This window comes from Agreia pratensis (genome assembly GCF_900177685.1).
GTDB lineage: Bacteria > Actinomycetota > Actinomycetes > Actinomycetales > Microbacteriaceae > Agreia > Agreia pratensis.
The window spans coordinates 565,951-622,561 of the sequence record NZ_FXAY01000002.1 but is presented as its reverse complement, the minus strand read 5'-3'; the positions used below and the strand labels follow the sequence as shown (position 1 = coordinate 622,561).

Below are 56,611 nucleotides of genomic sequence, written 5' to 3'. Positions count from 1 at the left end.
GCGTGATCATGGAGTACGGACCCGTCGAACGCGCGTGGATCTTGTCGTCGACGAGGTGGTGCAGCTTCAGGATGTACATGTAACCGACCGAGATGGGCTCGGGGTACGGCTCGCCGGAGCGGCCGTCGAAGAGACGGGCCTTTCCGGAGGAACCGATGAGCCGGTCGCCATCGCGGGTCGGAGTCGTCGAATCGAGCAGACCGGCGATCTCCTCCTCGAACGCACCGTCGAACACGGGGGTCGCGACCTTCGTGTTCGGAGCGGCCTTGCGGGCCTGCTCGGGCAGCTCGGCAGCCCACTTGGGCTTGCCTTCGACCTCCCAGCCCTGCTTGGCGATCCAGCCGAGGTGCGTCTCGAGAACCTGGCCGAAGTTCATTCGACCGGGGATTCCCAGCGGGTTCAGCACGATGTCGACGGGGGTTCCGTCGGCGAGGAACGGCATGTCTTCGACCGGAAGGATCTTGGAGATGACGCCCTTGTTGCCGTGACGGCCTGCGAGCTTGTCGCCCTCGGTGATCTTGCGCTTCTGAGCGATGTAGACGACAACACGCTGGTTGACGCCCGAGCCCAGCTCGTCGTCGTTCTCGGCGGAGAACTCCTTGACGGCGATGATCGTGCCCTGCTCACCGTGGGGAACCTTCAGCGAGGTGTCGCGAACCTCGCGGCTCTTCTCGTTGAAGATGGCGCGCAGCAGGCGCTCCTCGGCACTGAGCTCGGTCTCGCCCTTGGGCGTGACCTTGCCGACGAGGATGTCGCCGGGGCGGACCTCGGCACCGATGCGGATGATGCCTCGCTCGTCGAGGTCTGCGAGCAGCTCAGGCGAGACGTTGGGGAGGTCACGGGTGATCTCCTCTTTACCCAGCTTGGTGTCGCGCGCGTCGACCTCGTACTCCTCGATGTGGATCGAGGAGAGCACGTCGTCTTTCACCAGGTTCTGGCTCAGGATCATCGCGTCTTCGAAGTTGTAGCCCTCCCACGGCATGAATGCCACGAGCAGGTTCTTTCCGAGCGCGAGCTCGCCGTTCTCGGTGGCGGGACCATCGGCCAGAACCTGGCCGACCTCGACCCGCTCGCCCTCGGCGACGATCACACGGTGGTTGTAGCTGGTGCCCTGGTTCGAGCGGTCGAACTTGCGCAGGTAGTAGTCCTGCGTTCCGCCCTCGTCGAGCTGAATGGTGACGACGTCTGCAGAGACCTCGGAGACGACACCGGCCTTGAGCGTGGTGACCACGTCGCCGGCGTCGATAGCCGCGTAGCCCTCCATACCGGTACCCACGAGCGGGCTCTCGCTGCGCAGCAGCGGAACAGCCTGGCGCTGCATGTTGGCACCCATGAGGGCGCGGTTCGCATCGTCGTGCTCGAGGAAGGGGATGAGGCTGGTCGCGACCGACACCATCTGGCGCGGCGAGACGTCCATGTAGCCGATGTCCTCGGCCGGGAACAGGTCGACCTCTCCACCCTTGCGGCGGGCGAGAACGCGCGACTCGGCGAAGCGGGCCTCGCCGGTGAGCGGCGCGTTGGCCTGGGCGACGATGTACTCGTCTTCTTCGCTGGCGGTGAGGTAGTCGATGGTCGCCGTGACCACGCCGTCGACGACGCGACGGTACGGGGTCTCGATGAAACCGAACGAGTTGATGCGCGCGAACGATGCGAGCGATCCGATCAGACCGATGTTCGGGCCTTCAGGGGTCTCGATGGGGCACATACGGCCGTAGTGCGACGGGTGAACGTCTCGCACCTCGACACCGGCACGCTCACGACTCAGACCACCCGGGCCCAGCGCGGAGAGGCGACGCTTGTGCGTCAGACCCGCGAGGGGGTTGTTCTGGTCCATGAACTGCGACAGCTGGCTGGTTCCGAAGAACTCCTTGATCGCGGCGACGACGGGGCGCACGTTGATCAGGGTCTGCGGGGTGATGGCCTCGATGTCCTGAGTGGTCATACGCTCGCGGACGACGCGCTCCATACGAGACAGACCCGTGCGGACCTGGTTCTGGATGAGCTCGCCGACGGCGCGGATACGACGGTTTCCGAAGTGGTCGATGTCATCGACGTCGAGACGGATGTCGACCTTCTTGCCCTCACGGGTGCCGGGGATCGTGGTCTGGTTGTCGTGAAGAGCGACCAGGTACTTGATCGTGGCGATGATGTCCTCGACCGTGAGCACGGAGTTGCTAAGCGCGCTCTCGATGCCGAGCTTGCGGTTGATCTTGTACCGACCGACCTTCGCCAGGTCGTAGCGCTTCGAGTTGAAGTAGAAGTTGTCGAGCAGCGCACGCGCAGCCTCGGCAGCGACCTGCTCGCCCGGGCGCAGCTTGCGGTAGATGTCCTTCAGCGCCTCTTCTTTCGTGAGGATCGTGTCCTTCTCGAGGGTGGCCTCGATGGATGCGTATCCCTTGAACTCGGAGAGGATCTCTTCGCTTGTGAGGCCGAGGGCCTTGAGGAAGACGGTGACGCTCTGCTTGCGCTTGCGGTCGATGCGAACGCCGACCTGGTCGCGCTTGTCGATCTCGAACTCGAGCCATGCACCACGGCTCGGGATGATGCGCGAGGAGTAGATGTCCTTGTCGGACGTCTTCTCCTGGGCGCGCTCGAAGTACACACCGGGGCTGCGCACGAGCTGCGAGACGACGACGCGCTCGGTGCCGTTGATGATGAACGTGCCGCGCTCGGTCATGAGCGGGAAGTCGCCCATGAAGACGGTCTGCGTCTTGATCTCACCGGTCTGGTGGTTCATGAACTCGGCCTCGACGTAGAGGGGAGCCGCGTAGGTCTTGCCGCGCTCCTTGCACTCGTCGATCGTGTACTTCTCAGGCTCGAGGAACGGAGCGGTGAAGCTCAGCTGCATCGTTTCGCCGAGGTCCTCGATCGGGGAGATCTCTTCGAAGATCTCCTCGAGTCCCGAGTTGTTGGCCAGGTCTTGACGACCGGCCTTCTTCGCCTCGGCGACGCGCTCTTTCCAGATGTCGTTGCCGACGAGCCAGTCGAAGCTCTCGGTCTGCAGAGCGAGCAGATCCGGGACCGTCAGAGTGTCTGTGATCTTCGCGAACGAGAGACGCGATGCGTTTCTCCCGGTCTTGGGTGAGTTGGTGGTTGCGTTGCGCGCAGCAGCCAAGGAAATAACCTCCGTGGACCCCGTCGGGTCTCAGTACTGTCGGTTGACTAATAAGGATGTTTCGTTTGCGATCGCACCCGGCTTCGACCTACATTTGTCAAGAAGTTCGGGGATGTAAGACCATGGCTGCCGACCGCGATATGAGGGCATGGTTTTACTGGGAGCGCAAAGGTCAACTATATGCGTATCCGACGCGCCTGTCCACCGCTTTTCTTGATTAGTTTCCACATCTCCGGTATAACCGCCCTCTTCCTCGCTTCGACAAGCTCGGCGAACGACCTTTCGCCGTTCCCTGAGCTCGTCGAAGGGCGATAATCGAGCCATGAGCAGATCAACGCGAGGCGCCGATCGGGCCGAGCCCGGGCATCCATCGGCGACGCTCTCGAAAAGCGGCTTCCACGCCCAGATCGAGTCCGACCGGTACTCGCCCGGCAGCTTTCTGCTCGTCGTCGATGGCACTCCCCAGTCGCACGTCGACATCGACGACCCGACCCACCTGAACTTCGAGTACGTGCGTCGCATCGGCCACGGCATCGATCTGCTGCGACCCGAGGGCGAAGCGATCACTGCCGTGCACCTGGGCGGCGGCGGCTTCACTCTGCCCCGCTACGTCGCGGCGACCCGCCCGGGTTCACGCCAGCAGGTCGTGGAGTACGAGAGCGAGCTGGTCGATCTCGTACGCCGGGAGCTGCCCCTGCCCCGCGACGCGCAGATCCGCATCCGGCACGGCGATGCGCGAGAGCAGCTCGCCTCGTTCCCACCCGGGCTGGTGGGCAACGTCGATCTGCTGGTGGTGGATGTCTTCTCGGGCGCGCGCACGCCGGCTCACGTCACGAGCGCAGAGTTCTACACACTGGGCCGCACCCTCCTGGCGAGCGACGGCATGATCGCGGTGAACGTCGCCGACGGCGCCGGCCTCGCCTTCGCCCGAGGGCAGGCCGCCACGCTGTCGAGCGTCTTCGAGCACGTCTCGATCGTTCTCGATTCGCAGATGTTGAAGGCCAAGCGGTTCGGCAACGTGGTCTTGTTCGGCTCCAGCACTCCTCTGCCGTTCGAGCGCATGCCGCGGCTGGTAGCAGGCGACCCCGTCGCATCCAAAGTCGTCGCCGGAGCAGAGCTGCGCAACTTCATCGCCGGCGCGGCCGTCGTCACCGATCAGACCGCCGTCAAGTCGCCTCCCCCGGGGCGCAGCATCTTTCAGCTCAAGCCCTGAACTGATATCAGACAGGAGAAGCACGATGAGCGTCCGACGCACCGCCACCGCATCGATCGCTACGGCGGTCGCGATGCTCCTGCTCGCCGGATGCGAAGCGCCACGACCCGAGCGCACGGTCACGACCGCGACGCCTCCGGTCGCTGCGACGCCAGAGCCCTCCCCCACTCCGACAGAGGCGGTAGACCCGCTCGTCGGCCCGTACTCGCCCACCGGTGACCTCACGGCGCTGGCCAACGACCTCGCCGCCCCATGGTCGATCGCGCCCGTCGGAGCCGACGGCATCCTGATCTCGGAGCGCGACTCCGCGCAGATCGTGCTCATCGACCCAGCGGGGCAGAAGCGCGCCATCGGCGGAGTGGGCGGGGTCGCGGCGAACGGAGAGGGAGGTCTGCTCGGCCTCGCGGTTCAGGGCGACGGCACCGAGCGCCGGCTCTTCGCCTATTTCACGACCGCCGACGACAACCGAGTCGTGTCGTTCCCGCTCACGGGAACCGGCGCATCTCTCTCGCTCGGGCCAGCCACCGAAGTGATCACCGGTCTGCCCAAGGCATCGAATCACAACGGGGGCCGGCTCGCCTTCGGGCCGGACGGCTTGCTCTACATCACCACGGGTGACGCCAACCAACGCGATCGAGCGCAAGACGTCGGCTATCTGGGCGGCAAGATACTGCGGGTGGATGCCGCGGGTTCGGTCCCAGCCGACAATCCGTTTGCGAACTCGCCCGTCTACAGCCTCGGCCACCGGAATCCGCAGGGGATCGCCTGGGGCGCCGACGGCACGATGTTCGCCGCGGAATTCGGCCAGGACACCTGGGATGAGATGAACATCATCGAACCCGGGGCCAATTACGGTTGGCCCGATGTCGAGGGAATCGATTCCGCCGACGCCCGCTTCGTCGCCCCGATCGCACAATGGGCGACCGACGACGCCAGCCCCAGCGGCATCGCGGTGGTCGGCGACACGGTCTTCATGGCGGGCCTCGGTGGCGAGAGGCTGTGGACGATCGATCCGACAGAGGGAGCAGAGACTCGGGAGTACTTCGCCGGTCGACTCGGACGGATTCGTGACGTCTACTCAGCCGGCGATGGAAGTCTGTTGCTGATAACCAACAACACCGACGGTCGGGGAGAGCCCCGTTCGGGGGACGACACGCTGTATCGAGTCACGCTCGCGTCGACCTCCGGATAGGGTTGTTCGCAGCCCGCGAGACTTCAGAACATCGACCGCGGCAGCACCGCGCGCCAACCAACGGAGTACCTGACCTAGTGAGCATCATCACCGGCTACGACCCTCGCAACCTCAGGGAGAAGATCGACGTCGAAGCGGCATCCGCACGACTCGGCGAGCTGGGCCAACTGCGCAGCCTCTCGGCCCTCAATGAGAAGGTCGGGCTCTACCGCCTGCTCGGACGACTCGACGAGGCGTGGACCGTCGCGAACGAGGCGGTCAGACACACCCGCTTCTCGGGAGACCGGGAGCAGCTGCTCGGAGCCCGCATTCGCCGCGCCCAGGTGCAGCAGTACCAGGGAAAACTGCAGGCTGCCCTCTCTGAGTTGTCTCTCTGCGTCGATGAGGCGAAGGTGCACGAGTGGGGTCCGCTCGAGGCAGCATCGCAGCTCACCCGAGGCAAGGTGCTCTTCGACATGGGCGACTACGAGGCCGCTCTGGTCGACTTCAAAGCCACGGTCTTTCTCTACGAGAAGATGGGCGCGTCTCTCGACCAGCTCGAGAGCTCGCTCGTGGCCGTGGCGGTCACCGAGTCGTTTCTCACAGAGCCTGGGCGCTAGAACCCTGAGCGCTCGATCACACGTTCGCCCGCGCTCGGGCGGCGATGTCGCACGCTCGGGTTAGTGTCTTTGCGTGGCTGATCTTTCGAAGGTACGCGTCTGGGCAGACGCTCTGATTGCGCTGCACCTCGACCCCCGCGTCTGGTCGTTCGGCTTCGACAACGCCAAGACCCGCGCGGGCCTCTGCAGCTTCACCACCAAGCGCATCACGGTCTCGCGCTACCTGGCCGCAACATTCGACGACGACGAGATCCACCAGGTCTTGCTGCACGAGGTCGCGCACGCGATGGCAGGTCACCGCGCGGGGCACGGTCCGTCGTGGCAGCGCATCGCCGCATCCATCGGATATGTGGGCTCGCGCACGCACACCGGGTCGGTCGCCGACGAGTTGGCGCCCTGGGCGGGCGTCTGCCCCGCCGGCCACCAACACTTCCGCTATCGAAAGCCCGCCCGCACCCTGGCGTGCGGCACGTGCTCCAAGCGGTTCGACGCGGCCAATGTGATCACGTGGCAGCGTCGCGACATCGATCCCGCGCGCCGCCGCGAGGCTGCGTTCCGCGGCTGACCTTCCCGTCACACGGGCGGTTGCGGGTCGTACTGGATGCCGCGGCGCACCTCGCGAGCGCGGTCGACTCCCGCAAGGCGTGCGACGAGATGCAGAGCCATGTCGATGCCCGCAGAGACGCCGGCCGCTGTGATCACGTCGCCGTCGTCGACGAAGCGGTCGTGGGGCCGCACCTCGATGCTCGTGTCGAGCTCGCCGAGCCGATCGAGAGACCCCCAATGCGTCGTCGCCGCTCGGTCTCGCAGGATGCCCGCGGCGGCGAAGACGAGCGAACCGGTGCACACGCTCGTCATCAGAGGTACGGTCTCGCGTTGCTCGCGCACCCACTCGAGCCGCTGCTCGTCGAGCAGATGCCCGCGGGTGCCGCGGCCGCCCGGGTAGATGAGCACGTCGAGAGGCGGCGCGGCATCCAGTGTCACGTCGGGCAAAATACGCATGCCCTTGGCGCAGTTCACCGGTTCGAGCGAGTCGGCCAGCAGAAACACGTCGTACCCGTCGTCAGGGCTCGTCCGGGTCCACCACGAGAGCACCTCCCAGGGGCCCACCGCATCGAGTTCTTCAACGCCGTCGAAAAGCAGGATGCCGATGTGCTTGGTCATGAGAACAACACTATCCGCGGTTGGGGAACGACGATCAGAACGCCTCGCTGACTCCGGTGTTGTGCGGGTCGTCGTGGTGTGCGCGCACCAGGCTCGCTGGCCAGGAGTTGCGGGGAGCCTTCTCCGGCTTGCGCAGCGCCTGCTCGAGTACCGCGTCGCCGAGATGCTTCTCCACGTCGAGGCGCGGATAGGCATCCTCTATGAGCCGTCGCTCGCTCTCGGTGACCGTCTCCAGCCCGAAGTCTCCACGAACGCCCAGTCGGGTGAGCCGTGTGACGGGACCGCGCCGCTCGGCGATCTGCGGAGACGTGTGCAGAGCGATCGCTTCCCATACGAGATCGGTCTCGGCCGGCTGCAGTCCTTGGGCCGTGAGAAAGCGGGCCGCGGCGTCTGCCCCATCGACCTCGAAGCGCAGATCGCCGTCGGCCTCGTCGGTCGTTCCGATGTCGTGCAGCACGCAGGCGAGAAAGAGCAGCTCGGCGTCGTAGTCCTGACCCGATACGAGACCATCGGATGCGGCCACGACACGGGCATGCAGAAAGGTGCGAACACTGTGGTTGGCGATCGAGAGTTCCGCGGTGCGCTGCACCCAGTCGAGTGCGCGAAGCGCGGTGTTTCCCGTGGGCAGCTGCAGAAGTTCACTCATGCAGTCGACGCTACTGACAGTGCCGGCCGGGCATCTCTGCCCGGCCGGTCAATATGCCACGATTTTCAGCCGCAGCTACTCGGTGACCTGGACTTCTTTCCAGAACGCCACATAGTTGCTGTAGTCCTGGCCCACGCGGTCGAACGACGCGGGATACGGCTTGGGATAGCTCCACGCGCGGTCTTTGAGACTCACGCCGCTGTCTCGCACGCTGAAGTACTGGCACTCGCCCTTCCACGGGCAGGTGTACGGCGTATCGGTGGGTGTGAGCAGATCGAAATTCACGCTCGACGGGGGAAAGTACCAGTTCCCTTCGATCGCGATCAGATCTTCCTTGGGTGCCTCGGCGATGACGGTGCCGTTGACGACTGCTTTCATGATGAAACCTCCTGCAGCCACGCTACGCCTTCGGGGCTATCTGGCGTCCTGGATCGGGCGGATCACGCGCTGGAAGATCAGGATGCCCGCAGCAACCACGGGAACCGCGACCAGAGCGCCGAGGATGCCGCCAAGGGCCGCGCCGCCGATGGCCGCCACGATCACGAGAACCCCCGGCACGGCGACGGCCTTTGCCATGACCCGCGGCGTGAGTACGTAGGCCTCGACCTGAAGGTAGACGAGCATGATGATCGCGAAGATCAGGGCACCGATCGGATTGACGGTCAGAACAGAGACGGCACCGATCGACACCCCCAGAATCGGACCGACCACCGGGATGAGAGCACAGACGAAAGCGACCAGGGCGAGCAGCAGCGGCGCTGGACCGCCCACGATCGTGACAAGGATCAGCGTGATCGTGGCGTTGGCCAGCGCCAGCACGAACTGGCCTGCAACGTACTTGCCGACCGACTCGAGGATCTCCTCGGTGATCTCGATGAAGCCGGCTCGTCGGGACTTGGGCACGGCCTGATAGACGGTCGCCATGACACCGCGCAGTGTGAGGGTCAGGTAGATCGTGAGCACGGTCACGACGATGACGGCGGTCACCCCCTCGAAGACCCCCGATCCGACCGAGAGAAGCCCGCCGCCGATCGAGAGCAGCTTGTCGGGGTCGGAGAGGAACGAGGTGACATCTTTGATGATCGAGTCGAGGTCGAGCGATGTGCCCAGCTGCTCGCTGATCCAGGTCACCCACGGCTGGGAGAGGAGTCGATCGGTCAGCTCGCTCGCATGAGTGATCAGGTAGTTCACCTGGCGCACGAGGTTCGGCACGACGGCCAGAGCCACGCCTCCGATGACCGCGAGCGCCAGCAGGGCCACGGCCAGGGATGCCACCCAACGCCGGATGTTGTGCCGCTCGGCCAGCTTCATCAGGGGTTCGAGGGCCAGCGCGATGAAGAATGCGATGCCGATGTAGACGAATACGGTCGACAGCGAGCCGAGGGCCCCCCATACCCCGAGCCCCACGCAGGCGCCGAGCGCCCCCAGCAGGCCGATGAGAAAGGGATTGAATCGGATGCGCCGCTGGGGCACACGATCTTCCTCGGCTCGCCTGTTGGGCACCCTGCCGAGCGTCGAGCGGATTCGCGGCGCGGTGTTGGGTCGCCTGCCCGGCGAACGCATGTCGGCTCGTGTCATTGCTCGAATGTAGCGGAGTCGATTGGCCGTTGCGGAGACCGACTCGAGTGGGTATTCGGAAAGCTCATGGAGAGCAATCCGACGATGCCGATTGACGACCAGAGCCTGCCTCCACTAGAAAGATGGGGACAACGGCGATGCGGTGCATTCGTGCAAGCCTCACGCCTCTGTCCCAAACCACGTATCTCAACACGATCAAAGGACGCACCGTGAGCAACCTCCAGACCCCGACGCCCGGCACCGACTACCCGGGAAAGACCCTCGGCATCGTCGGCCTCGTGCTGGCGATCGTCTTCAACCTGATCGGCCTCATCATCAGCATCGTGGCCCTGCAGCAGTCGAAGGCCGCCGGCTTCAAGAACACGCCCGCAAAGATCGGCATCATCGTGGGAGCGATCCTGTTCGTTCTCGGCATCATCGTCTCGATCATCTCCTTCACGGCTGCCGCGTCGATGGTCGGCACCAGCACCTACTGATCAGATACACGAAGAGGGGCCCGTCGCGACAAGCGACGGGCCCCTCTTGCGTGCGTCTCGACCAACAGTGCTAGAGCAGATCCGCGTGATGGATAGCCGCGACGTCAGGGTGGGCGCGCAGCCGGTAGCGCAGCACGTTCTCTCCGTAGACCCGCAGAATCGGGCTATCGTCGGGATCGGGCGTGATTCCTGTCGCTTCAGACTGCAGAGCCGCAGGCAGCGGGATCGACGGGATCGACGCATCCAGCGCCGGGTTGAAGAAGAACGGAATCGAGATGCGGTCGCTGCCGATCGACGGTGAGATCACGCGGTGCACGGTCGCCTTCAGATAGCCGTTCGTGGCGTACTCGAGCAGCTCTCCGATGTTCACGACGAAGGCGCCGGGCACCGGAGGCGCGTCGATCCACTCGTCTCCGTAGGCGACCTGCAGGCCACCCTTCCCGGGTTCGACGAGCAGCAGCGTGAGGGCACCCCCGTCACGATGCGCCCCGACGCCCTGCTTCGGAGTCGGGTCGCTCTTTCCGGGATAGCGCACGATCTTGATCAGCGTCGACGGGCGCTCGGCGAACGCGGCGTCGAAGACATGCGGGTCTGCTCCCAGCGACTGGGCCCACGCCTGAAGAAGCCGGATGCTGATGGCTGACAACTCGTCGTGCCATCGGGTGACGACGTCCTGCAGTTCGGGCAGAGCTTCAGGCCACAGGTTCGGCCCCTCGAGCCGCCAATAGTCGGGCACGCCCTCGCCGCGTTCGACGGACTCGCGCTCGCTTCCGATGTCGATCTGCTCGCGCCAGTCGACCTTTCCCTGCGTGAGCTCACCGCCGACGCGGGTGTAACCGCGGAACTGGGGGCTCAGCACGTTCTCGATCGACAGCTTGTCGGCTTCAGGAAGCTCGAAGAAGCGCCGCGAGGTCTCGAGGATGCCACTCACCAACGACTCGGGAACGCCGTGACCGGTGAGATAGAAAAAGCCGTAATCGTGCGTAGCGCGACGCAGATCCTCACGGAATCCAGCAGCCTCTTCGGGGGAGGCATCGAGGCGGGAGAAGTCGAGGACGGGAAGGCTCTGGGTCATGGAATCAACGCTGGCACCTCACTGCCCGAAAGGCCAATTGCATTACGACGTATTGAGCACGTGTGCAATGGCACAGAGTACGACTTGTCGAAAGTTTCCTCCACCGCCCAGACTTAGGCAGTGGAGGCCACCATGAGAGTTCTGCTGAAATTCGTGCTCGACACAGATCCGGATGCCGCGTGGCGGGCTATCCGGAGCCCCGCCGTCTTTCGCGAGGTGTCGAGTCCGTTTCTCAAGATCCGCTCGCTCAGCGCCGACGGGTTCCCCACGATCTGGCAGCAGGGTCAGCACCCGGTCGAGATCGAGGGCGGCGGTCTGATCCCCCTCGGCAAGCAGATCATCAGGCTCTCGTTTCTCGAACGACCAGACGGGGTGCGCATCGTCCGCGACTCCGGGCGGGGAGTCTCTGGTGCCGTCGCCATCCCCACCACCTGGGATCACCAGATGGCGATCTCGCCCGATCCAGCGGGCACCGGCAAGACGCTGTACCGAGACCGGCTCATCATCGGAGCCGGGGCGTTGACCCCCGCCGCTTGGTATGGAATGTGGGTGTTCTGGCAGTGGAGGGGCGCGCGACTGCGCCAGCTCGCCCCGAGCTGGGCATTCGATCCCGAGCCCACCCCCGATTCGGGCGTCGAAGGCGTCGACCCCGACATCGCCGCGTAGCCTGATCTCGTGACGAGAGCCGAATCAGCCATCCAGGTCGCCGATTGGCGTCAGCGCGTCTTCGCGCTCTACGACGAGGTGCGCGTGCTGTCCCTCGTCAATCCTGAAGCCGCGCACGGCGTCTGGCGCGACGGCCGCGACGAACTGTTCCGCACGCATCCGCAGACCCCCCTACTGGCTGACGACCGCCCCGGCTTCACGGGCCTGCCCGTCGCGCCCTACGACCCGGCCTGGCGATTCGAGGTCGAGATCACGGCCCCGGATGCGCCGGGCGGCTTCGACTTCGAGACCGGCACCGACGGCGTCGTGCCCTTCGAGCTGGTCGGCCATGCGAGTATTCCGGAGTTGGGCCGTCTCGACGTGTGGCGCCTGCGCTCGTACGGCGGTGGCCTCTTCATTCCCGTGCGCGACGGTCTCGCAGGCACGACGGGTGGAACGTACGGCGGTGGCCGCTACCTCATCGATTCGATCAAGGGCGCACACCTCGGCACCGGCGGCACACCCGGCTCTCTGGTTCTCGACTTCAACTTCGCCTACAACCCGTCGTGCGCCTACGACCCGGCGTGGGCCTGCCCGCTGGCACCGCTCGGAAACCGTGTATCCGGCAACATCCCGGTCGGCGAGCTGTATGTGCGCTAGGCTGTAATCACTTGCGAGCGCGATCGTGCGCTCCCTGCGTCGTAGAACGCACCTTGCGGTTCGGGCCTCGTGCCTGAAATTCGCGAAAACTTTCTCACGGCGAACGGAAGTGCCTACTGGCACCTTCGCCATCATTTCCGCACAGTCGCGGCATTGCCGAGAGAGTCTGTGCGAAACAGAAGCTCTGTGCGATGCCGCCGAGTCACGCTGCGGATCCGATGCCTGAAAGGCACCGAAACAGCTATGTCAACACCCACCTTCTCCTCGCTCGGCGTTCCCGCGCCCGTCGTCGCCGCACTGACGAACGCCGGAATCACCGAGCCGTTCCCCATTCAGCTCGACACCCTTCCCGACACCCTGGCCGGACGCGACGTCCTCGGTCGCGGAAAGACGGGCTCGGGCAAGACTCTCGCCTTCTCCATCCCGATGGTCGCCCGCCTCGGCGGTGCGCTCTCCGGTGGCCAGCGCCGTTCCGGTCGTCCGCTCGGACTGGTCCTTGCTCCGACCCGCGAACTCGCAACGCAGATCTCCGCCGTGCTTCAGCCCCTGGCCGACGCCTACGGCCTGAAGTCGACCACCATCTTCGGCGGCGTCTCGCAGCAGCGCCAGGTCGCCGCGCTCAAGGCCGGCGTCGACATCATCGTCGCCTGCCCCGGCCGCCTCGAAGACCTCATGAAGCAGGGTTTCGTGTCGCTCGACGCGATCGAGATCACCGTGCTCGACGAGGCCGACCACATGGCCGACCTGGGCTTCCTGCCCGTCGTCACGCGCATCCTCGACAAGACCCCTCGTGGCGGACAGCGCCTGCTGTTCTCGGCCACGCTCGACAACGGCGTAGACAAGCTGGTTCGCAAGTTCCTGCAGAACGAGGTGCTGCACTCGGTCGACGAGGCCACCAGCCACGTCGAGCTCATGACGCACCACGTGTTCGAGGTCGACGGCGCCACCGCGAAGACCGAGCTCGTTCAGAAGCTCGCTTCGGGCACCGGCCGCCGCATCCTGTTCATGCGCACCAAGCACCACGCCAAGAAGCTGGCCCGCCAGCTGATCGACGCCGGAATCCCGGCCGTCGATCTGCACGGTAACCTCTCGCAGGTCGCTCGTGACCGCAACCTCGCCGCGTTCAGCGCCGGTGACGTGAAGGTCCTCGTCGCCACCGACGTCGCAGCCCGCGGCGTGCACGTCGACGACATCGAGCTCGTCATCCACGTCGACCCGCCGGCCGAGCACAAGGCGTACCTGCACCGCTCGGGTCGTACGGCTCGCGCCGGAAGCGCCGGAGACGTCGTCACCGTGATGCTGCCGACGCAGAAGAAGGACACGGCAGATCTGCTGCGCAAGGCGGCCATCCAGGTCACCCCGCAGCGCGTCACCGCCAACTCCCCCGCAGTCACCGAGCTGGTCGGCGAGCTGGCCGAGTGGGTCAAGCCCGCTCCCCGCGCCGCCGTCCAGGTTCAGGGAACCCCGCGCCGCCAGGGCGGATCGCAGGGAGCCAACGCTCAGCGCAAGCGCGCCCAGCGCGACGGTTCGCCGTCGGCCGGTGGCGGCGAGGGTCGTCCCCGTCGTGACCGCTCGGGTCGCCCCGCTGCTGCAGGCGCCCCGGCGTCGGCGAGTGGAGCTCGTCGCGGCGGCTCAGGTGGAGGTCGCTCGGCGGCTCCCGCTGGAGGCTCCTCGCGCACGTACTCGACGTCGACCGGCGGACAGGGTGGCTACGCTGCCGGCGCCGCCGCATCCGGTGGCAATGGCGGAGCCGGCGCTCGTCGCCAGGGACGCCGCGCCCAGGGCTAGCAGCCCACGCTTCGCCTGAACGGGCGGAGATTCCTGCACACCGACGCTCTCTGAGCCGCGGTGCTGTGGAATCTCCGCCCGTTCGTGCGTTCGGGAACGCGGGGTGTGTAGTCTGGTCAACTTGCCTTCCGGCGGGTGCACCCTTCGACAGTCGAGAAGAGATCAGACACAATGTCCACCGTCATCCCCGGGCTGATCGCCATTCCCACCGGCCTAGACCGCTTTGTCGCCGCCTGCCGCGCGAATGGAGCGGTGCCCCTGATCGTGGGAGGAGCCGTGCGCGATGCCCTCCTCCGGCGCCACGACGACGACGCGGCTGCTCTGCGTAGTTCGGATATCGACCTCGAGCTGCACGGCGCGTCGAGCCCCGAGCAGCTGATCTCGGCACTGGGCCAGGAGTTCTCCGTGCACTCCCGGGGTGTCGCTTTCGAGACCCACGTCGTGCGCATCGAGGCAAGCGATTACGAGTTCACGATCGCGCACAGCGATCTGCCCGGCGAGCTCGACCTGTCTGCATCGGCCGCCAGACGTGACCTCACGATCAATGCGCTCGCCTGGGATCCCGCGAGCGCCGAACTCCACAACCCGGTCGGTGGCCTCCGCGACCTCGAGGACGGCGTGCTGCGTCATGTCTCCGATCGCTTCGCCGATGACCCGCTGCGCGTGCTGAGGCTTGTGCGTTTCGTGGCCCTTCTCGGCTTCGAAGTCGCGCCCGAGACGGTCGAGCTTGCGCGGTCGCTCGAACCGCGCGCGGCATCGCTGCCCGTCGAACGCGTGTGGAACGAATTCGAGCGCATCCTCACCGGGGGCGTGTACCTGAGCGCCGCCCTGACGATTCTCCGCAAAACCACCTGGGACTCGCTCGTGCCCGAACTCGCCGCGACGCAGGGCATTCCCCAAGACGCGCGCTGGCACGCCGAGGGCGATGTGTGGACCCATCTGGGCCTCGCAGCCGACGCGGCCGCCGCTTTCGCGGTTCGCGACGACCTCTCGGCCCAGGATCGGCGGTTGTGCGTGGCCGCCGCGCTGCTGCACGACCTCAGCAAGGTGACGACAACCGTCATCGAGCCCGCTTCAAGCGAATCGGATGCGCGAATCACCTCGCGCGGGCACGAAACGGCGGGCGTCGAGCCGGCCATGGCGCTCCTACGACGCATCGGCGCGCCCGCGGAACTCGTGCGCGCCGTGGGTCCCCTCGTTCGCGAGCACATGGTCGCCATGAGCGTCGGCGAAAACGGGCCGAGCGCATCCGCTGTTCGCCGACTCATGCGCCGCCTTGCGGGCGCGCACGGCACCGGTCCGACGATTGACCAGTGGGCGCGCGTCGTCGACGCAGACTGCGCGGGCCGCGGCGTCAGCGCGATCCCGAGCAGGGCAGCCGCCTGGGTCGAGGCTGCCAGGCGCTATGGCGGCACACCGACGGCTCCGCTAGTGACTGGCCGCGACCTGATCGATGCAGGCCTCCGGCCCGGAGCACGATTCTCCGTGCTGCTCGCGGCCTCCGTCGAAGCACAAGACGAGGGTGTGATCGATGACCGGGCGTCGGCTCTGCACTGGCTGCATACTCAACTCCGACGACAGGATGCTTCATGATCGCGCCCGAGAACGTTCTGCTGCTCGGTGCGGTCGGGTCGACGGCGCACGGTCTGGCGTCGACGGAGAGCGATCGCGACCTGTCGGGTGTGTTCGCTCATCCGACCGATGCTCTGTTCACATTCGACCGTCCGAACGATTCGGTGGTGACCCACGATCCCGACAGCGCGCTGCACGAGATCGAGAAGTTCCTGCGCCTCGCGTTGACGTCGAATCCGGCGGCCCTCGAGGTGCTCTGGCTCGACGAATACGACGTCGTCACCGATTCGGGTCGCGAACTCATCGCTATCAGGGAGTCGTTCCTCGGCACCGACAGCGTGCGGGATGCCTACCTCGGCTACGCGAAGGCGCAGTGGAAGAGGGCCTGCTCTCGCAAGTCCTCGATAGAACACGGCAATGTCGGTCTCGATCGGCGCGTTCATAAGGGAATCCGGCACACGATCCGCCTGCTCGAGCAGGCGCAGGCGCTGCTGTCGACCGGCCGCGTCGCTGTCGCGGTCGCCGATCCGCACTTCTACCTCAACGACCTTCCCGTGCTGAGCGATGACCGGCTGCACGAGCTCGTTCGCGAGCGCCTCGAGACTGTCGCATCCATGCCCAGCGTGCTGCCGGACGCGCCCGATCGCGGAGCCGCCGAGCACCTGCTCCGCGGCATCCGGTATCGCTTTCTGCAGTCGGATGCGCCGGGCACGGCCGGTGGCCGCTGATTCGGGCGAAGGCTAGATCAGGCGGCCGACCGAGGCGAGCGCCGCGCGCAGCAGCGAACCGCGGCCGCCCTCGAACTCGGCAGAGAGCTCATCAGACGCAGCTTCCTGCGGAGACATCCACGTGACCTCCAGGGCATCCTGCCGCGGCTCGCACGTTCCCGTGACCGGCACGACGTAGGCAAGCGAGACCGCGTGCTGGCGCTCATCGTAGAACTGGGTGACGCCCGGAAGCGGAAAGTACTCGGCGACCGAGAACGGAATCGGACTGGCGGGCAACTGCGGGAACGCCATCGGCCCGAGGTCCTTCTCGAGGTGGCGGAAGAGCGCATCTCGAAGAGTTTCGCCGTACATGACCCGGCCGGAGACCAGCGTGCGCGTGATCGACCCCGTTGGCGTGGCCCGAAGCAGCATGCCCACCTCGGTCACCTGACCAAGACCGTCGACCCGCACAGGAACCGCCTCGACGTAGAGCAGAGGCAGACGCCGTCTGATCTCGGCGAGTTCGACGTCGCTGAGCCAGCCTGGATTCGAGTTCTGCGACGGTGTGGGCGGGATGTTGCTGCCCTCGGGGGTCCACTCGGGATCGGGGTCTGGAGTTCTCACGCTCATAGTCCATTCTTACCCCACGTGGCCAGCCGTCGGCACCGCAGGACACACTGTCGGCGGTATGCGTGAGGATGGACCCTATGGGCGATGTGCTCGACAGATTCTCCCCCGCGACTCAGCAATGGTTCCGCGGGGCATTCAGCGCGCCAACACCCGCACAGCTCGGAGCATGGGAGGCCGTGTCATCAGGGTCGAACGCTCTGGTGGTCGCTCCGACCGGTTCGGGCAAGACGCTCTCGGCATTCCTCTGGTCGATCGACAGACTCACCTCCGAGCCTCCGCCTGCGAAGGCCGGGGTTCGCGTGCTCTACATCTCTCCTCTTAAAGCGTTGGCGGTCGACGTCGAGCGCAATCTGCGCTCTCCGCTGGTCGGCATCACACAGACAGCGAAGCGTCTCGGCACCGAGCCACCGAACATCCAGGTGGGGGTGCGCAGCGGCGACACCACGCAGGCAGACCGTCGCAACCAGTCGAAGAACCCTCCCGACATTCTCATCACCACTCCCGAGTCGCTCTTTCTTATGCTCACCTCGGCGGCGCGCGAGTCACTCTCGATGGTCGAGACGGTCATCATCGACGAGGTGCACGCCGTCGCGGCCACCAAGCGCGGCGCGCACCTCGCGGTCTCGCTCGAGCGACTCGACGGGCTCCTCGAGAAGCCGGCGCAACGCATCGGACTCTCGGCTACTGTGCGCCCGCGCGAAGAAGTGGCTCGCTTTCTCGCCGGCGGACGCCCCGTCACGATCGTGGCGCCCACCTCGACCAAGAAGTTCGATCTGCGGGTCGTCGTTCCCGTCGACGACATGACCGCGTTGCCCTCGGCCGGTGAGCGCGAGGGCAGCGCCGCCGGGGCGCTCCGAGAGGACGACGGCTCCGGAGGAGGACAGGGGTCGATCTGGCCCCATGTCGAAGAGAGCATCGTCGACCGCATCCTGGCCCATCGCTCGTCGATCGTGTTCGCGAACTCCCGCCGGCTGGCAGAGCGGCTCACAGCCCGGCTCAACGAGATCTACCTCGAGCGGCTCGAACAGTCGACCGAGGCTCCCGCGAAGCGCCCGCCCGCCGCGATCATGGGCCAGGCCGGCCAGACGAAGGGTCTCCCGGCAAGTGTCAGCGCCCGAGCGGGCGACGGCGCCGACGAGCCGATCCTCGCGAGGGCTCACCACGGCTCCGTCTCGAAAGAGCAGCGGGCGGTCATCGAAGACGACCTCAAGACGGGCCGCCTACGCTGCGTGGTCGCCACCTCGAGCCTCGAACTCGGCATCGACATGGGCGCGGTCGACCTCGTGGTTCAGGTCGAGTCGCCACCCAGCGTCGCCAGCGGCCTGCAGCGCGTCGGCCGCGCCGGGCACCAGGTCGGCGAGGTATCTCGCGGCATCCTGTACCCCAAGCATCGGGCCGACCTCCTGCACTCCGCCGTCGCCTCGCTGCGCATGACAGAGGGTCTCATCGAGTCGCTCTCCGTGCCCACGAACCCCCTCGACATCTTGGCCCAGCAGACCGTGGCCGCCTGCGCACTCGAGCCGATCGATGTCGAGGAGTGGTTCGACACCGTTCGGCGCAGCGCGCCCTTCGCGGGTCTACCCCGCTCGGCCTACGAGGCGACGCTCGATCTGCTCGCCGGCAGGTACCCCTCCGACGAATTCGCCGAGCTGCGCCCCCGGCTCGTGTGGGATCGCGACGAAGGAACCCTCACCGGCCGGCCCGGTGCACAGCGCCTGGCGGTCACGAGCGGTGGCACCATCCCCGACCGCGGACTCTTCGGGGTCTTCATGGTCGGCGGCGCGGCGACAGAGCAGGCCTCTGGTACTGCATCCACCGCCAAGGGCGGCAACCGTGTGGGCGAGCTCGACGAAGAGATGGTCTACGAGTCGCGCGTCGGCGACGTCTTCGCGCTGGGCGCCACGAGCTGGCGAATTCAAGAGATCACGCACGACCGCGTACTCGTCACGCCCGCCTTCGGTGAGCCGGGCCGTCTGCCGTTCTGGCGCGGCGACGGCCAGGGGCGCCCTGCCGAACTCGGCCGGGCCATCGGCGAGTTCACGCGCAAGCTGGCAGGGGCAGATGACAAGGAGTCCGCGCGCATGACCGCGAGCGCCGGACTCGACGAGCGCGCCGCCACGAACCTGGTCACCTTTGTTACAGAGCAGCGCGAGGCCACCGGGCACGTACCGAGCGATAAGACGCTCGTCATCGAGCGATTCCGCGATGAACTGGGTGACTGGCGCGTCATTCTGCACTCGCCGTTCGGCATGCAGGTGCACTCCCCCTGGTCTCTGGCCATCGGAGCACGCCTGCGCGAGCGCTTCGGCATCGACGGCGCATCCGTCGCCAACGACGACGGCATCATTCTGCGGCTGCCCGACACCGAGAGCGAGCCTCCCGGCGCCGAGCTGTTTCTCTTCGAGGCCGATGAGCTCGAGCAGATCGTCACCCAAGAAGTCGGTGGATCGGCACTGTTCGCCTCTCGTTTTCGAGAGAATGCGGCGCGCGCTCTCCTTCTGCCCAGACAGAACCCGGGCAAGCGTTCACCGCTCTGGCAGCAGCGTCAGCGCAGCGCTCAGCTGCTCGACGTCGCCCGGAAGTTCCCCACCTTCCCTATCATTCTCGAGACCATCCGCGAGTGCCTGCAAGACGTCTACGACCTGCCCGCACTCATCGGTCTCGCCCGCGACCTCGAAGCGCGTCGCATCCGAGTGGTCGAGGCCGAGACGCACGACCCGTCGCCGTTCGCCAAGTCGCTGCTGTTCGGCTACGTCGCGTCGTTCGTCTACGAGGGCGACAGCCCCTTGGCCGAGCGCCGAGCCGCCGCGCTCTCCCTCGATCCGACGCTGCTGTCAGAACTGCTGGGGCGCGCCGAACTGCGCGAGCTCCTCGACCCCGGCGTCATCGCTCAGACCGAACTCGAGCTGCAGCGACTCGCCCCCGAGCGCAAGGCCCGCGACGTCGAGGGAGTGGCCGATCTCATCCGAGTACTCGGCCCGCTGTCTCTGGCCGAGGTCACGGCGAGGCTCGTCGACGAGGCCGCACCCCACGCATCCGAGCTGCTCGCCGGCCTTGTCGACGCGCGTCGCGCCCTTATCGTCACCATTGCCGGCGACCAGCGCTGGGCCGCCATCGAAGATGCCGGTCGGCTGCGAGACGCCCTAGGCACCCCCATCCCCTATGGAGTTCCCGACGCGTTCATCGAGCCCGTCGCCGACCCGGTGGCCGATCTCGTGGCCCGCTATGCGCGCACTCACGCGCCGTTCACCGTGGCCGAGGCGGCGACTCGCTACGGCCTCGGCTCCGCCGTCGTTCTGGATGCGCTGCGCCGGCTCGAAAGCGCCCGTCGCGTACTCGAAGGCGAGTTCAGGCCGCTCGGCGCAGACACTCCGGGCGCTGCGCGAACCGAGTGGAGCGATGTCGAGGTGCTGCGTCGACTGCGGCGACGCTCGCTCGCCGCCCTCAGACACGAGGTCGAACCCGTCGACACGACGACCCTCGCGCGCTTCCTGCCGTCGTGGCAGCATGTGGGCGGCAGCCTGCGCGGAATCGACGGCGTGGCCACGGTCATCGACCAGCTCGCCGGGGTGCCGATTCCCGCCTCCGCCTGGGAGACCCTCATTCTGCCCAGTCGCGTGCGCGAGTACAGCCCCGCCATGCTCGACGAGCTCACGGCTACGGGCGAGGTCATCTGGTCGGGGGCCGGCTCTCTGCCGGGCAACGACGGCTGGGTCGCGCTGCATCTCGCCGAGACCGCGCCTCTCACGATTCCTCTCGCCGAACCGCTCGAACCGACGACGCTGCAGCATGCCGTGCTCGGCGCTCTGGATGGCGGGGGCGCATTCTTCTTCCGCACTCTCTCAGACGCGGTCAGCACTGCCCTCGGCTCGGCCGTCGACGATGCAGAGCTGGTGACCGCGTTGTGGGATCTGGTGTGGGCGGGCCGCATCACGAACGACACACTCGCCCCGCTCCGCTCGCTCACCGGCGGTGGCAAGACCGCGCACAGCACCAAGCGCAGCGCACCCCGATCACGGCTCTACCGGGGTCGCTCCTATGCTCGGCCCACCATGGTCACGCGGGTCGGTCCGCCCACCGCCGGCGGTCGCTGGTCGCTCTTGCCCGCCCCCGAGACCGATGCGACGATTCGGGGGCACGCGCTCGGTGACATGCTGCTCGAGCGCTACGGGGTGGTCACCAAGGGTGCTGTCATGGCCGAGCGCATCGTAGGTGGCTTCGCGCTCGCGTACCGACTGCTCTCGGGCTTCGAAGAGACCGGGCGTGCCCGTCGCGGATATTTCGTCGAGACGCTCGGCGCATCCCAATTCGCCACCGGCGGCACGATCGATCGCCTGCGCTCGTTCACGGCCGAAGCGATGGCCGAACGGCGTCATGGAACGAACGATGCGAAGGGTGGCGAGAGAGCGGAGACCGGTAGGGCTGTAACGCTGGCCGCGACAGACCCGGCCAATGCCTATGGCGCCGCTCTGCCCTGGCCCGGAGGCACGGGCCATCGTCCCGGCCGCAAAGCCGGTGCCCTTGTGGTGCTCGTCGACGGGCGGCTCGTGCTCTACGTCGAACGGGGAGGCAAGACGCTGCTCTCGTTCGCTCAGAACGATGACGAACTCGCGAACGCGAGTGCGAGCCTCGCAGCGACCGTGATCAGCGGCCGCGTCGCCAAGCTCACCGTAGAAAAGGTCAACGGGCACTATGCCGTGGGCACCGAGATCGGCCGCGCACTCGAGGCCGCCGGGTTCGGAGCCACGCCGCAGGGGCTTCGACTTCGCGCATCCTGAAGCCGCAAGGGCTTGTCGGTTCTCTTCGGTAGGCGAAGGCAAAGGGCCCAGGGAACGTGCGTTCCCTGGGCCCCTCCGCTTTCAGCTACGAAAGCCTGTCACTCCTGGCCTCGGCTACTCCTGGCGCCGGCGCCGACGCACGAACAGCAGGGCGCCGAGACCCGCGATCGCTGTCAGAAGTGCCAGCAGACCGACCCGCAGTCCCGAACCGAGGTCGAGACCCGTGTTCGGAAGTGCCGACGTCACAGCCCCAGCCGGGGTGACCGCGTGGAACGGGTCGTGATCGATCAGCGTGCGAGGCGTTCCATCGGGGTTGCGCGACAGCACAGGCTTGCCGTTCTCGTCGAGCTGGGGCTTGCCCGTGGGCTTGCCGTTCTCGTCGACCTCGGGAACGATCGGCGTTCCGACCACCGTGACGTCGTCGGCGTGCGACGCGTTCTCACCGAGAGTCAGGGTGCCGTCCGAGAAGAACGATGCTCCGGGGGGAAGCATGCCGTGCCAGGTTCCGTCGTTCACGAAGCTGTACGAGCTCGATCCACCGAACGCGCTGAGATCGCTCGTCCAGTTCGTGATCTTCGGACCCGACAGGGTCGCGTCGGCGAGGTTGATCTCGGTGAGCCAGGTGTTTCCGGTGTTGGTGACGACCCAGCGCACGTGCTTGGCCTTGCCCGGCTGGTAGGTCACGGCGTGGTCGGCGTCGTTCGCGTCCTGCGCAGCAGAGGCGAGCGGCTTGGCCGGCACGATCCAGTTGCCGGCCGCATCCTTGACGGCGGGGTCGGCGAGCGATCCGTCGTACTTGATCACCTGGATGGCCGCCGTGTAGGCGTTGTAGACGTTGTTGTCGGTGACCGGGGTTCCGGTGGCGGATCCCGTCGCATCCACCGTCACGCGGTCGACATGCGCAGCTGCATCCGAGTTGGCAACCGTCAGAGTCGCCGTTCCCGTAATGGTCGCGCCGGGCATCCACTCTGCGGTGCCCGGGGCGAAGGTCGCGTCCCAGCGAGCCGTGAGCTCTCCATCGACGACGCTGGCCGCGGCCGTGCTGCCGTCGGGGAAGGCCCAGACGAGCGACTGGATGTCTGCACCCGAGATGGTGTCATCGTGAAGCACAACCTGGCGCAGCCTGTCGGTTCCCGTGTTCGTCGCCGTGATGCTGATCTGGCGGGTCTCACCGGGCTGGTAGAACTCGCCGTCGACCATCGTGTCGGCGTCGTGGAAGACACCGGCGACGACATCACCCTTGACGATCGAGACCTGCGGGGTCACCGTCGTGGGGTTCTCGAGCGTCACTGCCACGGTGGTGTCCGCGCCGATCGTGATCGTGACCGGTCCGTCTGTTCCGATCGGCTGGCCGTTGACCAGGAAGATCGGCTTTGCCCAGCCAGACAGCTCCGGCAGACCGCCCTGCGGGGCGTTCTCGGTGAGCGTCACGACCGTACCGGCCGGCAGTGCCGGGCTGGTGAAGGTCGAGCCATTCGTCACGGAGAACGGCGTCGCCACGGTGTCGCCCGCCGCCTGGTACGTGCCGGTGAAGGTGAAGCCCGGGGTCAGCGTGTCCTCGGCGGGGCCGGTGACGTCCTTCGTGATCGAGAAGAACCCGAGACGAAGCTCCGTGGGGTTCGTGAGCACGACCTGAACGGCGGTCTCGCCGATCGTGAAGCTCGCTGTGCCATCGGCGTTCGCAGTGACTCCGGGGCCGGACCAGACGGGTGTTCCCCACTTCACGTCGGGAGCTGCTTCACCCGGTGCCACCTCGGAGAGGGTCACCACTGTGCCTTGCGGAAGACCTGACACGGTCTTGACCGAATCGGCCTTCGTCAGCGTGAGCTGCTTGGCAGCTTGGCCGGGCGTCGTGTAGTTCACCGTGAAGGCGAAATTGTCGGGCACGGACGCTGCAGCGTCACCCGTCACCTGCTTCGTCACCGAGAAGCCATTGACCAGCTGAAGCGTCGGGTTCTCCAGATCGACGGCGACCGTCGATCCATCGCCGATGGTCAGTGTGGTCGAGGCGCCCGGGGCCGGGGTGCCGTCGTCGATCGTCCAGATCGGTGTCTGCCAGCTGACGTCCGCCGGCGCACCGGTGGGGATCGCCTCGCTGACGGTCACGACCGTGCCGAACGGGATCGCATCCGACTTGGCCTTATTACCGGCCGTGACAACGAGCGTCTTAGGCTCTGCCAAACCGGGGTAGGTGTAGTTGACCGTGAACTTCTGGTCGGCAGACACCGATGTGGAGGCCGTGCCCGTCACCGTCTTGAGTACCTCGAAGTAGCCATCGGCGACCAGGGTGTTCGTGACCGTGATGAGGGTCGGCGCAGCGCGCGTTCCCGTCACCTTCACGGCGCCCGTCGGGCTCACCGAGTAGTTCCTCACCCGCGCGTCGTCGCCTTCGGTGATCGTTGCGGATGCGCCGACCGGGAGGGTCACCGTCTTGCCATCGTCGTCGGTCGGGTCGACGACGATCTTCGCGTCAGTGCCGACGTCGAGCTTGTCGCCGCGGAAGTCCGTGGCGGCAAGGTTGACCGTGTAGGTGGCTCCGGCCGGGGCGACGCCTCCAACGGCAGAGATCTTCTTCACCACGGCGAGGGTGCCGTCGGCTACAAGACCTGCATCGTAGGTGTGGTCGTTCTCACCCGGGCCGCCGAGCGTGATCCCGATCGTGGCCGACGAGTTGTCTGCGTTGGGAAGGGCATCGGAGTCGATGCTGTCATCGGGTCCGACATTGGGCGTCGTGAACCTGACCTCGCTCCAGTTGACCGTGCCGAACGTCTCATCGTCGGTGAAGGCGTTGCCGGTCGTGGGCTTCACGAAACGAACCGTGTAGTTTCCGCTGCCAGGAACGAAGCCAGCGGCTTCGAGCGCCGGGTCGGTGGTCGAGAAGTAGTACTCCCCGCCGTTCTTGGTCGTGGTCGTTCCGATGACCTCGTTCTCGGCATTCACGAGTTCGACCGTCACTCCGTCGAAAGCGGGCTCGTCGGCATCCTGGATGCCATCCCGATCTGCGTCGAACCAGACCCGGTTTCCGATCTCCACGGGGGCAAGCTGGGCGAGAGCCTGCACAACCGCGAGGCCGCCACCCTTCTGGAAGGTGCCCGAGGCACTCGGTGTGCTGCTGGATCCCGCGTCGGCGATCTGCTGGTATCCGCGAAGCACATCGCCCGTCGAGGGCTGGAACCAGTTGAGCCCCGTGACGCGCACATCGCTGAGGGGGTCGTAGGTGGTTGCCACGATCGAGTCGACTCCGGCGAGGGTGGCGAGGCCGCCGAGAGCGACCTCGTGGTGGCTCTTGGACTGGGGATCGGGCTGGCCGAGGCCCTGGATGTCGTCGTAGTACTCGCCACCGCCGGGCCCTTCGTTGTTGCCCGCGTTAGTGGACGCCGGTCGGTCGCCGACCTTGCCGTTGCTCTCGAGCGCATAACCCGTTGCCGTGGGAGCGGCGACGAGAAGGTCACCGGATGCGACGGTCTGGTAGTACTTGGTGTCGCCGGAGTTCGTGCTGTAGTTGCGGTTTCCGCCCTGGATGCTCGTGCGGTCGGCCATAGCCAACGTCATGTAGCCATCGGTGTCGAAATCGATATCGGTGAGGACCGGCTGCGGGTAGTCCTGTACGGGGCTGTTCCACGCCGTGCGCGAGACCGATCCCCACGCACCCGACCACTGGTCGACCCAGGAGTTCCAACGCAGAATCGGAGCTCTCTCCTCATCCGAGACGTTCGCCTTGTTCAACGTGTCGCCCTTGGCGTAGCCGAGAGACCCGTTGAGCACGGTGGTCCACGCAGCGAGGTTGGACTCGGGAGCGCTCTTCACGTGGAGCTGCATGTCTGCATCAGCGGCAGACGTCGGAACCGACACCTGCTCGCCGCTGTCGACGTAGCCGGCGAAGAGCTGGTTGCGGTGCACGGTCAGTGCCCAGGGACGCTGTCCGGCGGTGAGGCCGAGGTCGATGCCTGCGGTGTTACCCGTGAGGGTGGGCTCGGCGTCGGGGTTGCTGATGTCGAGCTGGTAGATCTTCTTGTCGAAGAGGTTCACGAAGTACAGCGACTTCTGGTCTGTGCTGACGGCGATCGAGCCGATGCCGACCTTTCCTGCCTGCGCGAACGCGTCCGCATCGACAGCAGGGCTGTTTGGCGCGCCCAGGCCGCGGCCTCCCGCAGAAGCGGGTGCATCGTCTGCGGGGACGGAGCCCACGTTGACGACGGTGGACACATCGAACCAGGAGTCGACGCTCGCCGACCGCGATGGCGCCAGGCTACCGTCGGCGTTGACAGCTCCCGTGACGCGGTAGATGCCGCCGAGGCCCTTCGGGCCTAGACCGGCGTGACGCTTGTATGTGGCGGCAGCGAAGAGAGTGCCTGTGCTGGCCTGGAAAGAGGAGCCCCAGGTGCTTCCGACCTCCGGAACCGTGGCGAGGACGATCCGGTTCGGGTAGGCGCCCGCGGCCTGGCTCTGGGTGCCCGTGTTGAAGTTCGTACCCCAAGGCTGCGCAACGATGGCCGGGGTGCTCGACAGGCCATCCGAGTTGCTGAGCCCCGAGTACTGGATCGCCGTGACGACCGGGGGGTTGCCCTGCGAGAAGTCGCCCGGAGCGTTCACTCCGTAGTCCACATCGCTGTCGCCGACCGAGGCGAATTGCACGCTCGTGCCGTTGTCCGTTCCGTGGCTGGCGGGCTTGTACTCGTCAGGCACACCCGTGAACTCCACTCGGAGCGCCGACCCGAACGAGTCCTTCACGGGGATGGAATACGTTCCATCAGCGATCGTGGTGGCCGACCAGGTCTTGTCGTGCCCATCCGTCGCAGTCACGGTGATGCCACCGAGACCCTTGTCGTTCGCGATGCCGGTCTCGGCACCATTCCCGGAGTCGAAGGTGCCGTTGGAGTTGAAGTCGCGATAGACGCGACCCGTCACGCTGCCTTCTGCAGCGAGGGCCGGGGTGCTCGCCCCGGCGAGGATTCCGCCAGCGACGAGGGCGGTGACGACCGAGAGAGCGATCGCCGCCTTTCCTCGCTGCTGACCCCGCGTACGGGGAGATTTTTGGACGTTGATAGGCAAGACAGTTCTTTCCGTCGGAAGGATGATTCGAAGGCGGCATAGCCAGGGCGAAAACACTCGAGGTTTTCTCAGTTGAAAGCTGAGAATATGCCGACTTTTGCCGCCGAAAACGGCCGTAGCGCTCGAACAGGGGTGATTTCACCCGCGATTTCACCCCGGCCAGACATGTCTCTCCCCAGAACAGGGCGGTCCGAGTCCGCGTAGTCTGGAGCCATGCCCGAGGGAGATACCGTCTACCGCACGGCTCGTCATCTGGATGCAGCTCTTGCTGGCCGAACGCTCCTCAGCTCCGACTTCCGAGTACCCCGTTATGCGGAGATCGATCTCTCCGGCAGCACGATCGACAGCGTCGTCAGCATCGGAAAACACCTGCTCACCAGGGTCGACACGGTCAGCATCCACAGCCACTTGAAGATGGAGGGCTCATGGCACCTCTATCGACACGGGTCCAGGTGGAAGCGCCCCGCTTCGACCGCCCGGCTCATCCTGACCACCGACGAATGGGTGGCCGTGGGGTTCGATCTCGGCACCATCGATGTCGTCGACCGCGACGACGAGAGTTCCGTCATCGGTCACCTGGGGCCAGACGTGCTGGCGCCCGACTGGGGCACTGCGTCTGAAGCCCACGCGGTCGCTCTCGTGGAAGCCTCCCCCGAGAAGGAGATTCACGTCGCCCTTCTCGACCAGCGCAACCTGGCCGGGCTCGGCAATGTCTACGCCAACGAGCTCTGTTTTCTCAGAGGCGTACTGCCCTCGCGCCCCGTCTCTGCGGTCGATGTGCCGCCGCTGGTCGCTCTCGCCCACCGCGCGATTCTCGTCAACCGCGACCGCACCGAGCGGTCGACGACCGGAGACCTGCGCGCGGGGAGGCAGAGCTGGGTCTATCGCCGCGAGAACCAGCCGTGCCGTCGCTGCGGCACGCGCATCCGGGCAGGCAAGCTCGGTGCCGACGAGCTGAAACTGCGTGACGTGTACTGGTGCCCGCGATGCCAGACATAACGCTTCGGCGTACCCCGGGGAGGTACGCCGCCGAGGCGGGTATTCTGGCCGGGTGATCGACGACATCAAGAAGCGCGCCCTGCACCGCACACGCATCCTGGAGGGGCAGCTTCGGGGCCTCGAGAAGATGATCGAGAGCGAGGACTACTGCCTCGACATCATCACGCAATCGCTCGCGATCCAGAAGTCGCTCGGCTCCCTCAACAAGCTGATGGTCGAGAACCACCTGAAGACCCACGTGACAGACATGTTCGAGGCGGGTGGCGAGACCCGCGAAGGCGCCATCGACGAGCTCGTCAAGATCTACGAGCTCAGCCGCAACCGCTCCTGACCTCCGGCGCTCACGCGGGCATCCGGTAACGTCGTTCGCGTGACCGATTTCTCTCCCACGCAGCCGCACATCGACGATTCGGCCGTGGTGTGGTCGATTCCCCGCGACGAGGTCGCGACCCGTCTTCGGGGCGCTCCGCTCCTCGTGATCATGCACGGCTACGGCTCGCACGAAGCCGACCTCATCTCCCTCGCCCAGTACCTGCCCGGCGGAATCGTCTGCGCGAGCCTGCGCGCACCGCTCATCGCGCCCGCCCCTGTCCAGAACGGCTTCGCCTGGTTCCAGATCGGCGAACCCGGCAACCCAGAGCCGGCGGGGGTGGATGCCGCTGCGCGCGGGGTGCTCACCTGGCTCGACGGTCTCGCCACCGAATATGGCGCGCCCGCTGCCGTCTCCACGCTCGGCTTCTCGCAGGGCGGCGCGATGGCCCTGCAGCTGCTGCGTCACGCGCCCGAGCGCTTTGCCTCCGCGGTGAACCTCTCCGGCTTCGTCGTCTCGGGCGACGCGCCCGCCGACGCTGCCCTCGAGTCGCTGCGCCCCCGGGTGTTCTGGGGGCGTGATGAGCGCGATCCGATCATTCCCCCGTCGGCCGTGGCTCGCACGACCACGTGGCTCGAGACACACTCTGAGGTCGACGCTCGGCTGTACCCGGGTGCCGGGCACGGCATCGTGGGCGACGAGATCACGGCAGTGCGCGAGTTCCTCGATCAGACGCTGCTGGTCGCGGCCGAGGCGTAGGCGCGATGGCCAAGAAGCCTTCCGCGGCAGGTCCCACGACCGCGGCCACAGCGGCACTGACCAGAGCAGGCGTCGCGTTCGTTCCGCACGCCTACACGCACGATCCTGCGGTCACCGACTTCGGCACCGAGGCTGCTACGGCGCTCGGGATCGACGCCGAGCGGGTGTTCAAGACGCTGATGGTCGACACCGACGCGGGGCTCGGCATCGGCATCGTGCCCGTCAGCGGAATGCTCGACCTCAAAGCCTTGGCGTCGGCCCTCGGTGGAAAGAGGGCAGCCATGGCCGATCTCGCGCTCGCCGAACGCAAGAGCGGCTACGTCGTGGGAGGTATCAGCCCGTTCGGTCAGAGAACCGCGCTTGCGACAGTGCTCGACGACTCGGCGCTGGAATTCGACACGATCCTGGTATCGGGCGGTCGTCGCGGCTTCGACATCGAGCTCGCGCCCGCGGATCTACTGGCCGTGACTCGGGGAACGGCCGCGCGCATCCGACGCCCGTAGCGAGGGTCGCGATCTGGTGCAGCCTCAGCACGACCTCGTCGCTATTCGACGAGCTCGGGCTCCCAGTGCACCCTTCGTCAGGCGAGGTCGCCGTCGCTGAGCCTCTCGTCGTCGAGCATCTCGACCCAGCGAGCGAGAAACGCCGCGCCCGCGTCGTCGTGGATGAGCGCGCCGGCCGTGAGCACCGCGTAGGCGGTCTCGGGGATCCCGTCCTCCGGGCGAACGTCGACGTGCATTACGGCTTCGCCCCGCTCGTGCAGCCAGGTGGCCATGGCATAGTCGCCGCGCGAGTCGCCCATGGTGCGCCACTCCGCGGGCATCGGTCCTGTTCCCTCGAGCAGCATGAGTGCGCGCTCCGCCCCGAAGTCCTTGCCGACCCTGAGCGACTCGAAGTCGGTCGAGATGATCGACGGGTCGGCTCGATACTGCACAGCCCCGGATGCGTCGGGATAGTCGACCGCGCCGCGTCGCGCCCCGAAACCGCGGGCGTTCAGGAGCGCGATCGCGGCCTCGTCGATCTCGAGTTGGCGCGCGAGGAACGACTCTTTCGACACGTCGATGCGCTGCTCGAAGGTCACGGTCGCGCGCTTGGTCTCGTCGTAGAAGACGAGATCTGCGTAGCGCCCTGCTACGAGCGCTCGCACGTCGTCATCGAATCCGGGCGGCGGCGCGAGCGAGGCATCGATCGACAGCTCCCCGGCGCCCTCGGGCGTGATCGCGAACCAGGTCGCGCCCTTCTCGCAGATGGCGAAGACGCGCGCGTGTTCCTGCAGCCCGGCTGCCAGCAACGGCGCGACGACCTCGTCGGCGATGAACGCATCCGAGCGCCCAGTGTTGAAGATCACCGGAACCCCCGCGTTCGCCAACGCCACGAGATCACGACCGATCGACGGCACGTTGATGGAACGGGTCACCGGGCTGGCGATCGGCCCGTCGACGTCGAGAAGCAGTCCGAAATGGCGAGAGGAAGTCACCCGCCTCATTCTTCCGTACGTCGAGCGCGTGGCTAGCGACCCTTCTGGCGGTAACCACCCGAGGGTCGCGGCTTGCGCGCCGTTCCCAGAGGGCGCGGTGTCTTGGCGGCCGCGCCTTTCGCGCCACCCTTCGCTCCCTTGGCTCCTTTCGCGCCGGTGCGAGCTTTCTTGGGCTCTGCCTTCGCTGTCTTCTCGTCGCTGCCCTGACCCGGAGTGGCAGCGGGCGCCGGGGCGCGAGAACTCGTGGCTCGCCGCCCGCGTACGATTCCGATGAATTCCTCGATGCGATCGCTCGGGTCGCCGGCCAGCCAGCAGAGCGCGATCTGGGTCTCGGGCAGGTCGAGCACCGGCCTGGCCACCACGTCTTTGCGCGCGTGTAACCGGGCGACAGAGTGCGGTAGCACGACGATGCCCGTTCCCGCGGCCACCAGATCGAGTGCGTCCTCGACCGAGGCCGGCTCGGGCAGATCGGGCCGAGTCCCCTCGATCATCTCGGTCGCGATGTCTGACCAGCCGTCGACCTCGTCGGGGTGCTGAATCAGGTGCTCGTCTGCGAGCTCAGCGAGGCGAACCTCCTCGAGCGTCGAAAGAGGGTTGTCTTTCGCGACGACGACGACGGGCACCTCGTCATAGAGACGGATGGCGCTGAGCCCGTCGCGGTCGATAGGCAGGCGCACGAACGCGACGTCGACGGAGCTTTCGCGCAGCACAGACACCGCCTCGTCTCCGGGTGTCGGAAGCACCACCAGAGGAATGTCGGGGTAGCGCGACTCCCACTCCGTCGTCCACTTCGTGATCGTGACACCGGGTACGAAGGAGATCCGGAACGGAACCGGCCGCGCCGCCTCTTCCGCCGCAAGGGCGGCCCGCTCGTCTCCCGCCACGATCAGCTCGGGAGCAGCCTCGAGAAGCGAGCGACCAGCATCCGTGAGCTGTGTACCGGGCTGTTCGCGGTCGAACAGCGGGTAGCCGAGCTGAGCCTCGAGGTCGACGACGGCCTTGCTCAGACGGGTTCGGGCAATGCCCAGCGAGAGGGCCGCACGACCGAAGTGCAGCTCCGTGGCGACGGCGGAAAACCATCTCAGGGTGGTCGGATCGATGTCCACAGGGCTCCTCGAAGGCTTGTGACCGGGCAGCCGGTCAGGTCTCAGGCTACCCTTGGCATCATGACGCCCGCGAAAACCCCCCAGACAATGAAGCCCGCCACCGCGGCCAAGAAGCTCGGCGTGCTTCTGGATGCGACGCCCGCCGACTTCCAGCAGGGCACGGTGTCGCGCACCGAGCTCGACGAACTGCTCGCCACACCCCCGGAGTGGGTCGTGCAGTTGCGACTCAACGGCCCGCATCCGCGCCAGATCGTGGCGTCGAAGCTCGGAGTCACCATCTCGGGCCTCGCCCGCGGCGGCGTCACCGAGCCGCTCACCACCGCCGAGATCCAGGATCTGCTGGCGAACCGTCCTGAGTGGCTCGTGCGCGAGCGCGCGACGCAGGCCGAAGTGCGCCGCGAAGCAGCCCGCGTCAAGCAGCTGAACGAGGAGAAGGCCCGCAAGGCAGCCCACCTCGCTCGCCAGGAGAGCCAGCGCGCCGCCGCAGCCTCGAATTGACCCACGGTGGGCGCATCGGTTCCTGAACGGCCGGTCTCCGCTGCGCCGAGTGCCGCCGATATCCGACGGTGGCGGCGCTATCTCGCCGACGAGCAGCTGGAGGCGGCCGTCTACAGAGACCTGGCGCAGCGGCGCTCGGGCGAAGAACGAGAGATCCTGCTGGCACTCGCTGACGCGGAGGCACGGCATGAAGCGCATTGGCGCGCCCTTCTCGGAGACGGAGCAGGGGCGACGATGCGTGGCGCTCTGCGTACCCGAGTGCTCGGATTCTTGGCTCGGCGGTTCGGATCCGTCTTCGTCCTGGCGCTCGCGCAGCGAGCCGAGGGGCGCTCTCCCTACGACAGCGATTCCGACGCGACGGCCGCGATGGCAGCAGACGAACGCATCCACGAAGAGGTCGTGCGTGGACTCGCGACGCGGGGGCGCATGCGACTCTCGGGAACATTCAGAGCCGCGGTTTTCGGCGCGAACGACGGACTCGTATCGAACCTCGCCCTGGTCATCGGCATTTCCGCGAGCGGTGCGCCGACACATGTGGTGCTGCTGACAGGAGTGGCCGGTCTCCTGGCCGGCGCCCTGTCGATGGGGGCGGGCGAATACGTCTCCGTACGCTCGCAGCGAGAGCTGCTCGAGTCGTCCACTCCCGATCCCGAGGCGCGCACCGCCGTCGCCGACCTCGACGTGGATGCCAATGAGCTCGCCCTCGTGTACCGAGCACGGGGCATGAGCGAGAGCGAGGCAGACGAGCACGCTCGCGAGGTGTTGCGCACTCACGACCTCGCGCTCACGGCCGACCCCGCTGTGCACGCGCAGAGCGACGAGCACGAGGCGGTGGGCACAGGACTTAGCGCCGCCCTGTCGAGCTTCTGCTTCTTCGCATCGGGAGCGGTCATCCCCGTTCTGCCCTATCTGTTCGGCATCGAAGGTCTGCCCGCGCTGCTGATCGCCGCGGCGCTCGTGGGCCTTGCGTTGCTCGGAACCGGCGCTGTCGTGGGCATTCTCTCAGGCGCCTCCCCGCTCAAGCGCGGGCTGCGCCAGCTCGCCATCGGCTACGGTGCAGCGGCCGTCACCTATCTGCTCGGACTCCTCTTCGGTACGACGGGCGCCTGAGTTCGGTCTGTCACCAAATAGCCGATCCTGTGACGATAAACTCGCGATGTGAATTTTCGCATCCTCCCTGCAGTACTGGCACTCGCGCTCGTCGCCGCCCTGAGCGGCTGCGCCGTCGACAGCACCCCCTCCGGCCCCACCAACGGTTCGCCGTCGACCGTGCGCGTGCCGGCCGATGCCGCCACGATTCAGGATGCCGTCGATAAGGTGCCCGAAGGAGGGATGGTTCTCGTCTCGCCCGGCACCTACACCGAAGAGGTCACGGTGAAGACGAAGAACATCACTCTGCGCGGTCTCGACCGCGACGGCGTGATCATCGACGGAGAGGGTCTCCGCGCCAACGGAATCCAAGTGATCGCCGACGGCGTTCGAGTGCAGAACCTCACGGTGACCAGGCACACCTTCAACGGTGTACTCGTCACGGGGATGCACGACGAGAACGGCCCTCAGGCACACAACCTCACGGGTTATCAGAAGCTCGACCCCAAGAAGTTCCCTCCCCTGCAGCGCTTCGAGGTCGACCACGTCACAGCCACGAACAACGGCCTCTACGGTATCTACGCCTTCAACTCGCAGAACGGCGTGCTGAGCAACAATTACGCCTCGGGTTCGGCGGATTCCGGCTTCTATGTGGGCCAGTGCCAGAACTGCTCGATCCTCGTCGCCGGCAATGTGGCCGAGCGCAACGCCATCGGATATGAGAACGCGAACGCTTCGGACTCCGTGGTCATCACGGGTAACAGGTTCTCGGGCAACCGCGTTGGACTCACCCTGCTCAGCTGGTACCAGGAGGCCTTCGTTCCACAGCGCGGCGCAACGGTGGTCGGCAACGTGATCTCCGACAACAACTCCGCCGACTCCCCAGCTCAAGCGCAAGGCGGCTTCGGCATCGGCGTGGGTCTCTCAGGAGCGCAGAGCGACACCCTCGAACGCAACATCATCTCGGGCAACAGCGTGTCGGGCGTGCAACTGTCGAATACCGAGGACATCGCCACGACAGGAACGCGCCTGACAGACAACTCCCTCTCGGGCAACGGGGTCGACGTCGCGGATGTCGCGGCTGCTCGGAGCCCCACGACCACGACCTGCATCACCCCCGACGCAGGTCTCACCGTGCTTCCCGCCGACCTGGCGGCATCCTGCTCGGCCGGCGCTTCTGCCGGCGTTCCCGCCTCGGCTCTGCCTGCCGTGCAGGCGCCCGCCGGGGTGTCGTTCCTCAAGGTGGGCCAGCCCATTCCGCAGCCGAACATCGACGGCGAGCTGACCACAGTTCCCGATGCTCTGCCGAAGACCGGTCCCGCGAGCTCGTTCGACGCGTCCAGCGCCGCGCTTCCCGCCGCAGATCTGCTCGCCAGCAGCACGGGAACGCGATGACAGGCGCAGAAGCGCCCAAGGGCCCCAGCCGTCGCGCACTGCTCGGCGCACTCGGTGTCGCGGTCGGTGCTGGCGCCGCCGGTGCCGCGGGCGCGCTCACGGCGACGGGCTCCTGGCCCGGTGAGACAAAACCATCGGATGCCGGTGGCACGCCCGCAGGATCCTCCGGCCAGCCGGTGCCCGCGAGCGGTCGATATCAGGCGGGAATCGCGCGTCCCGCGACCCCGCAGCATTTCGGCCTGCTGCTCGTCTGCGATCTCGACAGCACCGACACCTCATGGCTCGGTGCACTCGGCCAGCGGATCCTCGAGCTGACCACGACATCGAAGCCGACCGACGTGCTGCCCGACGGCCCGGGCGATCTGACGGTGACGGTCGGCCTGGGGCCACGGATCGTTGCGGCACGTGACTCCTCGATGCCGGGCGCCGAGGACCTTCCCTCATTCGCCGGCGACGAGACGATCGAGTCGCACCGCCGAGGCGGCGATCTGCTGCTCGCTCTCTACTCCGACGACCCCAGCGTGCTCACGGCTGTGGGCGACGATCTGCTGACGCTCGTGCCGGGTGCCACCCCGCGCTGGCGCCAGCGCCTGTTCCGCGGACACGGCGAGCACGGCGTCGTGCGCAACCCGTTCGGGTTCCTCGACGGCATCATCGTGCCTCACGGCGACGAAGAACTCGCCGAGAACGTGTGGATCGGAACGGGAACCGCCGTCGCCGCGCTGGCCGCGGGCACCATCTGCGTCATCCGGCGGCTGCGGCTCGATACCGCCGGCTTCGCCGCCCTGAAAACGACCGCGCAGGAGCGGGTCATCGGGCGCGAGCGCATCGACGGGACTCCGCTTTCAGGCGGGCTGAAAGACGGCGAGGTCGATCTGAACGCGAAGACACCGGAGGGCGAATTCATCACTCCGCTGCGCAGTCACGCGCGCGCGGCACACCCGTCGTTCACAGGATCATCGCTGATGCTGCGACGAGGTTACGCTTTCGACGACGGGCTGCTCCCCAACGGCGAGGCCGATGCAGGCCTGGCGTTCATCTGCTTTCAGAACACCCTGCGCACGTTCGTTGCGACGCAGCAGCGGCTCGACGAGAACGACGATCTGATGAAGTACGCCACGCCGACGGGCAGCGCGACCTTCTTGATCCTGCCGGGGTTCTCAGCGAGCTCGCCGCTGTCGTTCTGAACCGCGGAGGCTACTTCTTCTTGACGTTGGTCACAGCGTCGGAGGAGTGATTCGCAGCTCCGCTTTTGGTCTTCTTATCTGCTCGCTTCTCTTTGAGAGAGCGTGCTGCCGGCTTGGCGACGGCCTTGCGTGCTGATTTCTCGCCCATGGTGCATCCTCGTTTCGAGAGCCCGGATGACCCTTGACTCGACGATAGGCCCTGCACGTGTGCATGGCCGACCAACCAGGCGACTTGGGAGAATTCGGCGTCAGTAGGAATTCACGTACGAGACCGCGACATTCACCATGGCGACGATCTTGACCGTCACCACGATCAGCGACAGAACGACGACGCCGATAGTGATCCAGATAGGCGCCATTGCGCCGCCGCCCGCCCGACGCCGAACGACGACTGTTCGGCCGATGATGTACACGGTTCCGCCGATAAAGGTCCATGCCCAGTGGAACGGTCGATCGAATCCCCGTGCTTTCAGCGTTTTCCAGTCGAAGTAGGCCAGCAGCACAGAGACGCCGTAGATGACGAATCCAAGACCCTGGATGAGCAGGTAGCCCGGGTCGGTGTACTGCGCAAACGGATCGCTCGCGGAGTTGAGCGAGGCGCGCATATAGGCATCGGTATCCCACAGCGCGACGCCGATGATCGAGAGCAGTGGAAGCAGAGTGATCAGCCAGATGAAGGCCGTGTACACCGGGGTGCCCTGAGCCACTGGTCGAGGTGCGCCGACCGGCGCGTACGCCGCGGCAGGGTTGGATCCCACCTGAGCGCTCTGCGCGTAGCCGGCTGCAGCACCGTTCACGGGCCAGGTCGTCTCGCTCACCGCCGGTTCATAGTGCTCGGTCCAGCCGTGGCCATCCCACCAACGCCGGCGGCCTGTTCCCGAGGGATCGGGGTACCAACCGGCGGGGGTCTGAGGGGTGCTCGGGGGGTACGACATGGTGTCTCCTTGGCGGTTCTCGCGCTACACGGGGTGCCTCAAGCATAGATAGGTGCTGGCTGAGCGCGCGCCTACCGAGCGTCGGAGTCGATGGGCGTGAGCACGAAGACCGGGATCTCTCGCTCGGTCTTCACCTGGTAGTCCGCATAGTCGGGGTAGGCCGCGACTGCCCGCTCCCACCAGAGCGCCTTCTCCTCGCCGGTGACCTCACGGGCCAGATAGTCACGCTTCTCCGGTCCATCCTGCAGCTCGACGTGCGGCTCGGCCAGAAGATTGAAATACCAGACCGGATGCTTCGGGGCGCCTCCGAGGGATGCCACGACCGCGTACTCGCCGTTGTGCTCGACCCGCATCAGGGCTGTTTTGCGCAGCTTGCCTGTCTTGGCGCCCACAGAGGTCAGCACGATCACCGGCATGCCCCGCATCGTCGTGCCGCTGGTGCCTCCCGAGCCCTCGTACTCCTCGACCTGCTTGCGCGCCCAGTCAGAGGTGCTCGGTTCGTACTCGCCTGTCAGTGGCATCGGGGTTCTCCTTACGTCGACGGTCTGCTGCACCGACACTACGCTGGCAGACGGAACGATTCGAAGGAGCACGCTATGGTTCGGCAGAACCGCGCACTGTACGTCGAGACCACGATCGAGGCCGACATCGACGAAGTCTGGCGCCTCACGCAGACCCCAGAACTGCACTCGCGCTGGGACCTTCGATTCAGCCTGATCGCGCCCGAGGCCGACCGATCCGAGGGAACCGACTCGCCCTCTCGGTTCCGCTATGAGCGGCGGTTGCCGTTCCACACGATTCGCGGCACCGGAGTCTCCCTCGGCGAGCGCACCGGCACGGGCGGCGCCCGAACCTCAGCGCTCGTGTTCTCGACCCGCGATCCGCTCTCGCCCCTGGCCTCCGGCCGAGGCTACTGGCGCTATGTGCCGAACGCCGACGGCTCGACCACGTTCACCACGGGTTACGACTACGTGCCCTTCGCCGGTCGAGCCGGAGCGCTGCTCGACCGGGTCGTGCTGCGTCGCGTGGTGTGGTGGATGACCGCATGGAGCTTCGACCGCCTGCGCATCTGGGCCGAGACCGGAACGCCGCCGGAATCCTGGCCGATCGCATCCGTCGCAGCATTCTGGAGGGCAGATAGGCCGAAGGCCTCGCGCTGCCGCTCCCGCCCGGCGCGCGCCCCACGCGACCACGACGCGATGTCCGACGCCCCCGCGTCGCTTGCAGGGCTGGTCCAGAAGTGACCGCCGTCTTCGCGCTGGCGCTCGGCGAGCAATTCGAGCGGCTGCACCCGATGATGCAGAAGCGGTTCGGCGTCGGACTCGACGCGGGCTACGGGTGCGTGGGCACCGGCACGATGACCCGCATCCGACGAGGGCCCTGGTGGACAGTGCCCTTTCTCTGGATCGGCCGCATCCGCAACATCCTCGTGCCGATTCAGGGTGAGAACGTTCCGTTCAGCATCGAGAACTACCCCTATCGCGATCCGTTCGGGCGCGAGACGGTCACGTTCGTGCGGAGCTACGGCGCGGGCCCGCGACCTCATCGCTTCGACGCCACCATGATCTACAGCGAGCGTGCGGGGCGCGTAATCGACTACCTCGGCACACACCAGCACCTGGCTGTCGACCTCGATCTCACGGTGAACGACGACGGCTCCCTGGTGCTGCTCTCAGACGCGCAGCGCTTCTACGAAGGCCCCTTCGCGTTCCGTTTTCCGATGCTGTTCAGCGGGCGCGCAGAGCTGCACGAGAGCTACGACGACGAGGCTCGGCTGTATCGGATGAAGCTCGAGGTACGCAATCGCTGGTTCGGCTTCCTCTTCGGCTACGAGGGCACTTTCAGCTGCGATTTCCCCGATGCTCTGGATGCTCCAGCGCGGCTCAAACCACGTCGGCACGAGCGACGGGAGTAGCTCCCGGCCCCGCGCTGCGCACCGCTCCGATGCTCGCGGTCACGACGAGCGCGATGGCCAGAACTCCGACAAGCGAGATGTGCTGAGCCAAGAGCACGACACCGGCGAGAGCTGCGATCGCGGGGGCCAGGCTCATCAGAATCGCGAAGGTCGACGAGGGGATGCGTCGTAGCGCGAACAGCTCGAGGGCGTACGGAATCGTCGACGACAGGATTGCGACAGCCGCCCCGAGAAGCAGGATGTCGGGTCGCACGATCACGGGGCCGGCGGCGGCGACTCCGAGCGGAAGGGTGAGAACGGCACCGATGGTCATGGCCAGCGCGAGGCCGTCGAGCCGGGCGAAGCGACTGCCCGTGCGTGACGACAGCAGGATGTAGCCGGCCCAGCTCGCTCCGGCCCCCGCGGCGAAGAGCACGCCCACGGGGTCGAGCTCGCCGAAGCTGCCCTGCCCCAGCAGAAAGACGCCGACGAAGGCGAGCACCGCCCAGAGCCAACTGGATGCGCGTCGGCTCGTGGCCACCGAGAGCACGAGCGGCCCGAGAACCTCGATGGTCACCGCGGCGCCCAGCGGGATGCGCGCGAGCGCCTCGTAGAACAACCCGTTCATCACCGCGAGGGCCACGCCGAACAGCACCACCGTCATCCAGTCGCCGCGGCTGCGGCCTCGCACCGACGGTCGCGCGATCGCGAGAAGGATGAGGGCGGAGAAGGTCAGGCGCAGCGCGACCATCCCGAGCGCGCCCACGCTCGGGAACAGCAGCACGGCGAATGCCGCACCCACCTCTTGGCACGCGAGCCCGACGACGACGAGCCCCGCCGCTCCGACGGGGCCGCCGAGACGGGCACGCATCATTCGTCGAGCAGAACCTTGCCCGGGTTGAAGTGGCGACCGGGGTCGACAGCTCCGAAGAGACCGCGCATGACCTTCACGCCCTCGGTCGAGATGTCCTGTTCCATCCACGGAGCGTGCTCGAGGCCGACGCCGTGGTGGTGAGACAGCGTTCCGCCGGCGTCGATGAACGCCTGCTGAATCGCACTCTTGACCACGTCGTAGTTCGTGATGGCGTCGCCGGTGTCGAGGTACGCGAACGTGAAGTACAGGCAGGCACCCGAGGTGTACGAGTGCGAGAGGTGCGCCATGATCCAGCCCTTGACGCCGATCTCGTCGAACGCGTGATTGGCGCTGGCGATCACGTTGCGGTAGAGCTCGGGAAGCTTCGACCACGGAGCCGCCGTCTCGGAGACGTCTGCAGACCCTCCCCAGTCGAGGAACCAGTCACGGATGTACGGGGTGTCGAACTTCTTCTGGTCGTAGAGCACGCCCGGGCCCTTGCCCACCGTGATGCCGCCGTGCTTCTTGACGATGCCGGCGATGATCTTCTGGTTCGTCGCCACCAGCTCTTCGCCGCCCTCGTTGCCGACGAACGACAGGCACATCTTCTCGGTGTCCCAGCCCTTGGCCTTCAAGAAGACGCCGAGGCCCTTCGTGGCGAGCGCCGAGAAACCCTTGCTCTTCTTCGACGTGGCGAACGAGAACAGCGTCTCATTACCGTCGGAGACGCGGGTGATCGAGGGCGTGGCGTCGCTCTCGGAGATCTCGCGCATGGCCGCCAGTCCGGCATCCCAGGTGGGATAGAGATAGGCGAGGATCTCGCGCTTGGCCGGGATGCGGTGGATCTGCACGGTGACCTCGGTGATGACGCCGAGGCGCCCCTCGCTGCCGAGAATCATCTCGCGCACGCTGGGGCCGGTCGAGGTGCTGGGCAGCGGGCGCAGAACGAGCACTCCGCCGGGGCGCACCACACGCAGGCCTTTCGCGATGTCGGCGATGTCGCCGAACTTGTCGCTCTGCATTCCGGATGAGCGCGTCGCCACCCAGCCGCCCACCGTGGAGTGGGTGAAGCTGTCGGGGAAGTGTCCGAGGGTCCAGCCGGCCTCATTCAGCTCGGCCTCGAGGTCAGGACCCTGGGCTCCGGCCTGGATGCGCGCGAGGCTCGAATCGGCGTCGAGCTCGATGACGCGGTTGAGTCGACCGAGATCGAGCGACACCACGGTGCGCTCCTCGCCCGCGAGCGGCTCGAGGCTGCCGGCGATGTTACTGCCGCCACCGAACGGAATGAGCACGGCGTCGGATGCGACGACCGCGTCGACGATGAGGCGGACCTCGGCCTCGTTGGCCGGGTATACGACAACGTCGACCGCGCGCGGGAATGCGCTGGTGCGAACGCGGATGAGGTCGCGGATGCTCTTGCCGAAGGTGTGCACGACCCGGGACATGTCGTCGGTCTCGACATGTTCGTCCCCGACGATTCCGGCCAGAAGTAGAACGAAGGACTCCGCCGCGCGGCTGGAGGGAACATCGATGTCGGCGAATGTCGGCGGCTCGCCCTTGGTCTTCTTGAGGTCGAGGCCGAGGTTCTTCTTCACGAACGGCGCGAAGCCCGGCTTGTTCTCGTGGTGGAAAGCGACGCCGTCGACGCCCCAGCCCCACCATTTCATGTGCTTGACATCGCTCATTGCAGGGCTCCTCTAGATCGTGGGGACTGGCCAAGGATAGTCGCGGAATGAAGGTCACGCAGGCGCAGGATCTCTTGTTTCGTGCGCTCGGCGAAATGCCCCGGGGTCTCCCCCGCGACGGGGCGAAGCGGCTCACCGAAGACGACGCCGACCGGGTGACGGCCCCGACGGGGCCAGTTCGCTCCGCGCGGGTGGGCGACATGGGCACCGATGAGAGCCATGGGAATGGTCGGAACGTCGCACGACGCCGCGAGCGCCGCGGCTCCGGGCTTGAACGCTCCGACCTCGCCGTCTTTCGATCGTGTTCCCTCGGGGAAGATCAGGATCGGGATTCCACGCGACAGCAGCGAGCGTGCGCTGATCGACTTGGCCTTCGATTCCATGCGCTTCACGGGAAAAGCGTTGAAGAACAGGGCGGTGAGACCGCGTCTCCACCACACCGCGAAGAAGTAGTCGGCTGCGGCGCCGGTGGCAAGGTAGCGCGCGAGGCGGCGTGGGAGCGAGCCGACGATGAGCGGCGCATCCAGATGGCTAGAGTGATTCGCGACGACCACGAAACCCCCGGCTACGTCTTTGAGCTTCTCCCGGCCGATCACGGTGACGCGGGTGAGCGACCAGATGAGGGGCTTCAAGAGCCCGCGCTGCACGACGAAACGGGCCGCCGCGACTCCGGGCGAGTTGAATCGATCACGCTCACCGGCGACATCGCCGGGGCGTCTTGCTGACGCGGGTTCTAATTCAGCCATCTAGGTGACCGGCTTCTTTCGACTCGAGGAAATCGACCCGGAGACTGCGCGAATCGCACTCCTCGGTGCGTGGCGAGCCAACCAGATGAGGGTTCGGTACCGAACAGTCGGTATGGAGATTACCCTGCCTCGGTCAACGTCGCGCAAGCATGCCGTGACAAGTTGTTCGGCGTCGAGCCACAAGAAGTTTGGAATGCTCGACGCCTTGATTCCGGCGCGCTCGTGAAACTCGGTGTGCACCCAGCCCGGGCAGAGGGCCGTCACGCCGATACCCGTGCCGCGCAGCTCGACCGCGAGCCCCTCCGTGAACGAGGTGACCCACGCCTTGAGCGCCGAATACGCGCCCATGGTCACGAAACCCGCCGTGCTCGAGACGTTCACGATCTTTCCCGAGCCGCGTGGCAGCATCCCACGCGCGGCGGCGCCGGAGAGAACGAGCACGGCTCGGCACATGACCTCGAAGGCGCGGTCGTGGGCCGAGACATCGGCGTCGATGAGCGACGTGTGCACGCCGAATCCAGCGTTGTTGACCAGCATGTCGATCGGTCTCGACGCATCTTCGAGTCGCTCGGCGACGCGGGCGACGTCGTCACGATCGGCGAGGTCGGCCGGGAAGATCTCGACAGAACGGCCGAGGGCACGGATCTCGTCGGCCATCTCCTCCAGTCGCGGAACGCTTCGAGCGACGAGAACGAGGTCATATCCCTGCGCAGCGAGGGACCGGGAGAACGCAGCACCGATGCCAGACGTTCCTCCCGTAACGAGAGCTACAGCCATGGGGTTAGGTTAGTCTGCTCTTCACGGCGTCGTTTACGCACGCAGGTTTTCGACCGGTCGGCAGGGCTTTCATGACATCCACAGACGCAACTTCACGAGCGCGGTTCGACGTGCGACAGTTCGCCAGCACAGCCCGCGGAAACCTCCGACCCGAGCTGCATCTCGAGGGCTACGAGGGCGCACAGCTCTCGGCCGATGCCGTTCATCTGCTGCGCTACCTCGGTCGGCTCGAGAGTGCCACCATGGAGCAGCTGCGCAACCTTCTCGTGACGGCTACCCACAAAGACGCCCGAGTCACGGCATTTCTCGTCACCTGGGCCTTCGAGAAGTTCTGGATCGCCGACGCGATCGATCAGATCCTCGTGGCCAACGGCAGCACCGGCGCGCAGGTGGGCGACGAGGGTGCGCCACGCGCTGATCGCTCCGAGTCGGCCGAGCGCCGCGGGCCGATCCGACGCGCCATCCTCGCCATGGGCCAAGGCGTGCCGCTCACCGGCGTTCACATGACGGCCGGCCTCATCGACGAGTGGGTCATGGCCACGGCCTACGAACGGCTGGATGCTGTGGCCGGGCACCCGACGCTCAGCGCGACACTCGATACGATCCGCGACATCAAGAGCCGGCACGAGTTGTTCTTCGCCGAGGAGGCTCGGCGCCGCCTCGCCGAATCGTCCAAGACCGTCAAACAGGCGACGAGCCAACTGGCCCACGCCGCCTGGCCGATCGGAGCGGTCGATCGTTCCGACGCCGACAGAACCTTTTTCGAACAGACCGTCTTCGGCGGTGCCGACGGACTCCAGCGAGCAACCACGATCGGAAACAGAGTGGCAGAACTTCCCGGCCTGACCCCGCAGACCGGCGACGCCGTCGCCCGAAAGCTGCGATCGTGAGCGACGCGGTGGCCAGCACCGTGAGTGACACGCTGTCGTGGACAGCGTCCTCCGAGCTCGGCGACGCCCACGTCTTCATCACCGGAGGAACCGGTTTCGTCGGCCAGGCGATCGTCGAAAGGCTTCTCTCGTCGCATCCGGCGACCACGATCTCGCTGCTCATCCGCACCAAGGGCAGCACGACCGCCGAAGACCGGCTGCGCACCCTGTTGCGCAAGCCCGTGTTCGGTCCATGGCGAGAGCGCGTCGGCGAAGAAGAGGTCGAGCGCGCCGTGCGTGAGCGACTGCGTGTGATTCCGGGCGACCTCGCCAACGTTCCGCCGCTGCCGGCCGATCTCGACGTCGTGATCCACAGCGCATCCACCGTGTCGTTCGACCCGCCCATCGATCAGGCCTTCGAGACGAACCTCGGCGGAGCGATCGCTCTCTACACCGCGCTTGTCGAGTCCGGCGGCGATCCGCACGTCGTGCACGTCTCGACCGCCTACGTCGGCGGGCTGCGCAAGGGCATCGTTCCCGAGGGACGACTCAAGCACGAGGTCGACTGGCGCGCAGAGCTCACTGCCGCCCGCGATGCCCGGGTGCGCGTCGAGATGGCATCGCGCCAGCCCGAGACGCTGCGCACGTTCATGCACGATGCGCGCGTCGTCCACGGCAAGGAAGGCCCTCAGGCGGTCGCGACCGCCGCTGAGAACGGACGCGTCGAGTGGGTGCGCGAGCGACTCGTCGACTACGGGCGGAGCCGCGCCCAGAGCCTCGGCTGGACCGACGTCTACACGCTCACCAAGTCGTTCGCCGAGCGGGCCGCCGAAGAGCTCTGGCGCGACACCGGTCACCGACTGTCGGTCGTTCGCCCGGCCATCATCGAGAGCGCGCTGCGCCACCCGTATCCGGGGTGGATCGACGGATTCAAGGTCGCGGATCCCCTGGTTCTCGCCTACGCCCGGGGCAACCTCACGCAGTTCCCGGCCCTGCCCGACACCGTGCTCGACGTGATTCCCGTCGACTACGTGGTCAACGTCATCCTCGCCGTCGCCGCGAATCCGACTGAACCGGACGCCGAGGTCGACTCCGCGTACTACCACGTGAGTTCCGGCGCCCGGAATCCGCTGCCGATCCACCGCATGTTCACGAACATGAACGAATTCTTCACGGCCACGCCCCTGCCGCACGAGAACGACGGGCACATCGAGGTTCCGTATTGGACCTTCCCGGGAACGCGCAAAGTCGACCGTGTGCTGCACAACCAGGAGGTCTGGAACGCGCGACTCGAGAGGGCCCTCGAGCGTCTGCCCTCGACCGAACGCACGCGCGTTCAGGTCAAGAAGGCCCTCAAGCGCAAAGACGACCTCGAGAACCTGCGCACCTTCGTCGAGCTCTACCGCGCCTATGTGCAGACCGAGATCATCTTCGACGACCGCAACACGCGGGCGCTGCACAATGCGCTGCCCGCCGAGCTGCGAGACGACGTCGGCTTCGATGTGACAGCCATCGACTGGGAGGACTACCTGCAGAAGGTGCACTTCCCGTCGATCACGGCGCTGACTCGGGCGTTCGCGCTGCGCCCGGCGGCATCGGAGCGGGTCGCGAAGGCGCTCCCGCAGCGCAGCGATGTGCTCGCCGTCTTCGACTTCGAGGGCACGGTCGTCGACTCAAACATCGTCGAGCAGTACCTCTGGGTGCGCTCCGCGGGTTTCCGCAAGGCCGCATGGCCCAGCGAGGTCGCCAGCCTCCTCACGTCTCTTCCCGGCTACCTGAAGGCCGAGCACCGCGACCGCGGCGAGTTCATTCGAGCGTTCCTGCGTCGCTACAGCGGTATGCCCGCGAAACGACTCGAGAAGGTCGTCTCCGGCGGCTACCGCGAGACGCTGCTGCGACACACGATGCCTTCTGCGATCGCTCGCATCGAAGAGCACCGGGCCGCTGGCCACCGCACCGTGCTGGTCACCGGATCCATCGGCATCCTGGCCTCGCCGCTCGCGGCGCTCTTCGACGACGTCGTGGCCGGATCGATGCATGAGCGCGACGGCATACTGACCGGCTATCTGGCTCAGCCTCCCCTGGTCGATGAGGCGCGCGCCGCCTGGTTGCGGCGCTATGCCGAGACGCACGGCATGGATCTGTCGAAGTCGTACGGCTACGGCGACAGCCACTCCGACCTCGTGTGGCTTCAGCTGCTCGGCAACCCCACCGCCATCAACCCCGACACCAATCTTTCTCGCGAGGCGCTCCGAAGAAGATGGAGCATCCACAACTGGAAACGCGGCACTCGCGGAGCTTCCGCTCTGCCGCAATTCGCGAAGGGAACCGGAGAGTAAACTCTCCCCACACCATGGCATTCGACGTAGACAAATACACGGCCACCTCGGTCAGCGTGAACTGGGACGATCTCGATCTCGAGCGGTTCCGCGAGCACCCCCTACCCGAGGGTTCTTTGCGCACCCTGCGCTATATGGCCGATGTGGAATATCACACCGTCTGCTACACCCGCGACCTGCTCACCACGCCCTCGCACAAAGAGGCCGAGATGGGCGCGTTCATGACCATGTGGAACCGCGAGGAGTTCTGGCACGGTGAAGCACTTGCCACCGTGCTCGGAATCCATGGAATCCATGTCGACTTCGACGAACTCAAGGCCAAGCGGTTGAAGCTCGGCTGGCGCGACAAGCTCGACCCGATCAAGCAGTCGGTGATCGGCAAGGTCGTCGGCGCCGACTTCGTAGCCGTTCACATGGCGTGGGGCGCTGCCAACGAGTGGTCGGCGATCACCGCGTACAACCGCATGGCCGCGCTCGAAGAAGACCCTGTGCTCGCCGAGCTCCTGAAGCGCATCGCGAAACAAGAGGCTCGCCACGTGGCGTTCTACACGTCGCAGGCCCGCGAGCGTCTGGCGAAAAGCACGAAGGCGCAGAAATTCGCCCGTTTCGCGCTGAGCAACTTCTGGGCTCCCGTCGGCTCCAGCATCATGGAGAAGAACGAGGTCAAGCACGTGATGGGTCACCTCATGGGTGGCGTGGAAGGCCGCAAGGCCGCGCGCAAGATCGACACCGCCATCAGCGGCCTCCCCGGTCTCGAAGGCCTCACGATCGTCGACGACTCGCTCAACGCGCTGGGCGTCTAACCGCCTTCGTTCCCTGAGCTTGTCGAAGGGCCCCTCCGACAAGCTCAGGGAACGCTGCAGCCGCCATTGTGTCAGGCTGGTTGCATGCTCAGAATCGGAATCCTCGGCGCAGCCGGGATCGCCCCCAACGCCATCATCACCCCGTCGCGGCGCCGCGACGACGTCGAGATCGTGGCCGTCGCATCCAGAAGCGCATCGTCGGCGAGCGCCTACGCCACGGCGCATTCGATCCCTCGGTCATACGGAGACTATGAGCATCTGCTCGCCGACCCCGACTTCGACCTCGTCTACAACGCCCTGCCCCCGTCTGAGCACGCGCGCTGGTCGATAGCCGCCCTCGAGGCCGGCAAGAACGTTCTGTGCGAGAAGCCCTTCGCCATGTCGGCCGACGAGGCTCGACTGATGACCACGGCCGCGAGTGACACAGGCCTGCGCCTCATCGAGGCCTTCCACGATCGGTATCACCCGCTGAGCGCCGAGATCGACCGTGTGGTCGCGTCTGGGCGCCTCGGCGAGATCGTGTCTGCACACGCCGACTTCACCGCATCCATTCCTTTCGACCCCGCATCGATCAGGCACGACCCGGCCGTCGGCGGCGGGTCGCTGATGGATCTCGGCTGCTACCCCGTGCACTGGTTGCGAGCCCTGATGGCCGATGAGCCCGAGGTTCTGGATGCGACGGCCACGGTCAATTCGCTCGGCGCCGATCTCAGCATGGACGCCTCGCTGCGCTTCGCATCCGGCGCGACGGCGCGCATGACCTGCAGCATGGTCGACGGCGCAGAGCTGAACTCGTCGCTCGACGTGGTCGGCACGCTCGCGACGCTGCATGTCGACAACATGGTCTTTCCGTCGAAGGGGCACTTCGTGAGCGAGACGCGCGACGGCATCACCCGCAACTACACGGTCGCAGGCCTCGAGACCTACGACCACCAGCTCGCCGCCATCGTCGACGGCCTTGCCACCGGCGAGAAGCTGCTGACCGAGGGCGAGGATTCGGTCGCCCAGATGCAGGCCATCGACTCGATCTACGCCGCCGCGGGATTCGAGCGCAGCCGATGATCGATGCGCAGCCAGCCGGCACACCGAACTACGTTCTGAGCGAGGGCCCCGTCTGGCACGCCGCGAGCGGCACCCTCGTCTGGGTCGACATCGAGGGCGGGCTCGTGCTGCGCGGTGAACTCGACGAGCGCGGGCACATCGAAGTCACCCGCCGCATCGAGCTGGGCGAGTACGTGGGGTGCGCCATCCCGCTCGACGACGGCCGGATGCTGGTGGCTCTGACCCGCAGCATTGCGATCATCGGAGCCGACGGTTCGGTAGAACGAAGCGCCGAGCTGCTCCCGGAGCACCAGCGACTGAACGACGGATCGATCGATCCGCAGGGGCGCCTCGTCGTGGGGTCGCTTTCGCTCGTCGGCAATGCCAAAGACAACGTGCTGCTTCGACTCGAAGCGACGGGCGAGTTGACCGTTCTCGACAACGATCTCGGCCTGAGCAACGGTCTCGGCTGGTCGCCCGACGGCACCGTGTTCTATTCCACCGATACCGACGCGTGCACCATCTACCGCCGCGACTACGGCGCCGAGAACATCGGCCCGCGTGAGCCGTTCATCGTGTTCGACGAGGGCGTGTATCCAGACGGACTCACGGTCGACGCGTCGGGTCGACTGTGGGTCGCCATCTGGGGCGGCCACGGGGTTCGAGTCTTCGACGACCGAGGCGACGAACTCACGGATCTCGGGGCACGCATCCCGCCCCCGCACTCGTCGAGCATCGCTTTCGCCGGGCCCGAGCTCGACCAGTTCGTCATCACGAGCGCGTCACGCGATCTCGACGAGGCCGAACGGATGCGCTGGCCCCATGCGGGCGGGCTGTTCAGCGCGCGTTCGGATGCGCGAGGCGTTGCGACCACCTCGTGGGTGGCGGCGCCTCTGCCGGGCGCGGGCCCAGACGCCGGCGCCATCCACCGCTGAGCCTCAGTCGAGCGTCAGCACGCTCACCCGGTCGGTGAGGTAGCGGTCGAGCGTTGACACACCACGCCCCGGGCTCGATCGGTCCCAGTGCACCACGACCGTTCCGTCGCGCACCTCCAAGGGGCCGGATCCGGCAATGAGGCTCTCGTCGTCGAGGGCGAGCGGAGCGTAGCGGTGGTTCACGACCTCGCCCTCGGGAAACTTTCCACGCGCGGCGGCCCTGCGATCATCTCGCCGCGCCTCGGCTTCGGCCGACCGGTTGGTCACCGCGCGGAGCGGCTCGATGGCCCTCGTCACGTCGCCGGTCTCGTAGACGCCTCCCTCGCGGTCGACCAGCAGCACGCCGAGCCTCCATGCCCGGCCCGCGGGCACGATCATCGGCGCGGTCTTGAACACCGAGAAGCCGCGCGGCTCGCGCATGACGCCCAGGGCCTCGTCATGCACGTTCTGGGCCTCGAGCGACTCGACGGCGCGCCGCACCAGGCGCCGCACCTGCTCGGAGGGGATCTCATCCATGCCAGCAGACTACGACGATTCTCTCGCTTCAGCGGCTGGCTCCGCGCGCAAGCTCTCTAGGCTGGGCACATGCACATCGAGGTCGTGGTTTCAGGGTGGGAACAGCACTGCTGCGGCAAGGCGTTCAGGCGAGGCGAGACGACGACGGTCTCGATCGTCGCGCTCGATCCAGGCCAGACCGCAGCGGATGCCCCGGCCCGGTTTCTCGAGGAACACCACGGCCAGACGCCGGCCGATGTGCCGCAATGGGATGTGACCGGTACGGTCGCTCGCATTACCGGCGTCAGCTACCAACAGCGACGCAGACCGGGCCCGCATCCGGTCTTCGAAAGAGGAGACGCGATTGCGTCATCGGCTGAGCTCGACGGTGTCGATGCCCGTGACACAGGCGGATTCGGCGAACTTCTTCTTCTGATCGACCTCGACGACGATACGGCGCTGCCTGCCTATGTCGTGAGCGACGAGAGTCGCGCGGCCGCAGAGCGCGCGGCGCGCGAGCAGGAGCGCGCAGCACAGCAGAGGGCAGATTCTCTCGGTCGTCTGCTCGACACGATCGCCGATGACGCGCTGGCCGCCTACTCGACGGTCGCGACGATCGAACAATCCGAGGAGGGCGCGGCCGTGACGATAGAACCGCTCTCTGCGGAGGGAGCGGGCATCTCGTGGGCACGGTCGACTTATGCCGGCTCCGACCTCATCTCGGTGAAGGTGGGCGAAGGTCGATTCTCCCTCGATGCCGACGTGGAGCACGCCGTCGAGCTGCGCGAGATGCTCGCGGCCGCAGCAGCGGGCCGGGTTCACGAAAAGGTGCGCCGTGGAGAGGAATCGACCGAGTTCGAGACGGTCGTCGAATCGGCCTACGGTCGAACATGGACGGCCTCGACGAGGTACGCGCCCCTTCCAATGGGCAACGGGGTCGTCATGATGCCGGGCGTGATCGGCTCACGAATTAAGGCTGGCGATCACGGCTACGACGCATGGGCCTGACACCCCGAACTCTCCCGGTTCGCGATATACTTAGGGCACTAATCATTGCAGCACTCAGCACCTGAGGAACCCCGTTGACCAGGCAAGCCCGCACGCCAAACCCCATGAACCCGTTCGACGGCAAGCCGGGGTTCATCAACAACCTCAACCGCATCGTCTACACGTTCACCGGCCCGGCACAGGTTGGCATCGGTCGAAAAGAAGACCCGTACGTTCCGCCGGCCGACCCGCATTGCCCGCTCTGCGGTATGTCGATGGCCCTGCACACCATCGACCGCTCGGGAGAGCGCACGCAGTTGCACTGCCCCGAGCGCTGATCTCTACTTCCTGGCCAGGCAGAGCGCTTCTCTAGAGCGACTTCTCCATGCAATAGCTCGTGGGGTCGCCGATGTACGGGCCGAAGGCGGGGATGGGGCGGTATCCCGATCTCTCGTATAGAGCAATCGCCGCGGTCTGAGGCAATCCCGTCTCGAGCCGAATGAGTGTGATGCCCCGAAGGCGCGCGTGCTCCTCGACTGCGCCGATCAGCGCCCTGCCCACACCGAGCCCGCGTGCAGATGCCGTGACGAACATCCGCTTCAGCTCGGCCGACCCATCACGCCGATCGACGATCGCAGCCGTGCCGAGCGCCTCGCCGTCTTCTCTCGCGACATAGAACCCGACGTCTGCCTTCTCGAGGTCGTCGATGTCGAGCCGGTGATAGTTCTCGGCGGGGTACAAGCCCAATGCGAAGTCGTCGGCCTGCTGCAGAAGCGTCAGTACGTCGTCGCCACGCGGGGATTCGAGAGAGACGACGAGCACACATTCAGTCTACGAAGCAGAAACGGTCGCCATAGGCTGTGACGCATGGCACAGGTGACTATCTACGCGCGGCGGCAGCTCATCGAGGCGCGTCGCGCCGCGATCTCCGACGCGATCCACGGAGCGGTCATGTCGGCGCTCGAGTACCCCGCAGAGAAGCGGTTCCACCGGTTCATCGCGCTCGATGCCGAGGACTTCGTCTACCCCGACGATCGCGGCGAGAACTACACGATCATAGAGATCTCGATGTTCGACGGGCGCAGCGATTCGGCGAAACGCGCCCTCATCGAGCAACTCTTCGCTCGCCTCGACGCCGAAGCCGGCATCCCGCCTCACAGCATGGAGATCACCATCACCGAGACTCCGCGAGTGAACTGGGGCATCAGAGGCGTCAATGGAGCGGACCTCGCACTCGGCTACAGGGTCGACATCTGAACGTGCTCATCGATCGTCGACGGCGAAGACATTCTCTGAGATACGAGTGGAATCCTTCGGCGCCGGCAAGCCATCCGGTTGATACACGTACTCGCCAGCCGGCCCGCTCATACTTGCCGGGGCGTGATCTCCTCCGCACGCCATGACCCAGTCCTCGGCGCCGGGAAACGCGAGAAGGCAGACGGTCGAACTCTCCTGCCCTCGCAGCAGCCAGATCCGGATTCCATCACGCTCTGCCACGAATCGACTCGTGTCGAGAACAGCACTGTCCCCTGCATAGCCGGGGAGGGCGTCGGGAACGACGTCTTCGCTCGTCGCCTCTCGGTCGAGTATCGAGTAGCTCGGACCAGGCGCAGTGCACCCGGTGACGACAAACGCCAGCGCGACCGCCATCACCAGTGCGATGCTGCCGACTCTTCGGTGCATGGGCTCCCCCTCGTTCTGCGTCACCGCTTTGTGACGCTCGCCTGCCCCCGACACTAGTCCGACGTCGAGAAACGGTGGATAAGTTGGGACGGTGCGCTTGTTTCCGATCGTCCTTTCGTCCGCGGTTATCGCGCCGGTCATCGGGTGGGCCGAATGGATGCATTGGGTCGCGAGCAAGCGCAGGCTCGGTAATCGCGCGTCGGGGCCAGGAAGACAGGCCATCATCGTGCTCGGATGCCGGAACCGGGGCTCGCGCGCCAACTACCTCAACCGATACCGGGTACGCGTAGCCCTGCGATCGATCGATCCTGACGCGACCGAGACCGTGTTGATCTTCTGCGGAGGCGGAGTCGGCAGCGATGTGCCCGAAGCAGATCTCTTGCTCGAGTACGCTCGCGCTCGCCACGGATACGCCGGTGCTTACCTTCTCGACCGTCTCAGCCGCACCACGTGGGAGAACATCGCGAACGTCGTCGACCTTCTGGAGGAGTTCGATACCGTGAAGATCGCGTCGAACAGCATGCACGCCGAGAAGGCACGCGCCTACCTCTGGAAGCAGCGACCCGACCTCGCCCAGCGCCTCGTCGCGGCGCGCGACTACCGGTTCGGCGAGATCGCCTGGGTGAAACCGATCGCGGCAGTCCGCGGCATCCGGGGCCGGCACCGTTCGAGAGCTACCCTCTAACCATGGAAAGCGACTGGATCGAACATCGTCGATCAGACGACCGTGAGCTCGTGGGCTGGATGAAGCCCGTCGGCGACGGCTTCGTCGCCATCGATCTGCTCGGACGCCGCCGGACGGAACCAGTGGACTGGATGGTGGCCGAAGAGACACTCGATGAACTCGGACTGGCCTACCTCGCCGACCCGCACGAGCTTCGACTCGACGATGGATCGTGGCTGCGCGTTCGGATCGCCGAGGTGTCTCCCTCCGCTATCCGGGTCAAGAAAGACGACTGGGGCGACATGACTGCAACGCAGGTCTATTACTCACTGCCATTTCCCATCACCGAAGATCAGCTGCGCCCGCTCTGACCTCAGCCGGGAAGCAAGGGCCCGAGGACCATCAACTTCTCAGGGTCGGGGAACGCGACGAAGCCGACCTGTTCGTACAGCCCGTGAGCATCGAGCGTCGACAGCATGATCCTCTTGAGGTTCATGGGCACGAGAGCATCCACGACCGCACCCGCCAGCAACCGTCCGATGCCGAGACCGCGCCGGCGGGGGTCTACGTAGACGTCACACAGCCAAGCGAACGTCGCACTGTCCGTCACCACTCGCGCGTATGCGCAGAGCGAGCCGCGAGAATCGAAGACTCCGAAGTTCATCGAGCCCTCCGCCGCCGCCTGCACGGTCTGTCGACTGCGTCCGAGCGCCCAGAACGCATTCCTCGACAGCCAATGATGCACCGTGTCGAGGTCGATCCGTGCGAGATCCGTAGTGACGGTGAATTCCTCTGCAGAGCCCATCAAAAAAGTCTACGCAGCCCGTGCCGGTGGCGAGCGGCCTTCTCAGTCGACGAGGCAGATCGTATCGAACCGCACGTCGGGCGCGGGGCGGCTCCACGAGTCATAGCCCAACCATTCGGCCTCTGCCCGGTACTGCTCGTCGGAGCTGACGTCTTCATCCTTTGTAGCGGTGACGCCGTGGCTCGCCCAGTAGGCGATAACACCCGCCATGTCGTGCGTCGCCGTCGGCAGGTCTTTAGACCCCTCGGGCACGAGCGGCTGACCGGTGGCATCAACCTGCGACCCAGCGTCGTAGTGATAAGACCACATGATGCCGGGGTTGCGGTTGTCGAGCTCGCACTCATCGCTGGACACGCGAAAATCAGCGTCGGAGTCCTTCGTATCCGCGGTCGGGTCTCCGCCCAGAAGCCGAACTGTCTCGTCGCCCAACTCGAGAACTTTGCTGCGGGGATCGCCGCCAGTGCGCTCGAAGAAGGTCTCGGCCGCGGTCGGTGGCTGCGCCTTTTGATTGAGTTCCGTCACGAGGTTGGCTACCTGGGAGCCGACAACTATGGTGTTCGTCGGAACCGCGATCACGAGCACCACCACGGCCCCGAGCACGGCGGCGATCGAGTGTCGCGGATTTCGCTTGTGAACGCGCGCCTGCAGGATGAGTACAACGATGGGCGACAGGATCGCGATCGCTGCAGCGATCGAGACCCAGACAACCACTCCGCCGTCACTCAGCCTCTTTTCAAATGGCCCGAAATCCCGCTGCAGAAACGACGAGAGTTGGATCAACCAACTCGCCACGAGCAGCGCGAACAGGAGCGCGACGATGCCCAGTCCCGCCGCCCGACCCGTTGTCGGGCCGTCCGGCTCCGTGTTATCCGGTCCGCGCTGTGGCTCGACACCCGGGGTCAGCTCCTCGCTCACGCGTGCCCCTCCTCGATCTATCAGACGGCCTCGTCCTCACGAAACGCATCGAAACAAAACCCTTTGATCCTCCCACGGAGCAAGGGGCCCGCTAACGCAGTCATGCCGGTACCGCACCGCGATCTCGTGCATCTCGACGTCACGACGGTTGACTTGCTCATCCGCTCCCCTAGCGCGCACCTGCTCCGAGAAGCCGCCTGGTCCAATCGGCCAGAGCTGCTGTGGCGGTCACCGAGATCCTGGCGGTGGGCATCATGCTCGTGAAGCCGTGGAAAGCACCCGGCCAGACGTGCAACTCCGCGTCACCACCGGCGGCCCACAAGCCGCTGGCGTAGGCGACCGTCTCGTCGCGGAAGACCTCTGCGCTTCCGCAGTCGATGTAGGTGCGCGGAAGCCCAGAGAGGTCGGTCTCTCGTGCCGGTGCAGCGTACACGGACACGTCTTCGCCGGCTCGGCGGGAGCCGAGGTAGGCGTCCCAGCCGAAGCGGGTCATCTGCCGATCCGCGACCCCGATGCCATCGATCTGTCTCGTCGACACGGTGGAGTCGCGGTCATCGAGCATAGGCGACACCAGGATCTGCGCGAGGATCGACGGTCCACTCCGGTCGCGAGCGAGCAGGGATATACCGGCGGCGAGTCCAGCGCCGGCGCTCTGCCCGGCGATGACGATGCGGTTCGGGTCGATGTCGAGTTGCTCTGCGTGGGCGTGCACCCAGACGAGTCCGGCGTAGCAGTCCTCGACCGGATATGGGTCGGGGTATTCGGGGGCGAGACGGTAGTCGACGCTGATGAGTACGACGTCATGGTCGTTCAGCAGCCAGTCGTCGTACGAATCGAGGTTTCCGAGGTAGTGACCGAACATCATGCCGCCGCCGTGGATCGAGTACACCGCGGTCGTGGCTCCGGTGCGGCCGATCCGCTGGATCACGGCAAGCGTGATCGGATCCCCGAGGTGGCCGGGCACCGTGATCGTGCGCCGCTCATACCCGCGCAACCTTAGCCGCTCGTCGAGCGCTTCTTCGGTCGTGTCGAGGCCTCGCATGTGCGGCAGCATCTCGGTGGTGAGGGTGAAGGGGCCGCGTGCCTCGAAGGCAGTGAGGAACGTGGAGAGTTCCGGATCGAACGGAGGGCGGGGCATGAGGTCAGACATAGGAAGGCTCCTGATTGGTGGGCTGGGCGGGGGTGCGGCGCGAACGGTTGATGCCGATGCAGACGAGCGCTGCGGCGATAGCGGTGATGGTCAGGCCCGCTATGAGGATCGCCTCCTGGAATGACGCGAGATGGTCCGAGGTGAAAGTGATCGTCGTGATGCTGCCACCGACGAGAGCGGCGAGGATCGTGCCTGTCGCGGCGATGCCGACCGCGGTCGCGATCTCGCTGACCGTGTCGACAAGGGCCGCCCCGATGGAGGTGCGGTTGTCGGGCAGACCACGAAGCACGTTATTACCGGCGACGACGCCAACCACTCGCATCCCGGCGGCGACAAGCACGAGAGCGATCAGGACCCAGGGGTAGCCCAATCTGCCGAGCAGAGCGAACACGGCGAGCCCGGCGATCACGGCCGCGGCGCTCATCCAGGCCGCTCGATCAAGACCCACTCGTTTCACGAACGGGCCGACGAAGCGGCCACTCGCGAGAAGCACCACGACCTGCGGGAGTGTGCCGACTGCGGCCAGGGCCGGCGGCCACCCCCACGCGAACTGCAACTGCAACGTGACCATGTACGACAGCCCGGCCATCGCGAGGCCTGCCGCCGCCTTGTAGGCCAGACCGCTGGCAACCAGTGGCTGTGCGACGAGACGGAGATCCAGCAGCGGGTGGAGCGCGGTGCGCTCCCTGAGCACGAAGCCGACCGCGCCAGCCGCCGCGGCCGCTGCTGCGCCCCAGGCAAGGGCGACGTCGTTGCCGGCGACGAACAGCGTCGGTGTGAGGAGGACTCCGATCACGGTCGCCGTACCGAGGACGGCGCCAATCAGGTCGACGGGGTCGCGGTGGAGGTCGGTTCGTTGATCTGCGGTGATCCCGCCCCGGATGCCCAGAAAAGCGATCGCCGCGATGGGAGCGTTGGCGACGATCAGCACCTGCCACGGCGCCACGGCGAGCACGAATCCGCCGATTGTGGGCCCGGTGGCGAGGCCGACCAGCCCGGCGGTAGAGATGACGGTCAGTGCACGCACGCGCAGATCGTCTCTATCGAACAGGCGAAATGCCAGCGCCATTGATCCGGGCGTTGTCATCGCCGCGGCGATCCCCATCAGAGCCCGCACGGCAATCAGCTGCTCCACCGAGGTGACGAACACGGTCAGGATGCTCACCACTGCCAGCAGCGTCAGGCCGACGAGCATGACCCGGCGCCGACCGACACGGTCTGCGACCGCACCGAACAGCAGCATCAGGCCACCGAAGACGACCGAGTACGCCCCGGAGACCCATTGCAGCGACGCGGTCGACGCCGTGAGCTCGCGACCGATGGTC

Annotated in this window: 55 protein-coding genes (2 of these 55 running past the window's edge); 31 read left to right on the top strand and 24 right to left on the bottom strand. The window is 66.3% G+C overall.

Translation table 11 applies throughout. The annotated features are described in order from the left end of the window. On the bottom strand, positions 1-3,115 hold the 5' portion of the coding sequence (gene rpoB / locus B9Y86_RS08330; protein ID WP_085484838.1) for a DNA-directed RNA polymerase subunit beta. 374 nt of this gene lie to the left of the window's left edge; only the first 3,115 of its 3,489 coding nucleotides appear in the window; its start codon is at positions 3,113-3,115; its stop codon lies beyond the left edge, outside the window. Positions 3,116-3,437: 322 nt separating this feature from the next. Between rpoB and B9Y86_RS08325 the strand changes: the two genes are divergently transcribed. From B9Y86_RS08325 to B9Y86_RS08310, 4 genes are all read left to right on the top strand, one after another. Beyond that, positions 3,438-4,328: a spermidine synthase gene (locus B9Y86_RS08325; RefSeq protein WP_085484836.1), complete on the top strand. Its 891-nt coding sequence runs from the start codon at positions 3,438-3,440 to the stop codon at positions 4,326-4,328. Between the two features lie 25 nt (positions 4,329-4,353). Continuing rightward, complete coding sequence (locus B9Y86_RS08320; protein ID WP_085484834.1) at positions 4,354-5,520, top strand: PQQ-dependent sugar dehydrogenase; 1,167 nt, start codon at positions 4,354-4,356, stop codon at positions 5,518-5,520. Between the two features lie 77 nt (positions 5,521-5,597). After that, complete coding sequence (locus tag B9Y86_RS08315; protein ID WP_244894685.1) at positions 5,598-6,119, top strand: hypothetical protein; 522 nt, start codon at positions 5,598-5,600, stop codon at positions 6,117-6,119. Between the two features lie 73 nt (positions 6,120-6,192). Continuing rightward, complete coding sequence (locus B9Y86_RS08310) at positions 6,193-6,684, top strand: SprT-like domain-containing protein (protein ID WP_085484832.1); 492 nt, start codon at positions 6,193-6,195, stop codon at positions 6,682-6,684. Between the two features lie 8 nt (positions 6,685-6,692). Here the strand turns inward: B9Y86_RS08310 and B9Y86_RS08305 are convergent, their stop codons facing one another. From B9Y86_RS08305 to B9Y86_RS08290, 4 genes are all read right to left on the bottom strand, one after another. Beyond that, positions 6,693-7,283 (bottom strand): DJ-1/PfpI family protein, encoded by a 591-nt coding sequence (locus B9Y86_RS08305; RefSeq protein ID WP_085484830.1) that lies wholly within the window; start codon positions 7,281-7,283, stop codon positions 6,693-6,695. Between the two features lie 34 nt (positions 7,284-7,317). Next, on the bottom strand, positions 7,318-7,929 hold the full coding sequence (locus tag B9Y86_RS08300; RefSeq protein WP_085484828.1) for an HD domain-containing protein: 612 nt from the start codon (positions 7,927-7,929) through the stop codon (positions 7,318-7,320). A gap of 75 nt (positions 7,930-8,004) precedes the next feature. Further along, entirely contained in the window at positions 8,005-8,307 is a 303-nt protein-coding gene (locus tag B9Y86_RS08295) for a DUF427 domain-containing protein (protein WP_085485361.1), read from the bottom strand. Positions 8,308-8,343: 36 nt separating this feature from the next. Continuing rightward, on the bottom strand, positions 8,344-9,507 hold the full coding sequence (locus tag B9Y86_RS08290) for an AI-2E family transporter (RefSeq protein ID WP_085484826.1): 1,164 nt from the start codon (positions 9,505-9,507) through the stop codon (positions 8,344-8,346). Between the two features lie 209 nt (positions 9,508-9,716). Between B9Y86_RS08290 and B9Y86_RS08285 the strand changes: the two genes are divergently transcribed. After that, positions 9,717-9,983 (top strand): hypothetical protein, encoded by a 267-nt coding sequence (locus tag B9Y86_RS08285; RefSeq protein ID WP_139824819.1) that lies wholly within the window; start codon positions 9,717-9,719, stop codon positions 9,981-9,983. Between the two features lie 70 nt (positions 9,984-10,053). Here the strand turns inward: B9Y86_RS08285 and B9Y86_RS08280 are convergent, their stop codons facing one another. Beyond that, positions 10,054-11,058, bottom strand: coding sequence for an isopenicillin N synthase family dioxygenase (locus B9Y86_RS08280; protein ID WP_085484822.1), 1,005 nt, complete (start codon positions 11,056-11,058; stop codon positions 10,054-10,056). 132 nt (positions 11,059-11,190) lie between these two features. Between B9Y86_RS08280 and B9Y86_RS08275 the strand changes: the two genes are divergently transcribed. The 5 genes from B9Y86_RS08275 to B9Y86_RS08255 all read left to right on the top strand — a co-directional run bounded on the left by B9Y86_RS08275 (position 11,191) and on the right by B9Y86_RS08255 (position 16,451). Beyond that, on the top strand, positions 11,191-11,724 hold the full coding sequence (locus B9Y86_RS08275) for a hypothetical protein (protein ID WP_085485359.1): 534 nt from the start codon (positions 11,191-11,193) through the stop codon (positions 11,722-11,724). A gap of 9 nt (positions 11,725-11,733) precedes the next feature. Continuing rightward, complete coding sequence (locus B9Y86_RS08270) at positions 11,734-12,363, top strand: DUF1684 domain-containing protein (protein ID WP_217809186.1); 630 nt, start codon at positions 11,734-11,736, stop codon at positions 12,361-12,363. A 243-nt stretch (positions 12,364-12,606) separates the two neighbouring features. Then, the gene (locus B9Y86_RS08265) at positions 12,607-14,151 is read left to right on the top strand and encodes a DEAD/DEAH box helicase (protein ID WP_085484820.1); all 1,545 of its coding nucleotides are present in this window, start codon (positions 12,607-12,609) and stop codon (positions 14,149-14,151) included. 171 nt (positions 14,152-14,322) lie between these two features. After that, entirely contained in the window at positions 14,323-15,744 is a 1,422-nt protein-coding gene (locus tag B9Y86_RS08260) for a CCA tRNA nucleotidyltransferase (protein ID WP_085484818.1), read from the top strand. Then, entirely contained in the window at positions 15,741-16,451 is a 711-nt protein-coding gene (locus tag B9Y86_RS08255; RefSeq protein ID WP_085484816.1) for a nucleotidyltransferase domain-containing protein, read from the top strand. The genes B9Y86_RS08260 and B9Y86_RS08255 overlap by 4 nt, the downstream gene beginning before the upstream one ends. A 12-nt stretch (positions 16,452-16,463) precedes the next feature. Here B9Y86_RS08255 and B9Y86_RS08250 read toward each other — a convergent pair whose 3' ends face one another. Further along, a complete protein-coding gene (locus B9Y86_RS08250) occupies positions 16,464-17,060 on the bottom strand; it encodes an NUDIX hydrolase family protein (RefSeq protein ID WP_085484814.1) in 597 nt (198 codons plus the stop codon). 77 nt (positions 17,061-17,137) lie between these two features. On the opposite strand from B9Y86_RS08250, the gene B9Y86_RS08245 reads away from it, so the two are divergent. Further along, positions 17,138-21,838: an ATP-dependent helicase gene (locus B9Y86_RS08245; protein WP_085484813.1), complete on the top strand. Its 4,701-nt coding sequence runs from the start codon at positions 17,138-17,140 to the stop codon at positions 21,836-21,838. A 114-nt stretch (positions 21,839-21,952) separates the two neighbouring features. Here the strand turns inward: B9Y86_RS08245 and B9Y86_RS08240 are convergent, their stop codons facing one another. Then, positions 21,953-26,890 carry a DUF5979 domain-containing protein gene (locus tag B9Y86_RS08240; protein WP_085484812.1) on the bottom strand — a complete coding sequence of 1,646 codons (4,938 nt, stop codon included), beginning with the start codon at positions 26,888-26,890 and terminating at the stop codon, positions 21,953-21,955. Positions 26,891-27,103: 213 nt separating this feature from the next. On the opposite strand from B9Y86_RS08240, the gene B9Y86_RS08235 reads away from it, so the two are divergent. The 4 genes from B9Y86_RS08235 to ybaK are packed head-to-tail and all read left to right on the top strand — an operon-like array spanning position 27,104 to position 29,461. Continuing rightward, the gene (locus tag B9Y86_RS08235) at positions 27,104-27,889 is read left to right on the top strand and encodes a DNA-formamidopyrimidine glycosylase family protein (protein WP_085484811.1); all 786 of its coding nucleotides are present in this window, start codon (positions 27,104-27,106) and stop codon (positions 27,887-27,889) included. A gap of 52 nt (positions 27,890-27,941) precedes the next feature. After that, complete coding sequence (locus tag B9Y86_RS08230; protein WP_085484809.1) at positions 27,942-28,220, top strand: metal-sensitive transcriptional regulator; 279 nt, start codon at positions 27,942-27,944, stop codon at positions 28,218-28,220. Positions 28,221-28,259: 39 nt separating this feature from the next. After that, positions 28,260-28,958, top strand: coding sequence for an alpha/beta hydrolase (locus tag B9Y86_RS08225; protein ID WP_244894684.1), 699 nt, complete (start codon positions 28,260-28,262; stop codon positions 28,956-28,958). Between the two features lie 5 nt (positions 28,959-28,963). Then, positions 28,964-29,461, top strand: a complete 498-nt coding sequence (gene ybaK / locus B9Y86_RS08220; protein ID WP_085484807.1) for a Cys-tRNA(Pro) deacylase — start codon at positions 28,964-28,966, stop codon at positions 29,459-29,461. 77 nt (positions 29,462-29,538) lie between these two features. Here ybaK and B9Y86_RS08215 read toward each other — a convergent pair whose 3' ends face one another. Together B9Y86_RS08215 and B9Y86_RS08210 are read right to left on the bottom strand one after the other, a co-directional pair. Continuing rightward, entirely contained in the window at positions 29,539-30,444 is a 906-nt protein-coding gene (locus tag B9Y86_RS08215) for a hypothetical protein (protein WP_085484805.1), read from the bottom strand. 23 nt (positions 30,445-30,467) lie between these two features. Beyond that, entirely contained in the window at positions 30,468-31,541 is a 1,074-nt protein-coding gene (locus B9Y86_RS08210) for a LysR family transcriptional regulator (RefSeq protein ID WP_085484803.1), read from the bottom strand. 60 nt (positions 31,542-31,601) lie between these two features. Here B9Y86_RS08210 and B9Y86_RS08205 point away from each other — a divergent pair, with 60 nt between their 5' ends. The 4 genes from B9Y86_RS08205 to B9Y86_RS08190 are packed head-to-tail and all read left to right on the top strand — an operon-like array spanning position 31,602 to position 35,710. Next, a complete protein-coding gene (locus tag B9Y86_RS08205; protein WP_055779739.1) occupies positions 31,602-32,039 on the top strand; it encodes a DUF5997 family protein in 438 nt (145 codons plus the stop codon). Positions 32,040-32,045: 6 nt separating this feature from the next. Beyond that, complete coding sequence (locus tag B9Y86_RS08200) at positions 32,046-33,149, top strand: VIT1/CCC1 transporter family protein (protein ID WP_085484801.1); 1,104 nt, start codon at positions 32,046-32,048, stop codon at positions 33,147-33,149. 48 nt (positions 33,150-33,197) lie between these two features. Next, positions 33,198-34,523 (top strand): right-handed parallel beta-helix repeat-containing protein, encoded by a 1,326-nt coding sequence (locus B9Y86_RS08195; protein ID WP_139824818.1) that lies wholly within the window; start codon positions 33,198-33,200, stop codon positions 34,521-34,523. Next, a complete protein-coding gene (locus B9Y86_RS08190) occupies positions 34,520-35,710 on the top strand; it encodes a Dyp-type peroxidase (protein ID WP_085484799.1) in 1,191 nt (396 codons plus the stop codon). The genes B9Y86_RS08195 and B9Y86_RS08190 overlap by 4 nt, the downstream gene beginning before the upstream one ends. A gap of 10 nt (positions 35,711-35,720) precedes the next feature. On the opposite strand, the gene B9Y86_RS17550 is transcribed toward B9Y86_RS08190, so the two are convergent. From B9Y86_RS17550 to B9Y86_RS08180, 3 genes are all read right to left on the bottom strand, one after another. Beyond that, positions 35,721-35,858 carry a hypothetical protein gene (locus B9Y86_RS17550; protein WP_166428661.1) on the bottom strand — a complete coding sequence of 46 codons (138 nt, stop codon included), beginning with the start codon at positions 35,856-35,858 and terminating at the stop codon, positions 35,721-35,723. A 100-nt stretch (positions 35,859-35,958) separates the two neighbouring features. After that, positions 35,959-36,645 (bottom strand): DUF2510 domain-containing protein, encoded by a 687-nt coding sequence (locus tag B9Y86_RS08185; RefSeq protein WP_085484797.1) that lies wholly within the window; start codon positions 36,643-36,645, stop codon positions 35,959-35,961. 71 nt (positions 36,646-36,716) lie between these two features. Continuing rightward, positions 36,717-37,166, bottom strand: a complete 450-nt coding sequence (locus tag B9Y86_RS08180; protein ID WP_085485350.1) for a nitroreductase family deazaflavin-dependent oxidoreductase — start codon at positions 37,164-37,166, stop codon at positions 36,717-36,719. Between the two features lie 75 nt (positions 37,167-37,241). Between B9Y86_RS08180 and B9Y86_RS08175 the strand changes: the two genes are divergently transcribed. Both B9Y86_RS08175 and B9Y86_RS08170 read left to right on the top strand, forming a co-directional pair. Next, positions 37,242-37,889 (top strand): SRPBCC family protein, encoded by a 648-nt coding sequence (locus B9Y86_RS08175; protein ID WP_085484795.1) that lies wholly within the window; start codon positions 37,242-37,244, stop codon positions 37,887-37,889. Beyond that, the gene (locus B9Y86_RS08170) at positions 37,886-38,560 is read left to right on the top strand and encodes a DUF4166 domain-containing protein (protein ID WP_085484793.1); all 675 of its coding nucleotides are present in this window, start codon (positions 37,886-37,888) and stop codon (positions 38,558-38,560) included. Before B9Y86_RS08175 ends, B9Y86_RS08170 begins: the two co-directional genes overlap by 4 nt. Here B9Y86_RS08170 and B9Y86_RS08165 read toward each other — a convergent pair. The 4 genes from B9Y86_RS08165 to B9Y86_RS08150 are packed head-to-tail and all read right to left on the bottom strand — an operon-like array spanning position 38,529 to position 42,600. Beyond that, positions 38,529-39,413, bottom strand: coding sequence for an EamA family transporter (locus B9Y86_RS08165; RefSeq protein WP_425319469.1), 885 nt, complete (start codon positions 39,411-39,413; stop codon positions 38,529-38,531). The genes B9Y86_RS08170 and B9Y86_RS08165 overlap by 32 nt on opposite strands. Further along, the gene (locus B9Y86_RS08160; RefSeq protein WP_085484789.1) at positions 39,410-41,077 is read right to left on the bottom strand and encodes an FAD-binding oxidoreductase; all 1,668 of its coding nucleotides are present in this window, start codon (positions 41,075-41,077) and stop codon (positions 39,410-39,412) included. Before B9Y86_RS08160 ends, B9Y86_RS08165 begins: the two co-directional genes overlap by 4 nt. Further along, positions 41,074-41,823, bottom strand: a complete 750-nt coding sequence (locus B9Y86_RS08155) for a lysophospholipid acyltransferase family protein (RefSeq protein ID WP_085484787.1) — start codon at positions 41,821-41,823, stop codon at positions 41,074-41,076. The genes B9Y86_RS08160 and B9Y86_RS08155 overlap by 4 nt, the downstream gene beginning before the upstream one ends. Next, the gene (locus tag B9Y86_RS08150) at positions 41,824-42,600 is read right to left on the bottom strand and encodes an SDR family NAD(P)-dependent oxidoreductase (protein WP_085484785.1); all 777 of its coding nucleotides are present in this window, start codon (positions 42,598-42,600) and stop codon (positions 41,824-41,826) included. Between the two features lie 71 nt (positions 42,601-42,671). On the opposite strand from B9Y86_RS08150, the gene B9Y86_RS08145 reads away from it, so the two are divergent. The 5 genes from B9Y86_RS08145 (at position 42,672) to B9Y86_RS08125 (ending at position 48,587) form a co-directional block, all read left to right on the top strand. Next, positions 42,672-43,490: a hypothetical protein gene (locus B9Y86_RS08145; protein WP_085484783.1), complete on the top strand. Its 819-nt coding sequence runs from the start codon at positions 42,672-42,674 to the stop codon at positions 43,488-43,490. Beyond that, positions 43,487-45,808, top strand: a complete 2,322-nt coding sequence (locus tag B9Y86_RS08140) for an SDR family oxidoreductase (protein ID WP_085484781.1) — start codon at positions 43,487-43,489, stop codon at positions 45,806-45,808. Before B9Y86_RS08145 ends, B9Y86_RS08140 begins: the two co-directional genes overlap by 4 nt. Positions 45,809-45,822: 14 nt before the next feature. After that, entirely contained in the window at positions 45,823-46,611 is a 789-nt protein-coding gene (locus B9Y86_RS08135) for a ferritin family protein (RefSeq protein WP_085484780.1), read from the top strand. 84 nt (positions 46,612-46,695) lie between these two features. Then, positions 46,696-47,673 (top strand): Gfo/Idh/MocA family protein, encoded by a 978-nt coding sequence (locus B9Y86_RS08130; RefSeq protein WP_085484778.1) that lies wholly within the window; start codon positions 46,696-46,698, stop codon positions 47,671-47,673. Beyond that, positions 47,670-48,587, top strand: coding sequence for an SMP-30/gluconolactonase/LRE family protein (locus B9Y86_RS08125; RefSeq protein WP_085484776.1), 918 nt, complete (start codon positions 47,670-47,672; stop codon positions 48,585-48,587). Before B9Y86_RS08130 ends, B9Y86_RS08125 begins: the two co-directional genes overlap by 4 nt. A gap of 3 nt (positions 48,588-48,590) precedes the next feature. Here B9Y86_RS08125 and B9Y86_RS08120 read toward each other — a convergent pair whose 3' ends face one another. Further along, positions 48,591-49,103 (bottom strand): hypothetical protein, encoded by a 513-nt coding sequence (locus tag B9Y86_RS08120; RefSeq protein ID WP_085484774.1) that lies wholly within the window; start codon positions 49,101-49,103, stop codon positions 48,591-48,593. Positions 49,104-49,172: 69 nt separating this feature from the next. On the opposite strand from B9Y86_RS08120, the gene B9Y86_RS08115 reads away from it, so the two are divergent. Both B9Y86_RS08115 and B9Y86_RS08110 read left to right on the top strand, forming a co-directional pair. Beyond that, positions 49,173-50,090: a DUF6578 domain-containing protein gene (locus tag B9Y86_RS08115; protein WP_139824817.1), complete on the top strand. Its 918-nt coding sequence runs from the start codon at positions 49,173-49,175 to the stop codon at positions 50,088-50,090. Between the two features lie 74 nt (positions 50,091-50,164). Next, positions 50,165-50,407, top strand: a complete 243-nt coding sequence (locus B9Y86_RS08110) for a hypothetical protein (protein ID WP_244894683.1) — start codon at positions 50,165-50,167, stop codon at positions 50,405-50,407. A gap of 31 nt (positions 50,408-50,438) precedes the next feature. Here B9Y86_RS08110 and B9Y86_RS08105 read toward each other — a convergent pair whose 3' ends face one another. After that, the gene (locus tag B9Y86_RS08105; protein WP_085484768.1) at positions 50,439-50,891 is read right to left on the bottom strand and encodes a GNAT family N-acetyltransferase; all 453 of its coding nucleotides are present in this window, start codon (positions 50,889-50,891) and stop codon (positions 50,439-50,441) included. Between the two features lie 45 nt (positions 50,892-50,936). Between B9Y86_RS08105 and B9Y86_RS08100 the strand changes: the two genes are divergently transcribed. Further along, positions 50,937-51,326: a tautomerase family protein gene (locus B9Y86_RS08100; protein WP_085484766.1), complete on the top strand. Its 390-nt coding sequence runs from the start codon at positions 50,937-50,939 to the stop codon at positions 51,324-51,326. Positions 51,327-51,332: 6 nt separating this feature from the next. On the opposite strand, the gene B9Y86_RS08095 is transcribed toward B9Y86_RS08100, so the two are convergent. Continuing rightward, entirely contained in the window at positions 51,333-51,752 is a 420-nt protein-coding gene (locus B9Y86_RS08095) for a hypothetical protein (protein ID WP_085485348.1), read from the bottom strand. A gap of 91 nt (positions 51,753-51,843) precedes the next feature. On the opposite strand from B9Y86_RS08095, the gene B9Y86_RS08090 reads away from it, so the two are divergent. After that, entirely contained in the window at positions 51,844-52,437 is a 594-nt protein-coding gene (locus B9Y86_RS08090) for a YdcF family protein (protein WP_244894682.1), read from the top strand. A 2-nt stretch (positions 52,438-52,439) separates the two neighbouring features. Beyond that, on the top strand, positions 52,440-52,787 hold the full coding sequence (locus tag B9Y86_RS08085) for a hypothetical protein (RefSeq protein WP_085484764.1): 348 nt from the start codon (positions 52,440-52,442) through the stop codon (positions 52,785-52,787). 2 nt (positions 52,788-52,789) lie between these two features. Here the strand turns inward: B9Y86_RS08085 and B9Y86_RS08080 are convergent, their stop codons facing one another. The 4 genes from B9Y86_RS08080 to B9Y86_RS08065 all read right to left on the bottom strand — a co-directional run. Further along, positions 52,790-53,221: a GNAT family N-acetyltransferase gene (locus tag B9Y86_RS08080; protein ID WP_085484762.1), complete on the bottom strand. Its 432-nt coding sequence runs from the start codon at positions 53,219-53,221 to the stop codon at positions 52,790-52,792. Between the two features lie 42 nt (positions 53,222-53,263). Then, a complete protein-coding gene (locus tag B9Y86_RS08075; RefSeq protein ID WP_085484760.1) occupies positions 53,264-54,136 on the bottom strand; it encodes a hypothetical protein in 873 nt (290 codons plus the stop codon). 169 nt (positions 54,137-54,305) lie between these two features. Beyond that, on the bottom strand, positions 54,306-55,286 hold the full coding sequence (locus B9Y86_RS08070; protein WP_085484758.1) for an alpha/beta hydrolase: 981 nt from the start codon (positions 55,284-55,286) through the stop codon (positions 54,306-54,308). Beyond that, positions 55,279-56,611 carry the 3' portion of an MFS transporter gene (locus B9Y86_RS08065; protein ID WP_085484756.1) on the bottom strand. The gene runs 137 nt beyond the window's last position, so the window shows 1,333 of its 1,470 coding nt (coding positions 138-1,470); its start codon lies off the right edge, out of view; the stop codon is at positions 55,279-55,281. The genes B9Y86_RS08070 and B9Y86_RS08065 overlap by 8 nt, the downstream gene beginning before the upstream one ends.

What these genes read in the sequence shown, in the direction of transcription:
- B9Y86_RS08325 (WP_085484836.1), top strand. Translation starts at nt 3,438, where the DNA reads ATGAGCAGATCAACGCGAGGCGCCGATCGGGCCGAGCCCGGGCATCCA.
- B9Y86_RS08320 (WP_085484834.1), top strand. Translation starts at nt 4,354, where the DNA reads ATGAGCGTCCGACGCACCGCCACCGCATCGATCGCTACGGCGGTCGCG.
- B9Y86_RS08305 (WP_085484830.1), bottom strand. Translation starts at nt 7,283, where the DNA reads ATGACCAAGCACATCGGCATCCTGCTTTTCGACGGCGTTGAAGAACTC.
- B9Y86_RS08300 (WP_085484828.1), bottom strand. Translation starts at nt 7,929, where the DNA reads ATGAGTGAACTTCTGCAGCTGCCCACGGGAAACACCGCGCTTCGCGCA.
- B9Y86_RS08295 (WP_085485361.1), bottom strand. Translation starts at nt 8,307, where the DNA reads ATGAAAGCAGTCGTCAACGGCACCGTCATCGCCGAGGCACCCAAGGAA.
- B9Y86_RS08290 (WP_085484826.1), bottom strand. Translation starts at nt 9,507, where the DNA reads ATGACACGAGCCGACATGCGTTCGCCGGGCAGGCGACCCAACACCGCG.
- B9Y86_RS08280 (WP_085484822.1), bottom strand. Translation starts at nt 11,058, where the DNA reads ATGACCCAGAGCCTTCCCGTCCTCGACTTCTCCCGCCTCGATGCCTCC.
- B9Y86_RS08275 (WP_085485359.1), top strand. Translation starts at nt 11,191, where the DNA reads ATGAGAGTTCTGCTGAAATTCGTGCTCGACACAGATCCGGATGCCGCG.
- B9Y86_RS08265 (WP_085484820.1), top strand. Translation starts at nt 12,607, where the DNA reads ATGTCAACACCCACCTTCTCCTCGCTCGGCGTTCCCGCGCCCGTCGTC.
- B9Y86_RS08260 (WP_085484818.1), top strand. Translation starts at nt 14,323, where the DNA reads ATGTCCACCGTCATCCCCGGGCTGATCGCCATTCCCACCGGCCTAGAC.
- B9Y86_RS08255 (WP_085484816.1), top strand. Translation starts at nt 15,741, where the DNA reads ATGATCGCGCCCGAGAACGTTCTGCTGCTCGGTGCGGTCGGGTCGACG.
- B9Y86_RS08250 (WP_085484814.1), bottom strand. Translation starts at nt 17,060, where the DNA reads ATGAGCGTGAGAACTCCAGACCCCGATCCCGAGTGGACCCCCGAGGGC.
- B9Y86_RS08245 (WP_085484813.1), top strand. Translation starts at nt 17,138, where the DNA reads ATGGGCGATGTGCTCGACAGATTCTCCCCCGCGACTCAGCAATGGTTC.
- B9Y86_RS08235 (WP_085484811.1), top strand. Translation starts at nt 27,104, where the DNA reads ATGCCCGAGGGAGATACCGTCTACCGCACGGCTCGTCATCTGGATGCA.
- ybaK (WP_085484807.1), top strand. Translation starts at nt 28,964, where the DNA reads ATGGCCAAGAAGCCTTCCGCGGCAGGTCCCACGACCGCGGCCACAGCG.
- B9Y86_RS08215 (WP_085484805.1), bottom strand. Translation starts at nt 30,444, where the DNA reads ATGAGGCGGGTGACTTCCTCTCGCCATTTCGGACTGCTTCTCGACGTC.
- B9Y86_RS08205 (WP_055779739.1), top strand. Translation starts at nt 31,602, where the DNA reads ATGACGCCCGCGAAAACCCCCCAGACAATGAAGCCCGCCACCGCGGCC.
- B9Y86_RS08190 (WP_085484799.1), top strand. Translation starts at nt 34,520, where the DNA reads ATGACAGGCGCAGAAGCGCCCAAGGGCCCCAGCCGTCGCGCACTGCTC.
- B9Y86_RS17550 (WP_166428661.1), bottom strand. Translation starts at nt 35,858, where the DNA reads ATGGGCGAGAAATCAGCACGCAAGGCCGTCGCCAAGCCGGCAGCACGC.
- B9Y86_RS08185 (WP_085484797.1), bottom strand. Translation starts at nt 36,645, where the DNA reads ATGTCGTACCCCCCGAGCACCCCTCAGACCCCCGCCGGTTGGTACCCC.
- B9Y86_RS08180 (WP_085485350.1), bottom strand. Translation starts at nt 37,166, where the DNA reads ATGCCACTGACAGGCGAGTACGAACCGAGCACCTCTGACTGGGCGCGC.
- B9Y86_RS08175 (WP_085484795.1), top strand. Translation starts at nt 37,242, where the DNA reads ATGGTTCGGCAGAACCGCGCACTGTACGTCGAGACCACGATCGAGGCC.
- B9Y86_RS08165 (WP_425319469.1), bottom strand. Translation starts at nt 39,413, where the DNA reads ATGATGCGTGCCCGTCTCGGCGGCCCCGTCGGAGCGGCGGGGCTCGTC.
- B9Y86_RS08160 (WP_085484789.1), bottom strand. Translation starts at nt 41,077, where the DNA reads ATGAGCGATGTCAAGCACATGAAATGGTGGGGCTGGGGCGTCGACGGC.
- B9Y86_RS08155 (WP_085484787.1), bottom strand. Translation starts at nt 41,823, where the DNA reads ATGGCTGAATTAGAACCCGCGTCAGCAAGACGCCCCGGCGATGTCGCC.
- B9Y86_RS08150 (WP_085484785.1), bottom strand. Translation starts at nt 42,600, where the DNA reads ATGGCTGTAGCTCTCGTTACGGGAGGAACGTCTGGCATCGGTGCTGCG.
- B9Y86_RS08145 (WP_085484783.1), top strand. Translation starts at nt 42,672, where the DNA reads ATGACATCCACAGACGCAACTTCACGAGCGCGGTTCGACGTGCGACAG.
- B9Y86_RS08135 (WP_085484780.1), top strand. Translation starts at nt 45,823, where the DNA reads ATGGCATTCGACGTAGACAAATACACGGCCACCTCGGTCAGCGTGAAC.
- B9Y86_RS08130 (WP_085484778.1), top strand. Translation starts at nt 46,696, where the DNA reads ATGCTCAGAATCGGAATCCTCGGCGCAGCCGGGATCGCCCCCAACGCC.
- B9Y86_RS08125 (WP_085484776.1), top strand. Translation starts at nt 47,670, where the DNA reads ATGATCGATGCGCAGCCAGCCGGCACACCGAACTACGTTCTGAGCGAG.
- B9Y86_RS08120 (WP_085484774.1), bottom strand. Translation starts at nt 49,103, where the DNA reads ATGGATGAGATCCCCTCCGAGCAGGTGCGGCGCCTGGTGCGGCGCGCC.
- B9Y86_RS08115 (WP_139824817.1), top strand. Translation starts at nt 49,173, where the DNA reads ATGCACATCGAGGTCGTGGTTTCAGGGTGGGAACAGCACTGCTGCGGC.
- B9Y86_RS08100 (WP_085484766.1), top strand. Translation starts at nt 50,937, where the DNA reads ATGGCACAGGTGACTATCTACGCGCGGCGGCAGCTCATCGAGGCGCGT.
- B9Y86_RS08095 (WP_085485348.1), bottom strand. Translation starts at nt 51,752, where the DNA reads ATGCACCGAAGAGTCGGCAGCATCGCACTGGTGATGGCGGTCGCGCTG.
- B9Y86_RS08085 (WP_085484764.1), top strand. Translation starts at nt 52,440, where the DNA reads ATGGAAAGCGACTGGATCGAACATCGTCGATCAGACGACCGTGAGCTC.
- B9Y86_RS08080 (WP_085484762.1), bottom strand. Translation starts at nt 53,221, where the DNA reads ATGGGCTCTGCAGAGGAATTCACCGTCACTACGGATCTCGCACGGATC.
- B9Y86_RS08070 (WP_085484758.1), bottom strand. Translation starts at nt 55,286, where the DNA reads ATGTCTGACCTCATGCCCCGCCCTCCGTTCGATCCGGAACTCTCCACG.